This window comes from Streptomyces sp. RG80, assembly GCF_040446465.1.
Lineage (GTDB): Bacteria > Actinomycetota > Actinomycetes > Streptomycetales > Streptomycetaceae > Streptomyces.
Genome location: NZ_JBEAAJ010000020.1, coordinates 57,672 through 112,121 on the forward strand (window position 1 = coordinate 57,672; position 54,450 = coordinate 112,121).

Sequence of the window (54,450 nt, forward strand, 5' to 3'; positions counted from 1 at the left end):
TTCGGCGGCGATGATCAAGGCGCCAGCGTTGCCCGCCTCGGCGTGGGCCCGTAGTCGCCGAAGGGCGCCGCTCACACGGTCCGGCTCCTGCAGCAGCCAGGCGTAACCATCCCTGAGCATGAGCGGTGCCCACGCCAGGGACACCCTGGCTGTGTTCACGGCATTGTGTTGAACCCAGGCATCGGCGTCTTCGATTTCCTTCATTCTCTCCAGCAGGGGCTCCATCTCAAGCAAGTCGGCGTCGCTCGCTTCGCATGTCCGCTGGTGACACACCACGGCTTCGTCTGTCCTGCCAGACCTTGTGAGCAGTAGCACCGCCCAGCCAAGGGCGAGAACATCGCCACCCTCAGCACCCCGCATGTACCACGTGATGGCTTCGTGGGTGCGGCCCGCGGCGCGCAAGAGGTCAGCTGCTGGTCGCAGCGCCTTGCTATCACCCGCCTCAGCGGCTCCGTAGTAGAGGCGCATGGCTACACGGAAATAGCCGCGGGCCTGCGCAGCACCAGCGAGTGACACACGTGCCTGGACTGCGCTGTGCTCAGTCAAAGCGTTCCACAGGTGTCCAGGAACCGTTGGTCCGTCATCCTGGGCACCGAGGCTCAGCCCCACAGCGGTGCTGCGGGGCACGCGTTGCTTGAGGAAATCGGCGAGACAGTAGTGCGATTGCTGCTGAGACACCGCCCGCTGAGGCCGACGGCGGTAGAGCGGACTACGGGCCCCGCGGCAAGCTCGCGTGTCCGTGACGTAGTCCCAGGCGACCGCCGGCCAGTCATCAGGTAGAGCGTCCCACTCGGCATCGCTGAGATATCCGGGAGCAGCTGCCTCCAGGAGGGCGCGAGGAAGGTCCTCACCATGGCCGAGGCGAAGTACATCCAAGGCAGCCTTGATCAGAGCCTTCGCGCCTGGGGGCGCGTGGTTGTAACGCTCGATTAGGGCTGGCCCGCCAGCCAGGTACTGAGCGATCCGCCCTGCTTCCGCATGGTGCAGCGCCTCCGTCAAGCGGGGGTCGTTTGCAGCTGTCCCCCGTACGGCCCCCAACTCGTGCTCAGAGAAAGCCTCAGGGGCCTCGATGCTCTTGCCCTTGAGTAGTTGGCGGGCCTGCGCATACGGGTCCGGCATCCGAGGATCCGGCACACGGGTCAGCGTGTCCCAGTGCTCGCGCCATAGGGTGCCGACCACCAGCACTGGCGCCCGGTCGGGGTCATTGAGGAGGGCCCGGAGGCTAGAGGAGACCTGCGCACTGTGCTCCTCCGGGAGGAGGTAGTGCTGGGCTTCGTTGATCCACACCACAGTCTGTGGCCCAACCTGGTCCACCTCCGCGATGAAAGCCGTCGTACGGTCAGGTTCGATCGGATGCCACAGCCGCCAGCCGTCAGGCAGCTTCCTGACGGCTTCCCAGCAGGACCGGGTCTTGCCCGTGGAGGATCCGCCAACCAAGATCACGAGGTTGCTGCGTCCGTCCGCTGCCGATGTGGTTGCCTCGGCCAGTACTCGATCGGCCTCTCGCGGAATGTAGGCCGGGAGCAACCCTAGTGCGCCAAGACCACGTTGAGGGATGACGGCGGGGTGCACTTCCAAGTCGTCCAAGACGAGCCGCTCGTCGTACGCGGTGAGCAACCGGCCGACCGGGGTATGCATCCGTGCCTCGACCCACAACTCGCGCACGCGCGCAGCCACGTCCCCCGCGTCCCATCGCGCGCGGCGGGCAAGTACGACAGCGACAGCAACGGTGTCGGCCTGGCTGGCTGGGACATCCGGGGAACTGATACATCGGCGAATGGTGTCCCGTCCCGGGGCCCCGGGCAGTTCATCGTCCGCGGAGATGTCCTCGGCGATCTCATCGAGACTCGGTGTGCTCGCCTCCACGTATGCCCTGAAGAGAAGATCCTTCAGATCTCGCAGCGGAGGCGGCCAGCCCACCGACGCGCGTTCAAGCATTCGAGGCCGCTTCGCCGGTCCACCCATTCTGTCGCGACTCATCGCACCATCATCCCGTTGCTTAGTTCCGGGAACTCCCTGAACTGCACAAACTCCCCGCGAGACACCGTGCTCGTCGCAACTGGGAGACAGCCTCCGCGCAGCCGCCAAGGTAGGCGTCAGTCGGCCGACTGCCTTCTGTTGACCGCGACCCACGGAGGTTCCATGTCCCGCAAGCGCCTGACACGCCACGTGTGCCTGACGTTGATCTGCGCTGTCCTGGGCGGCCTCGTTTCCGGAGCCACGGAAGCTGCAATCACCTGGCTCACCTCGTAGCTCCACCCCTTGGTCTCGGGGCAGCCTCCTCGGTGGCCCCGAGACTGATCACCTTTGGGACACAAGACCAGTGCACGCCAACGACGATCCGGTTGCCCCGGCAGCGTCACGCGCGAGCGGCGTCACGCACGGAAGGACCGACGTGCGGTCATCTCGCCAAAGCTGGCCGCGATCCCCAGATCCGCCCGCGGCTCCTTGGAGACTGTTCAGCGACACGGCGTCGGCCCGACGAGCAAAACTCGAGGCCATGGGCACATCCGCTCACGCATCGCTCACGCACGGCCCAAGAAACGAGTCAGCGCCCGAGCCGACCGAAGTCGACCCGAGCGCTGCACAGCAGGTCAGAGGGGTTACCTCCGCCACCCGCACCGTAGGCCCTGTGGGACTCGAACCCACAACCAATGGATTAAAAGTCCACTGCTCTGCCAATTGAGCTAAGGGCCCAGGCGATGTTGCCTCCCCGAGCATAGCCGGACGTGGCCGTGTCTCCGATCGGGTATCGGGGACACGGCCGCGCCGGGTGGGTGGGAGGGGGCGCAAAGGTCACGGATCGACCGGTTCGGGCGCCCCCTTGCGGGCCGCCTCGCGGGCCCGGGTCCGCGCGTGCTCCGGGTTGAGGAACCAGTGCCGGGCCGAGGCGAACCACCAGGCCGCCGCGGAGCCGAGCACCACCAGGACGGCCACCGGGGCGTAGTTGAAGGTCTCCCAGGTGACGGGGGAGAGCTGCGGCAGCATGAAGAGGATCGTGATCACACCGACCCACACCACCGACACCGCGCCGATCGCCGTGGACCAGCGGCCCAGATGCCACGGCCCGCGCTGGAACGCCTCGCCCTTGCGCAACCGCAGCAGGGTCGGGATGACGTAGGCGATGTAGAGCCCGATCACGGCGATCGAGGTGACGGCCGCGTACGCCGTCACGTTGATCAGATACGGCAGGCCCAGTACCAGCGCGCCCATCGCCGCCAGCCACACCGCCGCGACGGGGGTGCGGGTGCGCGGGCTGACGGTGTGCCAGATGTGCGAGAAGGGCAGCGCGCCGTCGCGCGAGAAGGCGTAGATCATGCGGCTGTTGGCGGTCACCGACGCCATCCCGCAGAACAGCTGCGCCCCGATCACGACGAGCAGCAGCAGCTTGCCGGCGGTCGCGCCGAGGGCGTCCAGGAGGATCTGCGCCGGGGGTGCGCCCGTCGAGGAGTTCAGCGCGCCGTCGTAGGACTGGATGGCGAAGGTGAAGCCGAGGAGGAGGACGAAGCCCGCGATCCACGACGTCCAGATCGACTGCACGATCCCCTTCGGGCCGGCCGTCGAGGCGTCGTGGGTCTCCTCGGTCATATGGGCGGAGGCGTCGTAGCCGGTGAAGGTGTACTGGGCCATCAGCAGACCCAGGGCGACGACGTAGACCCCGCTCCCCCAGCCCGTGTTGTTGACGAACTCGGTGAACACGAAGGACGCGGACTGGTGGTGGTCGGGTACGAAGGTCAGCGCGCCGACGATGACCGCCACGCCGATCACGTGCCACCACACGCTCACGCTGTTGAGGATGGCGACGATCCGCACGCCGAAGGTGTTCAGCAGGCCGTGCAGCACGAGGATGCCCGCGAAGAGCAGGATCGTGCGGCCCGGGGTCACCTCGAAGTCGAACTGGAGGTTCAGATAGGCGCCGAGGAAGGACGCCGCGCCGAAGTCGATGCCGGCGGTCACCGCGACCTGGCCGAGCACGTTGAACCAGCCCGTGAACCACGCCCAGGCGGCCGCGGACCGGCTGGGGGCGAGCTTGTGCGCCCAGAAGTACAGGCCTGCCGACGTCGGATAGGCCGAACAGATCTCGGCCATCGACAGTCCGACGAACAACGTCATCAGACCGACCGCGACCCAGCCCCACATCATCACCGCGGGGCCGCCGGTGTTCATGCCGAACAGATACAGCGTCAGGCAGCCTGACAGGACCGAGATGATCGTGAAGGAGACCGCGTAGTTGGAGAACGCCGACATCCGGCGGGCCAGGACCTGCGTGTAGCCGAGCTGGGCAAGCCGTTCCTCGTCGGAGAGTCCGGAGACCTTCGACTGCCCACTCGCTATGTCGTCATCTGTCATGTCCCCAGCGATTCCCCTGCCGGGGCCGTGACATGCATCACAGATGGCCAAAAAGGGCCCCTTCGAGGAAGGGGCCCTTCTCATGGACCGGCCGGAGCCGGTGACTTCAGTCGGCGTCAGCCGTTGCGCTTCCAGCGCGGCTTGTCGTCACGACGGCCGAAGGAGGAGGAGCCGGAACCGGAGCCGGTGCCACGGTGGTCGTCACGACGGCCGTAGGGGCGGTCGTGACCACCGGAGCGGAAGCCCGGGCGGTCGTCACGGCGGTCACGGTTGAACGGACGGTCGCTGCCACGGTGCCCACCGCGGTCGTCCCGACGCTCGAAGGAACGGCCCGCCGGACGGTCGGAGGGACGGTCGTCGCGGCGGAACCCGCCACGGTCGTTGTCCCGACGCTCGAAGGAACGCCCACCACGGTCGTCACGGTCACGGTTGAACCCACCGCGGTCGTCCCGACGCTCGAAGGAACGGCCCGCCGGACGGTCGGAGGGACGGTCGTCGCGGCGGAAGCCACCACGGTCGTTGTCCCGACGCTCGAAGGAACGCCCACCACGGTCGTCACGGTCACGGTTGAACCCACCGCGGTCGTCACGGCGCTCGAAGGAACGGCCACCGCGGTCGTCCCGACGGTCGTCGCGACGGAACCCGCCACGGTCGTTGTCCCGACGCTCGAAGCCACGGCCACCTCGGTCGTCGCGACGCTCGAAGGAACGGCCACCGCGGTCGTCACGGCGGTCGTCACGGCGGAACCCGCCACGGTCGACGTCCTGCGCATCGGGCTGCTCGGGCACGGACACCTCGGCGGCCTCGACGATCGCCGCGGCCTGCGCCTCGGCCACCGCGGCCTCCGGGTCCTCACCGCGGTCGCGGGCGGCCCGGGCGACGAGGCGGTCGGCCTCCTCGCGCAGCTCGGTCGCGCGGCGCTGCGCCCGCTCCAGCTGCTTGGTGAGGGAGGACACCTCGCGCTCGGCCTGCTGCGCGGCGTTGCCCGCGGACTCGGCCTGGACCTCGGTCATCGACCGGGCACCGGTGATCTCGGCGACCTCGGGGTCGAAGGCGCCGGCGCCCTGGATGATGTGACGCCCGGCGTCGACGCCCGCGTCCTCCATCAGGCGGAAGATCTGGCGGCGCTGGTGCGGCAGCGAGAGGGAGACCACCGTGCCGGTGCGGCCCGCACGGGCCGTACGGCCGGCGCGGTGCAGGTAGTCCTTGTGGTCACCGGCCGGGTCCACGTTCAGGACCAGGTCGATGCCGTCGACGTGGATACCGCGGGCGGCGACGTCGGTCGCGACGAGCGCGTTGACGTAGCCCTCCTTGAAGTCGGCCAGCGTCCGGGTGCGGGCACCCTGGGTCATGCCGCCGTGCAGCGCGTCGGCCTTCACGCCCGACTCGCGCAGCTGCTCGGCGATACGGTCCGCACCCAGCTGGGTGCGGACGAAGATGATGGTGCGGCCCTTGCGGGAGGCGATCGCGGCGGTGACCGGCGCCTTGTCCTTGGGCTTCACGATGAGGATGTGGTGCGACATGGTCGTCACCGCGCCCTGGGCGGCGTCGACCTCGTGGCTGACCGGGTCGACCAGGTAGCGCTTGACCAGCGTGGAGATCTCGTTCTCCATGGTGGCCGAGAACAGCATGCGCTGGCCGCCGGCCGGGACCTGGTCGAGCAGCTCGGTGACCTCGGGCAGGAAGCCCAGGTCGGACATCTGGTCGGCCTCGTCGAGGACGGCGACCTCGACGTTCTCCAGGGAGCAGGCGCCGCGGTTGATGATGTCGCGCAGCCGGCCCGGGGTGGCGACGAGGATGTCGACGCCGCGCTCCAGGGCGTAGATCTGGTTGCCCATCGACGTACCGCCGCAGACGACCTTCATCTTCAGGCCCACGACGTCGCCGTAGGGCTGGAGGGCGTCCGCGACCTGCATCGCGAGCTCGCGGGTCGGGGTGAGGATGACCGCGCGGGGCTTGTGCTTCTCGGTGCGGCCGCCGGCGAGACGCGCCAGGACCGGCAGACCGAAGGAGAGGGTCTTGCCGGAGCCGGTGCGGCCACGGCCGAGGATGTCCTTGCCGGCCAGGGCGTCCGGGATGGTCGCGGCCTGGATCGGGAAGGGGGTGGTCACGCCGTTCTGCGCGAGCTTGCGCACGACGCCCTCGGGGAGACCGAGGTCGGCGAAGGTGACCTCGGGGGTCTCCTCGACGATCTCGTTCTCGCCGTTCTCGGGCATGACGGCGTGATCAGAACTGGAAATGGACATGCGTATGCGAAACCTTCCGGAGTCTCGTCGGCACGCGCCCGTCAACTCCGTGATTCGCAATACGACCGCCTCTATGCGGTCAGCCACGGCAAGGGAGAGAACGCGCCACACGGCGCGCTTCTGCGTTGGCGCCGGGCAAATGAATCAAACGATCTATAACCATACGCACCCATCACCCCCGAAGGCAAACCGAACCCCATTGACGTACGTCACACCGGCACGGGGCCCTCACGCGGGCGTCCCCGCCGCCGGGGCCGGCTCCCGTTGAGCCAGCTGGGGCCCGGTCTCCTGGTGCGCGGACGAGGACGGCTCGGGGGTGGGCTCGGGCGTGGGAGAGGGCGGCGTCGGGGTCGGCGTCGGCTCCGGCTCGGGGGTCTTCGTCGGGGTCGGCGGCGCCTTGGTCGGGGTCGGCTGAGGCTTGTCCGACTTGCCGGGCCTGGGTTCCGCGGAGGGGGACGCCTCGGTGCCGTCGGACGCCGAGGCGGAGGGCGACGCCGACTCCTCCGCCTTGTCCTTGCCCTTCTTCTTCCCGTGCTTGCCGTCGGTCCCGGCGGCCCCGTACCCGCCGCCCCCGCCCGACACCGCCGATCCGCCGTCGGGCGCCTCGCCACCCCGCTGACCGGCGGAATGGGAGGGCTTGGCGCTCTTGCCTCCGTCGTCGTCGCCCACGCTCATACAGCCGGTGGCGGCCGCGACCGCCATCACCGTGGCGGCCAGACGGACGGGTACGTACAAGGGGCGCACGGGCAGCCACCTCCGAGGGCGGGTGAAGGAGTCAACCTGTTCAACTCCCGCCGCCCACAAGAGGACACGCGCAAGCCTCGTCCGCGGCCGCCTCCGCTCCGGGCGCGGCGTCCCTGACAATGGCCCTGTGCTGGAGATGACGCGCGAAGCCTTCGAAGAACTCGTGAGCCAGGCCCTGGACCAGATCCCGCCCGAGCTCACCCGGGTCATGGACAACGTCGCCGTGTTCGTCGAGGACGAGCCTCCCGCCGACGACCCCGAACTCCTCGGCCTCTACGAGGGCACCCCCCTCACCGACCGCGGCGAGTGGTACGCCGGCGTACTGCCCGACCGCATCTCCATCTACATGGGCCCGACGCTGCGCTTCTGCGAGACCGAGGACGACGTGGTCCACGAGGTCGCCGTGACCGTGATCCACGAGATCGCCCACCACTTCGGCATCGACGACGAACGCCTCCACGAACTGGGCTGGGGCTGACGGCCCCGGCCCCGCACAAAGCACCCCACCCCTCGGACGCGAGTCACCGGCCCCCGTAGACACCTCGCATATCCACCTCCGGACTTGGGCATACGGGACCAATGGCCCGCGTCCCCGCCGCAGTCCTGAACGTCCTGATCCGTGTACGCCGCTCGCCGCGCGCCCTCGCCCGGCACTACCGCACCCGCCGCCCGCTGCCGACGCTCGAGCTCGTCCACCAGCCGCACCCCTGGACCCGGGCCTTCGGGCTGGTGGCCGTCGTGCTGCTCGGGGCGTGGCTCGGCCTGCTGATCGTGGGCAACGTCCGCACCCCCGTCGGACCCATGAACACGACGATGACCCTGCGTCCGTCCTTCACCGGCGGCACGAAGATCAACGTCTCCCCGCTGGGCGCCCTCCAGCTGGACAGCCACCACGCCCCCGTCCGCCTGGACGTCAACGTCGACCAGTTGGACCCGGCCCGCGCCCAGGCCCTGGTCGACCACCCCGAGCGCATCTCCGGACTCCAGGAGGAGGTCGCCGAGGACGTCGAGCACGGCACCCTCGACCTGGCCCTGCGGTCCTGCGTGGCCGTCGTCGGCGGAGCCACCGCCCTCGGTCTGGCCGTCTACCGCCGCCCCCGCCGCGCCCTCGCCGCCGGCGGCCTCGCCCTCGGCCTGCTGGCCGCCTCCGGCGGAACGGCGTACGCCACGTGGAACCCCGACTCGGTCCTGGAGCCGAAGTTCTCCGGGCTGCTCTCCTCCGCCCCCTCCCTGGTCGGCAACGCGCGCAACATCGTCACCGAGTTCGACGTCTACCAGCGGGAGTTGGCCCGGCTCGTCACCAACGTGACCAAGCTGTACGACGTCACCTCCACGCTCCCCGCCTACGCGCCCGACCCGAGCACCATCCGTGTCCTGCACGTCTCCGACATCCATCTCAACCCGGCGAGCTGGAAGATCATCGCCTCGCTGGTGGAGCAGTACCAGGTCAACGTCATCGTCGACTCCGGCGACACCATGGACCACGGCACGGCCGCCGAGAACGGCTTCCTGGATCCGATCGAGGACCTCGGGGCGCCCTATGTGTGGGTGCGCGGCAACCACGACTCCAAGATCACCCAGCGCTATCTGGAGGGTCTGAAGAACGTGCACGTCCTCGACGGCGGGCGGGCCGAGAGCGTCGCCGGACTGCGGTTCGCGGGCATCGGCGACCCCCAGTTCACCCCCGACCGCAGCGAGAAACCGGGCGCCGAGGAGTCCCAGGAGGCCGCGGGCGCCCGGCTCGCCGCCGCGCTGCGCGACTACACGACCGCCGGGAAACCGGTCGATGTCGCCGTCGCGCACGAGCCGTCGGCCGCGCGGGAGGTCGACGGGTCGGTGCCGCTGGTGCTCTCCGGCCATCTGCACCACCAGGAGATGGAGGTCCTGCGCAACGGCACCCGGCTGCGCGTCGAGGGCTCCACCGGCGGCAGCGGGCTGCGCGCGGTGGAAGGGAAGTACCCGGACCCCATCGAGGCCTCGATCCTCTACTTCGACCGCGACTCCCGCCGCCTCCAGGCCTGGGACGAGATCAAACTCGGCGGGCTCGGCCTGACGACGGCCGAGGTCAGCCGCCACCTGCCGGAGGAGAACCAGCCGGGAGCCACCCCGACTCCGACACCCACGCCGACCCCCACCCCGAGCCCGCCGCCCACCCCCTCCCCGAGCGCTCCCTAAACCGTTTTGGCGATACCTCCCGGCATCCCATATGCTTCTCACGTCCCCGACGCGCTGCGAAGCGCAAGGCGGGCCGATAGCCCTCATCGTCTAGCGGCCTAGGACGCCGCCCTTTCAAGGCGGTAGCACGGGTTCGAATCCCGTTGGGGGCACGCATCACCGTGTGCGACACTGTCGTACGCAACAGCTTGGTCCTGTGGAGCAGTTTGGAGTGCTCGCCACCCTGTCAAGGTGGAGGCCGCGGGTTCAAATCCCGTCAGGACCGCTGAGGTTTCCTCGGAAACCTCGTGGCTGGGTAGCTCAGTTGGTACGAGCGATCGCCTGAAAAGCGATAGGTCGCCGGTTCGACCCCGGCCCCAGCCACTCAGTACGAAAACCCCCTCCGGGTGACCGGAGGGGGTTTTCGTCGCTCACAGAGAGCCTAGGGGGGTTCTTGAGACGCATGGTCAGAGGACTGGTGACGGCCGGTGCCGTGCTGGTCTCCACACTCGCGATACCCGGCACGGCCCATGCCGCGGGCCCGACCGTGAAGGACGCGTACAGCGACCAGGCCGACTGGTCGGTCATCGACGTACGCCTCAACTACAGCGGCGAGATCGACAAGATCACCGCGTCGCTGCGGCCCGTCGGCAGCGGCGAGACCGACACCCCGGTGGCCACGGTCACCGACTTCAAGCAGACGTACTACACGAGCTCGTGGGAAGGCGTCTGGTCCTCCCAGCCCGTCCACCTCGACACCCTCGGCGACTACACGATCGACATCGAGGCCACGAACACCGCGGGCGAGACGACGGTCCAGAAGAACGCGGGCACGCTGAAGTACCAGAAGCAGCCCGTGATCAGCGGCTTCACCGTCACACCGCTCACCCCGGACATCGAGCACAGGACGGTCACCGGCGAGGGCGACCTCGTCCTGCGCGACCCCAGCACCCGCGAGACCGTGCCGCTGCCCGGCGCGAGCGTCGACCTGCGGCTCGGCCAGAACGGCGACCTGACCGTGACGAGCGACGAGGCCGGACACTTCTCCGCCTCCCGTGAGCTCACCGACGGCGGCGGCTGGGCCTGGGCCACCTACAACGGAGACCTCGGCTACGCCACCGTCTACCCGTGGCTCGACATCAGGACCCAGCCCGCGAAGACCCGCTTCGTCCTCGACAAGGACAAGCGCAACTTCCACGTCACCTCGGGCCAGAAGATCGCCGTCACCGGCACCCTCCAGTACCTCAGCGGCGACCGGTGGAAGCCGCTGGCCGGCATCCCCGTCGAGCTGGACTACCGCGACGGCAGCATCACCGACGCCAGCGAGGACACCACCGACGCCGACGGCCGCTTCACCCTGGAGAAGTACCCGTACGGCCGTAAGACCGTCTACGAGGTCGGCTTCCCGGCGTACCCGTACAACGCCTGGATCGAGCGCACCGCGAAGGTCGAGGTCCCGGTGTGGACCACCGCGACGACCGACTTCACCGAGTTCACCGCGCGGATCGACGAGTACGCCCGGCTGGAGATCACCGGCAGCCTCCGGGCGGCCGGCCGGGACACCGGCGGCAGCGTCAACGTCGACGTCCAGTACTCGGCCGACGGCCGGACCGGCTGGACCACGAAGAAGACGCTGAGGACCCAGCTGGACTCGCAGTTCATCGTCGAGGACCTGCCCGGCTACACCGACGGCTACTGGCGGCTGCGCTACGCCGGTTCCGCGGCCAAGGACATGAAGGGCTCCGTCAGCGACAGTCTGCGCCGCAACCGCGCCCTGACCCGGGTCAAGGACGGCAACGCCTCTCCGGAACCGGTCTACAAGGGCCGGACGATCACCGTGAAGGGCGTGCTCCAGGAGCGCAAGGTCGGCTCGACGTCCTGGACGGCGTACGGCGACAAGAAGGTCCAGATCCTCTTCCGGCCCAAGGGCGAGAGCGGCTGGTACCTGATGAGCACCGTCACGACCAAGGCGAGCGGTTCCTTCAGCAAGGGCTTCACCGCCCAGCAGGACGGCACCTGGGTGGCCGTCCACCTGTATCCCGACGGCAAGCACTTCGTGGGCAGCGGCACGGAGGACTACGTCGACGTGCGGTGACGTGCGCGGGGAGCTGTGAGAAGGGGCGGGCCCAAAAGGGTTCGCCCCTTCTTTGTGCGGGATGAGATCCTGGATCGCGTATGTCTACGCATCCTGCCCCCGGTGTCCCGGCCCTCGGGGCCCTCGCTCCCCGCCTGACCGAGCTCTCCCTGCGCGACGCGCAGCGGCTCGGGCGCAGGCTCGAAGGCGCGCGCAAGATCCGCAAGCCGGAGGCCCGCGCCGCCGTGCTCGCCGAGATCGAGGGCGAGGTCGCCAAGGCCGAGGACCGCATGGCCCGACGGCGCGCACGTGTGCCCGCCGTCAGCTATCCCGAGCAGCTGCCCGTCAGCCAGAAGAAGGACGAGATCGCGGACGCCATCCGTGATCACCAGGTCGTGATCGTCGCCGGTGAGACCGGCTCCGGCAAGACGACCCAGATCCCGAAGATCTGTCTGGAACTGGGACGCGGTGTCCGCGGCATGATCGGGCACACCCAGCCCCGCCGGATCGCCGCCCGTACCGTCGCCGAGCGGGTCGCCGAGGAGCTGGACACCCCGCTCGGTGAGGCCGTCGGCTGGAAGGTGCGGTTCACCGACCAGGTGAACCAGGAGGGGACCTTCGTCAAGCTGATGACGGACGGCATCCTGCTCGCCGAGATCCAGACCGACCGCGAGCTGCGCGCCTACGACACGATCATCATCGACGAGGCCCACGAGCGGTCCCTCAACATCGACTTCCTGCTCGGTTACCTGGCCCAGCTGCTGCCGAAGCGCCCCGACCTCAAGGTCGTCATCACCTCGGCGACCATCGACCCCGAGCGGTTCTCCCGGCACTTCGGGGACGCCCCGATCGTCGAGGTCAGCGGCCGCACGTACCCGGTCGAGGTCCGCTACCGCCCGCTTCTCGAAGAGGACTCCGAAGACTCCGACCGCGACCAGATCACCGCGATCTGCGACGCCGTCGAGGAGCTCCAGGGCGAGGGCAAGGGCGACATCCTGGTCTTCCTCTCCGGTGAGCGGGAGATCCGGGACACTGCCGACGCGCTCAACAAGAAGAACTACCGGTTCACCGAGGTACTCCCCCTCTATGCCCGGCTCTCGCACGCCGAGCAACACCGCGTGTTCCAGCAGCACACGGGGCGCAGGATCGTTCTGGCTACCAACGTGGCCGAGACCTCGCTGACCGTCCCGGGCATCAAGTACGTCATCGACCCCGGCTTCGCCCGGATCAGCCGCTACAGCCACCGCACCAAGGTCCAGCGGCTCCCCATCGAGGCGATCTCACAGGCCAGCGCCAACCAGCGCAAGGGCCGCTGCGGTCGTACGTCCGACGGCATCTGCATCCGGCTCTACACCGAAGAGGACTTCGAGGGCCGGCCCGAGTTCACGGACGCGGAGATCCTCCGCACCAACCTGGCCTCCGTCATCCTCCAGATGACCGCGGCCGGCCTCGGCGACATCGAGAAGTTCCCCTTCATCGACCCGCCGGACCACCGCAACATCCGCGACGGCGTACAGCTGCTCCAGGAGCTGAACGCCCTCGACCCGGCCCAGAAGGACCCGCGCAAGCGGCTCACCGACACCGGCCGCAAGCTCGCCCAGCTGCCGGTCGACCCGCGCCTGGCCCGGATGGTCCTGGAGGCCGACAAGAACGGCTGTGTCCGCGAGGTCATGGTCATAGCCGCCGCGCTCTCCATCCAGGACCCGCGCGAGCGCCCCGCGGACAAGCAGACCCAGGCCGACCAGCAGCACGCCCGCTTCAAGGACGAGACGAGCGACTTCCTCGCCTATCTCAACCTGTGGCGGTACGTCCGCGAGCAGCAGAAGGAGCGGGGTTCGTCGTCCTTCCGCCGGATGTGCAAGCAGGAGTACCTGAACTTCCTGCGCATCCGCGAATGGCAGGACATCTACTCGCAGTTGAGAACGGTCGCCAAGCAGATGGGCATCCATCTCAACGAGGAGGACGCGGCCGACCAGAGCGTCCATGTCTCCCTTCTCGCCGGACTGCTCTCCCACGTCGGCATGAAGGACGTGAAGGACGGCAACAAGAACGAGTACCTGGGCGCCCGCAGCGCCAAGTTCGCGATCTTCCCGGGCTCGGCGCTCTTCAAGAAGCAGCCGCGGTTCGTCATGTCCGCGGAGCTGGTGGAGACCTCGCGGCTCTGGGCCCGCGTCAACGCCAAGATCGAGCCGGAGTGGGTCGAGCCGCTCGCCGAGCACCTCCTGAAGCGGACGTACTCCGAACCGCACTGGGAGAAGGACCAGGCGGCCGTGATGGCGTACGAGAAGGTCACGCTGTACGGCGTACCGATCGTCGCCCAGCGGAAGGTGAACTACGGCCGGATCGACCCGGAGACGAGCCGCGAGCTTTTCATCCGCAACGCGCTCGTCGAGGGCGACTGGCGCACCCACCACAAGTTCTACGCCGACAACCGCAAACTCCTCAGCGAGGTCGAGGAGTTGGAGCACCGGGCGCGGCGCCGGGACATCGTGGTCGACGACGACACGCTCTTCGACTTCTACGAGCAGCGGGTGCCCGAACACGTCGTCTCCGGCGCCCACTTCGACTCCTGGTGGAAGCGGAAGCGGCACGAGCAGCCGGACTTCCTGGACTTCGAGCGCGAGATGCTCATCCGGGAGTCCGCGGAGGCGGTCACCAAGGCCGACTATCCGGACTCGTGGCGGCAGGGGCAGCTGAAGTTCCGGGTGACCTACCAGTTCGAGCCGGGTGCGGACGCGGACGGCGTGACGGTCCACATCCCGCTCCAGGTGCTGAACCAGGTCACGGACGAGGGCTTCGACTGGCAGATCCCGGGGCTGCGGGAAGAGGTGGTCACGGAGCTGATCCGTTCCCTGCCCAAGCCGATCCGCCGCAACTACGTACCGGCGCCGAACTTCGCGCAGCGCTTCCTCGCCGCGGCGGTCCCCCTCCAGGAGCCGTTGACGATCACGATGGCGCGTGAGCTGAAGCGGATGGTCGGGGTGCCCTTCGAGGCCGAGGACTTCGACTGGTCGAGGGTCCCGGAGCATCTGCGCATCACCTTCCGCATCGTCGACGAGCGGCGCCGCAAGGTCGCCGAGGACAAGGACCTGGAGGCCCTGAAGCTCCAGCTGAAGCCGAAGGCACGCCAGGCCCTCTCACAGGCGGCCGCGGCCACCGCCGAACGCCAGGGTGGGGAGTCCCTGGAACGCAAGGGCCTCACGGACTGGACCATCGGCTCCCTCACCCGCGTCTTCGAGACCCGCCGCGCCGGCCACCCGGTGAAGGCGTACCCGGCGCTGGTCGACGACGGCGACACGGTCTCCGTCCGCCTCTTCGACACGGAGGCGGAGCAGGCGGAGGCGATGTGGAAGGGCACCCGGCGGCTCATCCTGCGCAACATCCCGGTGAACCCCGCCAAGTTCGCCTCGGAGAAGCTGACGAACCCGCAGAAGCTCGCGCTCTCGGCCAACCCCCACGGCACGATCCAGGCCCTCTTCGACGACTGCGCGATGGCGGCGGCGGACCGGCTGATCGCCGACTTCGGGGGACCGGCCTGGGACGAGGAGTCGTACCGGAAGCTCTACGACAAGGTGCGCGCCGAGATCGTCGACACGACGGTCCGTACGGTGGGCCAGGTGCAGCAGGTGCTGGCCGCCTGGCAGGCCTGTGAGCGCCGTCTGAAGGCCGTACGGAGCCCCGCGCTGCTGGCGAACCTCACGGACGTGCGCAAGCAGCTGGACGCCCTCGTGCGGCCGGGCTTCGTGACGGACACGGGGCTGCGTCGGCTGCCGGACCTGATGCGGTATCTGGTGGCCGCGGACCGTCGGCTCCAGCAGATGGCGACGAACGTCCAGCGGGACACCACGCGCATGGAGAAGGTCCACGAGATGCAGGACGAGTACGCCTGGCTCCTGGAGCAGCTGCCGCGCGGGCGTCCGGTGCCCTCCTCCGTCCTGGACATCCGCTGGATGATCGAGGAGCTCCGGGTCAGCTACTTCGCGCACGCGCTGGGCACGGCGTACCCCGTCTCGGACAAGCGGATCGTGAAGGCGATCGACTCGGCCGCCCCGTAACCGCCCCTGCACACCGAGTGAGTTCGCGCAGCAGGCTCACCCTCCTGTACAGTCCTTCTCGCAGCGCAACGCAGCAATAAGCGCCGCGAAACCTGGTCCTGTGGAGCAGTTTGGAGTGCTCGCCACCCTGTCAAGGTGGAGGCCGCGGGTTCAAATCCCGTCAGGACCGCAGCAAGAAGAAGGCCCGTACCCGGCAATGGTTGCGGGCCTTCTTCGTACCCGCCCACACCGACCCGCTCGCCACCCTGTCAAGGTGAAGGCCGCGCCCGCGGCACAGCCGCAATCGGGTACAGCAAAACCCGTCAGGACCGCAGCGAAGCGAGAAGGCCCGCAACCGGCAAAGGTTGCGGGCCTTCTTCACACCCGCCCACATCAACCCGCTCGCCACCCTGTCAAGGTGAAGGCCGCGCCCGCGGCACAGCCGCAATCGGGTACAGCAAATCCCGTCAGGACCGCACGAAGAGGAAGGCCTGCAACCCGGCAAAGGTTGCGGGCCTTCCTCATGTGCAGCTAGCGCTTGGACGCCGGCCCGCTGATTCAGCCCGTCCGGCGCTTGAGGACGAGGCCGTTCAGGCCGATGGGGGTCCGGGGGCGCCCCGGGGTCGGCGGGGCTACGCGGCGTCTTGACGGCGTCACATTCGCTCGGTACTCAGAAACCAGGGCCCGTTCCCCGTGCGGCCTCTGGAGGTGGCGTATGGCGGCTTCGGTCAGGCACGAGACGCGGGCGTTGCTCCGTGCGCATCTGTCGGCCGCCACCTCCTATCGCCATCTGACGCGGCACTGCCCGATCTGCCATCAGCTCCAGCGGCTCGCCCTGGCCTCCGCCCCACGGGCCGGCGAGGTGGCCGAGGACGCCGTCGAGGACGAAAGTCCCACCACCGCGTGACCATCGGCGGCCCCAACGCCCGTGCGGACATGGGACGGTGGAACGCGCGCCTCCCCTAGCGCACCCTCGCCAGGGGCAACAAGGACCCTGGCATGTGACGGGTGTCACCGCATGAGTTTCTGAAACCGCGGTACTTACACCTCGCCTACAACTGGTCAATTTAATATGTGCAATTGCACCAGTCCGCAGGCCGACCCGTCGGTACGTCAGCGGCACTCCACAGGAGATCCGACACCCCTCCCCAGACTCCGACAAGCCCGCTCACAGAGCCGTATGCCAGGGCCCGCCCGGCGCACAAAAAAGATCGCGCTGGACCCGGCGGAGTCCAGCGCGATCTACGACGCACCCTGTGAAGTTCTGGGATGAGCTTGGGCGAGGGTTCCGTTGGGGCAGAACCCGCGTCGCTTGGAGCTTGGGCACGGACGCCTCGGCACGTTGGGGGACCTGCCGGTTTGTCCGTTATTCAGTTGGTTCAGGCCTCGCTGCGCTGCTGCGGGATGCCCGCGAGCAGTGCGCGGACCTCCGCCTCGCGGTAGCGGCGGTGCCCGCCGAGCGTACGGATGGACGTGAGCTTCCCAGCCTTCGCCCACCGCGTGACCGTCTTCGGGTCGACGCGGAACATCGTGGCGACCTCAGCCGGGGTCAGCAGCGGCTCGGCATCAGGGGTGCGAGCGGTCATGAGCGGCCTCCTCGGGAGAACCGATCGTTCTCGGTTCTTTCCTCTAAATTCTGCACCTTGACCCGCGTTGCCCGAAATGGCGGACGCGAGTCGAGTCGGTTATAGGACGAACGGCTTGTCCTCGGCACTACAACTACACCATCTGTCCAGCCGCGTCGGCCAAACCGATGGAATTGCCCCCCAGGTGTTCATCGGCGACAGAGGCCGATGGACCATGCCATAGCGGACAGTCACGCCACTGTGACGATCAGTCACAGAGCGATCAGGAGTCATCAGACCCCCCAAAGCGGAACCTCCCCCGGGCCCCTTGTCCTATTTTGGCATGAGGAGGGGCAAGAGACGCAAGGGCCGGGTACGTGCGGTCCGTCACGCTTGACACTCCGTGAGGCCTACGCCCGGATCGGTACCTACGTCCCTTGTTGGTTGAGCATCAGGGGAAACTTGGTGACACCTTGACCGAGGACGAAACCCCAAAACGGGCGTCTCGTCAAACGTCAGTTCGTGATCGAAGGCGCGTCACCCCGTGACCAAAGTGACCTGGGGCACACTCAGTTCGCCGATCGCCGGTCCCGAACCGACCGCCACCGCTCCACGAGCCGCCCGTACGCCTCCCCCGCGGCCGCCCCGTCACCCAGCCGCAACGCCTCGATGCCCGCGGCGACGTCGGCCGCCGAGTGGTCGTCCTCCAGCTCTCCGGCCGGCAGGGTGTGCACCAGGCCGCCGTAGTCCAGCTCGACATGCGAGCGCGGATGGAACTCCTCCAGCCAACGCCCCACGTCCACCAGACCGTCGCTGAGCGGCCCCTCGTCGATGGTGTCCTTCAGGGTCCGCAGGGCCCGCGCCACCCGCCGCCTCGCCTGCACCATCGGCGTCCGGTAGCGCAGCGTCGGCGGCACCTCGCCGGAGCCCTTGTCGAAGGCCCGCTCCTCGTCCACCACCAGCACGAACCAGTGCAGCGGCACCTGCCAGGCCGCGGAGCGGATCCAGGGGCGGGCGTCGGGGTTGCGGACCATCCAGCGCTCGTGGTCCTGCGCCGCCTGCCGCCGTACGACCTCCGGCAGCACCGCGTCCAGGACCGGCTTCGGCAGCTCCTCGTCCAGCTCCTGGAGCGCCAGCCAGCCGCGCAGCCGGGTGCGCCAGGGGCAGACGCAGACCACCCCGTCCACGTCGATCACGAACGCGTCGGCGCTCTCGTGCACCGGCACCGGGATCGGCGGGGTGGGCAGCAAGTCGGCCAGGGAGCGGCGCAGTTCGTCCTGGTACGAGGGACGGTCGGGGCGCCGGGCATAGCGGTCCCAGTGGCCGCGCTCCGGCTCCGGGAAGGCCGCCAGGGGCTCGTACACGCGCAGATAGGTCGCGTACGGGACGACCACCGAGGACACCTTGGGCACGCCTGCTCCCTCCCCCGCCCACTGCCGGGAAAACCTGCGGAACCCGCTCACAAACGGACCGGAAATCTATGCAAATCGTCGCACGGGCGTACTCCGCGAGTGGGTGATCCTGAGCACGGCGAGGTGGGCGTGGGCAGCCAGGCTCTAATCTCGTGCTCACAGCGCCCGCCACCCTTACGGGAGCTGGTCCCAACAGCGGCTACTTACCCAGGAGTCACCACAGTGACCGACGTATCAGCCGGCGTCCTGCACACCCTGTTCCACTCGGACCAGGGTGGTCATGAGCAAGTCGTGCTCTGCCAGGACCGCGCCAGTGGCCTCAAGGCCGTCATCGCCCTCCACTCCACCGCGCTGGGCCCCGCCCTCGGCGGCACCCGCTTCTACCCGTACGCGACCGAGGAGGAGGCCGTCGCCGACGCCCTGAACCTCGCGCGCGGGATGTCGTACAAGAACGCCATGGCCGGACTGGACCACGGCGGCGGCAAGGCCGTGATCATCGGCGATCCGGACCGGATCAAGACCGAGGAGCTGCTGCTCGCCTACGGGCGGTTCGTGGCCTCGCTCGGCGGGCGGTACGTCACCGCGTGCGACGTCGGCACGTACGTCGCCGACATGGACGTCGTGGCGCGCGAGTGCCGCTGGACGACCGGGCGTTCCCCCGAGAACGGCGGCGCCGGCGACTCCTCCGTGCTGACGTCCTTCGGCGTCTACCAGGGCATGCGCGCCTCCGCGCAGCACCTGTGGGGCAGCCCCTCGCTGGCCGGCCGGAAGGTCGGCATCGCGGGCGTCGGCAAGGTCGGCCACCACCTGGTGGAGCACCTGCGCGCGGAGGGCGCCGAGGTCCTCATCACGGACGTCCGCGAGGAGGCCGTAGGCCGGATCCTCGCGGCGCACCCGCAGGGCGTCACGGCGGTCGCCGACACCGCGACCCTGATCCGCGCCGAGGGCCTCGACATCTACGCCCCCTGCGCGCTCGGCGGCGCCCTCAACGACGACACCGTCCCGGCGCTGACCGCCAAGGTGGTCTGCGGCGCCGCCAACAACCAGCTCGCCCACCCGGGCGTGGAGAAGGACCTCGCCGACCGCGGGATCCTCTACGCGCCGGACTACGTGGTGAACGCGGGCGGGGTCATCCAGGTCGCCGACGAGCTGCACGGCTTCGACTTCGAGCGGTGCCGGGCGAAGGCGGCGAAGATCTACGACACCACGCTCGCCATATTCGCACGTGCGAAGTCGGACGGAATCCCGCCGGCCGCGGCGGCCGACCGGATCGCCGAGCAGCGGATGCACGAGGCGGCGGAGGCCCGCAGGGCGCGCTGATCCGACGCCGGTGCGCGGCGTGGCCGGTACCCGTCGGCGGGCACTTAGAGAGAACTCTCACGTTCGTCGGCGGGTCGGCCGCCAAGAAGTGGTTAAAATCGCGGTTGACCAGCGGGGACAGGGCACCCCGAGGGTTCTGGGTCCAGGCACGTCCTGTGGGCGACGTACCGTATGGGCGTGGGCTCAGGTACCGTGGAAGCCCTACGGACCGGTCTCTCTGCGGAGAGCCCGTTCCAGATCATGAACGCGTGTCAAGACTCTGGGGCCACCGAGCCCCGTATCCGAGGGGGTCGAGCCATGGGGCGCGGCCGGGCAAAGGCCAAGCAGACGAAGGTCGCCCGCCAGCTGAAGTACAGCAGCGGCGGGACTGACCTGTCGCGTCTGGCCAATGAGCTGGGCGCTTCGACTTCGAGCCAGCCGCCGAATGGCGAGCCGTTCGAGGATGACGAAGACGAAGAAGACGACCCGTACTCGCAGTACGCGGATCTCTATAACGACGACGACGAGGACGAGGACGACGAGTCCGGTCCCACGTCTCAACGCCGCGGCGCTTGACGCTCCAGCTGTGCTTCACCCGGTCCGGTTGTGGTCCACACCACCGGACCGGGTTTTGCGCTGCCCTCGCGAACGTCAGGCGCTGTAGTCGCCGACCAGCTCCGCACCCGTGGTGTGGTCACCGCGGTCGGTGATCTCACCGGCGATCCATGCCTCGACCCCACGGTCGGCCAGCGTGGTCAGGGCCACGTCGGCGGACTCCTCGGGGACGATGGCGATCATGCCGACGCCCATGTTCAGGGTCTTCTCCAGCTCCAGACGCTCGACCTGACCGGTCCTGCCGACGAGGTCGAAGATCGGGGCCGGGGTCCAGGTGGAGCGGTCGACGATCGCATGCAGCCCGTCCGGGATCACGCGGGCCAGATTGGCCGCGAGACCGCCTCCCGTGACATGGCTGTACGCGTGCACGTCGGTGGTGCGGGTCAGCGCCAGACAGTCCAGCGAGTAGATCTTGGTGGGCTCCAGGAGCTCCTCGCCGAGGGTGCGGCCGAGCTCGTCGATCCGGGCGTCCAGGGACAGGCCCGCCTGGTTCAGCAGGACGTGCCGGACGAGCGAGTACCCGTTCGAGTGAAGACCGGACGCCGCCATGGCGATGACCGCGTCACCCGTACGGATACGATCCGGGCCCAGCAGCCGGTCGGCCTCCACGACGCCCGTACCGGCGCCGGCGACGTCGAAGTCGTCCGGGCCCAGCAGCCCGGGGTGCTCGGCCGTCTCGCCGCCGACCAGGGCGCAGCCGGCGAGGACACAACCCTCGGCGATGCCCTTGACGATGGCGGCGACGCGCTCGGGGTGGACCTTGCCGACGCAGATGTAGTCGGTCATGAACAGCGGCTCGGCGCCGCACACCACGATGTCGTCCATGACCATCGCGACCAGGTCGTGGCCGATCGTGTCGTAGACGCCCAACTGGCGCGCGATGTCGACCTTCGTGCCCACGCCGTCGGTCGCGGAGGCGAGGAGGGGCCGCTCGTAGTTCTTGAGGGCGGAGGCGTCGAAGAGGCCGGCGAAACCGCCGAGGCCGCCGAGGACCTCGGGGCGCTGGGTCTTCTTCACCCACTCCTTCATGAGCTCTACGGCGCGGTCTCCCGCTTCGATGTCGACGCCGGCAGCCGCGTAGGAAGCACCGGAAACAGGGGTGGTCTCAGACATTGCCTGGGATCTTTCGGTTCGTTTTCTACGGGGCTTACGGGCGACGGATCGCGTCGGCCGCGGCCGTGGCGGCGGGACCCGCGGCCAGCTCGGTCTCCAGAAGCTGCTTGCCGAGCAGTTCCGGGTCGGGGAGCTCCATCGGGTACTCGCCGTCGAAGCAGGCGCGGCACAGGTTCGGCTTGGCGATGGTGGTCGCCTCGATCATGCCGTCGATGGAGATGTACGCCAGGGAGTCGGCGCCCAGCGAGGTGCCGATCTCGTCGATGGTCATGCCGTTGGCGATCAGCTCCGCGCGCGTGGCGAAGTCGATGCCGAAGAAGCAGGGCCACTTGACCGGCGGGGAGGAGATCCGGATGTGGACCTCGGCGGCGCCCGCCTCACGGAGCATGCGGACCAGGGCGCGCTGGGTGTTGCCGCGCACGATCGAGTCGTCGACGACGACCAGCCGCTTGCCCTTGATGACTTCCTTCAGCGGGTTCAGCTTGAGGCGGATACCGAGCTGCCGGATCGTCTGCGAGGGCTGGATGAACGTACGGCCGACGTAGGCGTTCTTCACCAGACCCGCGCCGAACGGGATGCCGGAGGCTTCCGCGTAGCCGATCGCCGCCGGGGTGCCGGACTCCGGGGTCGCTATGACCAGGTCGGCCTCGACGGGGGCTTCCTTCGCCAGCTTGCGGCCCATCTCCACGCGGGAGAGGTAGACGTTGCGGCCGGCGATGTCGGTGTCGGGGCGGGCCAGATACACGTACTCGAAGACACAGCCCTTGGGCTTCGCTTCCGCGAATCGGGAGCTGCGCAGGCCGTTCTCGTCGATGGCGATGAACTCGCCCGGCTCGATCTCGCGGACGAAGCTCGCGCCGCAGATGTCGAGGGCGGCGCCCTCGGAGGCGACGACCCAGCCGCGCTCCAGGCGGCCGAGGACCAGCGGGCGGATGCCCTGCGGGTCACGGGCGGCGTAGAGGGTGTGCTCGTTCATGAAGACGAGGGAGAACGCGCCGCGGACCTGCGGGAGGACCTTCGGGGAGGCCTCCTCGATGGTCAGCGGCTTGCCGTCGTCGTCGACCTGGGCCGCGAGGAGCGCGGTGAGCAGGTCGGTGTCGTTGGTGGCGGCCACCCGCGTCGAGCGGCCGTTGGTGTCCTTGGGGAGGTCGGCGACCATCTCGGCGAGCTGCGCCGTGTTGACCAGGTTGCCGTTGTGGCCGAGCGCGATCGAGCCGTGCGCGGTGGCACGGAAGGTCGGCTGGGCGTTCTCCCACACGGAGGCCCCGGTGGTCGAGTAGCGGGCGTGACCGACCGCGATATGACCCTGGAGCGAACCGAGAGAGGTCTCGTCGAAGACCTGGGACACGAGGCCCATGTCCTTGAAGACGAGGATCTGGGAGCCGTTGCTGACCGCGATACCCGCGGATTCCTGGCCCCGATGCTGGAGGGCGTAGAGCCCGAAGTAAGTGAGCTTGGCGACCTCTTCACCCGGAGCCCAGACACCGAAGACGCCACAAGCGTCCTGGGGGCCTTTCTCGCCGGGGAGCAGATCATGATTGAGTCGACCGTCACCACGTGGCACGTTTCCGAGTGTAGGCGAGGTCGTCCACTGGTCCGAATTCGCGGAGAGTGGCCTTTCTTACTTCGCGCGGGCGCCCAGCCCCTCCCCGGAAGCCGCCGTCAGGGTCAGATTCCGCTGTTCCTGCTGGTAGGACACCTTGCCGGCGAGGATGTCGATCAGTTCCCGCTCCGTCTTCATCTCCGGGCCCGCGCAGACTTTGCGGGTGGTGGCGAGCGGCCCGAACGCGATCGTGCCGTCCTTGACCGTCGCCTTGCCGCGGAAGGTGTTGCAGCCGAGGCTGCCGCTCGCGGTGCCGTCGGCGGCCAGGGTGAGGTGGGCCTTGACTCCCTTGGGCAGGGATCGGGCCGTGCCGTCGTCGCCCTTGCCGGAGATCAGGGTGTCGATGATCCAGTGGGTGCCCTTGAGGGCCGGGGCCGGTTCGGCGGTGCCCTCGCTCAGGGTGATGCTGTCGCCGTCGGTGCTGGTCAGGGTGAGGGTCTTGGTGCCGTCGCGCTCCTCGACTGCGATCTTGAGGGTGCCGTCGAAGACACTCAGGAAGCGCTGCTCGAACTTCTGCACAGGGCCGTGGCAGGCCATCGCCGTCGAGGCGAGGTCCGTGATCTTCAGGGTGTCGCCGTCGAGCGCCGCGGCGGCGCCGAAGTGGTTGCAGCCGACCGTGCCGCCGGTGTCATCGCCTGCGATGTCCGGTTCGGCCTTGCCGGGCCTGATCGTGATGTGGGCATCGTCGAGCCGGGGGTTCTCGTCGTCCGTCGGCAGGGTGTACTCCTTGCCGTCGACGGTCACCTTCTGCGGCACCCAGCGGATGCCCGCGATGTCGGTGGTGTCGGTCGTGGTCTTGGCACCGCCGTCTCCGACCGTCCGGCCGTGGTCCCCGGACTCCGTGCCGCAGGCGGCCAGGACGGCGGTACCGGTGAGGACCGCGACGGCGTACTTCAACCGTGTCGTCCGCATACGTGTCGTCGGCTTCATGCTTCTTCGACGCACGAGGCGGGTGATGGGTTCGGTGTCGTTACCGGTCTGTTGTGCCGTCAGCCCATGAGTGGCAGCAGGCCGCCGAGATCGGCCCGTTCGCCGGACGCGCTGACCTTGGCGTCCTCGACCGCGTCCGCCCAGGTCAGCCGCCCGGTCGCGAGCCGGATCCAGGTCAGCGGGTCGGTCTCGACGACGTTGGGCGGGGTGCCGCGGGTGTGCCGGGGGCCCTCGACGCACTGGACCACGGCGTACGGCGGGATCCGCACCTCGGTCGAGCCGCCCGGCGCCTTCGCGGCGAGGGCGTCGGCCAGCAGGCGGGTGCAGGCGGCCAGGGCCTGGCGGTCGCAGGGGATGTCGAGGCCGGGCACGGCGTCGTTGAGGTCGTCGGTGTGGACGACGAGTTCGACGGTACGGGTGACCAGGTAGTCGGCGAGGGTCATGGCGCCGGTGCGGGTGCCGAGGAGGCGGTCGGCGGGGGTCTCCGCGAGCTTGCGGGTGACGCGTTCCTCGGTGCGGGCGTAGAGGGCGTCCAGGTCGGGGTGGGCCCCGGCGAGGGCCAGGGTGTCCTCGGAGATGCCCTCGGCGCGGGCCGCGGTGGCGAAGGGCCACTCCAGGAGGGTGAGCCCCGCCTTCGCCGGCTCGTCCCGTTCGATGTTCCGGCTGACGGTCTCGACGGCCATCGTGATGTGCGCGGCCAGGTCGCGGACGGTCCAGTCACCGAGGCGCGTGGGCCGCGCGAGCTGCTCGTCGGTCAGCGTCCCCACGGCCCGGCGCACGTGCCCGAACTGGGTGAGCACCGCGGTGCGGATCTTGGCGGGGTCGTAGGTGCGGGCGCGCTTCTTGGCCGGGGGCATGGGGGTCAGCCTAGGACGAGGACCAGGCCGGCCTCGCGGGCGTACCCCGCGGGCACCGGTGCCGGTCAGCGGGTGAAGTCGGTCGGGAACTCCAGGTCGGTGCAGCCCCTGCGGGCGGCCACGTCGGTGACGTAGGACCGGAAGAGCTGTTCGACGTGGGGGGCGGCGCGCAGGGAGTCGTAGCCGTAGTCGACGCGTAGGACGTGGACCGCCGGGCGGGCGTCGCAGACGGACGTGGCCCACCACAGGGCGGTGTCCGGGTAGCGGCCCGCGGTGCCGGGGGCCAGGGGGGTGTCGGTGGCCTTCGTCGAGCCGGTGGAGCCGATGTACACGTCCTGGTCGTAGAAGGTCTGTACGTCCGCCCACCACAGGTCGTCCGCGGTGGGCGGGGCGTCGTCGGTGTCGGTGTAGGCCTCGTCGAAGAGCCGGCGGGCGCTGTCCGTGCTCAGGCGCAGCGCGCACCGCTCCTGCCGGACGTGCCGGTCGACCGGGGCGCCCATCGCCTCGTCGGGCAGCCAGGCCAGGTGCTGTCGGGCCTGCCGCTGTGGCCGGTACCAGGCGCAGGTGCCCTCGGTGTGCGAGGCGTCGGAGAAGCGGGGCGCGGCGGCGAGATCCGGTGCGGCCGGCACCTTCGAGCAACCCAGCCTCGGGGCGAGGCGGTTGGCCGCGGTCACCGCGATCCTCGCCATCCGGGCGCGGTCGCCCGAGGTGGCCGGCTTCGGGTAGTACGAGGCCATGCCGGTGTAGGCGGCGGAGGCGGTGACGTCGACGTTGCGCTCTTGGGGGCAGTCGAGGCGGACGGTCGTCCTGTTGGGGCCCGCGAACCCGGGCACGCCGTTGCCGATCGGGACGTCGAGCCGGGCGAAGCGTTCGGGCAGTTCGGCGGAGGGCCGGGCCACCACGGTCTCGGGGGCCTCGTCGACCAGCAGCTGGAACAGCCAGGGGCCGTACTTCTCGCCGTCCGCGCCCGCGTTCTGGATCAGGCAGCCGGAGGGCAGGGCGTCCGGGTCCAGGGAGTCGCGGTTGCGCAGCACCGGGTCGGCGTGGTCCATGCCGCGCACCTCGCGGACCGGCACGAGGTCGGCGCAGCCCGCTCCGACGGCCCGGTACGTCCGCCACTCGTCCCACAGCACCGTCCCGCTCCAGCCGGCTCCGGCGACCGCGGCCAGACAGAGCAGGGTGTTGACGGACGGGCGTATGCGCGCCGGGACCTTCACCGATCCACTCCCCCGAACTCACCGATGATCGCCAGAAGTTAGCACGCGTGAAGGCCCCGGCCGTCGAGACGGCCGGGGCCTTCACAGGTGTGTCACCGACTACGCGAGCAGCGCCGGGATCGTCTCCTCGTGCGCCTTGCGCAGCTCCTCCAGGGACAGCTCGAACTCGCCCTGGAGCTCGACCGTCTCCCCGTCCACGACACCGATGCGGGTGACGGGCAGACCCCGAGCGCCGCACATGTCGTTGAAGCGGACCTCCTCGGAGCGCGGCACGGCGACAACCGCGCGTCCCGCCGACTCGGAGAAGAGGAGGGTGAAGGCGTCCAGACCGTCCGGGACGATCAGGCGGGCGCCCTTGCCGCCGAGCAGCGCCGACTCCACGACCGCCTGGATCAGACCGCCGTCGGAGAGGTCGTGCGCGGAGTCGATCATGCCGTCGCGGGAGGCCGAGATGAGGATCTCGGCGAGCAGGCGCTCGCGCTCCAGGTCGACCTTGGGCGGCAGACCGCCGAGGTGGTCGTGGACGACCTGGGACCAGGCCGAACCGCCGAACTCCTCACGCGTGTCGCCGAGGAGGTACAGCAGCTGGCCCTCCTCCTGGAAGGCGACCGGGGTGCGGCGGGCGACATCGTCGATGACGCCCAGGACCGCGACCACGGGGGTCGGGTGGATGGCGACCTCGCCCGTCTGGTTGTAGAGCGAGACGTTGCCGCCGGTCACCGGGGTGCCCAACTGCTGGCAGGCGTCGGCCAGTCCACGGATGGCCTCCGCGAACTGCCACATGACGGCCGGGTCCTCGGGCGAACCGAAGTTCAGGCAGTCCGAGACGGCGAGCGGCTTTGCGCCGGTTGTCGCCACGTTGCGGTACGCCTCCGAGAGCGCCAACTGGGCGCCCGCGTACGGGTCCAGCTTGGCGTACCGGCCGTTGCCGTCCGTGGCGATGGCGACGCCGAGGCCGGTCTCCTCGTCGATGCGGATCATGCCCGAGTCCTCGGGCTGGGCCAGCACCGTGTTGCCCTGTACGAAGTGGTCGTACTGGGACGTGATCCACTTCTTGGAGGCCTGGTTGGGGGACGCGACGAGCTTCAGGACCTGCTGCTTCAGTTCGTCCGAAGTGGCGGGCCGGGGAAGCTTGTTGGCGTCATCGGCCTGGAGCTCGTCCTGCCAGGACGGGCGGGCGTAGGGGCGCTCGTAGACCGGGCCGTCGTGCGCGACCGTGCGCGGGTCGACGTCGACGATCTTGCCGCCGTGCCAGAAGATCTCCAGCCGGTCGCCGTCGGTGACCTCACCGATGACGGTGGCGATGACGTCCCACTTGTCGCAGATCTCCAGGAACCGCTCGACCTTCGCCGGCTCCACGACCGCGCACATGCGTTCCTGCGACTCGCTCATGAGGATTTCCTCGGGCGAGAGCGTGGAGTCGCGCAGCGGTACGTCGTCCAGCGTGACGCGCATGCCGCCGGAGCCGTTCGAGGCCAGCTCGGAGGTGGCGCAGGAGAGACCGGCGGCGCCGAGGTCCTGGATGCCGACGACCAGCTTCTCCTTGAAGGCCTCCAGGGTGCACTCGATGAGGAGCTTCTCCTGGAAGGGGTCGCCGACCTGGACGGCGGGGCGCTTGGAGGGCTTGGCGTCGTCGAAGGTCTCGGACGCGAGGATCGACGCGCCGCCGATGCCGTCGCCGCCGGTCCGGGCCCCGTACAGGATGACCTTGTTGCCCGCGCCGGACGCCTTCGCGAGGTGGATGTCCTCGTGCCGCATGACGCCGATGGCACCGGCGTTGACCAGCGGGTTGCCCTGGTAGCAGGAGTCGAAGACGACCTCGCCGCCGATGTTGGGCAGGCCCAGGCAGTTGCCGTAGCCGCCGATGCCGGCCACGACACCCGGGAGCACGCGCTTGGTGTCGGGGTGGTCGGCCGCGCCGAACCGCAGCGGGTCCACGACGGCGACCGGGCGGGCGCCCATCGCGATGATGTCGCGGACGATGCCGCCGACGCCGGTGGCCGCGCCCTGGTAGGGCTCGACGTACGACGGGTGGTTGTGCGACTCGACCTTGAAGGTGACCGCGTAGCCCTGACCGACGTCCACCACACCCGCGTTCTCGCCGATGCCGACGAGGAGGGCGTCGCTCTGCGGGGCCTTCTCGCCGAACTGGCGGAGGTGGACCTTGGAGGACTTGTACGAGCAGTGCTCGGACCACATGACCGAGTACATGGCGAGCTCGGCACCGGTGGGCCGGCGGCCGAGGATCTCGACCACGCGCTCGTACTCGTCCTTCTTCAGACCGAGTTCGGCCCAGGGCAGCTCGACGTCGGGGGTCGCGGCCGCGTGCTCGACCGTGTCCAGAGGCGTCCGGCTCATGCGTTGACCAGCTTCTTGAGGATCGAGGTGAAGAAGGGGAGGCCGTCGGTGCGGCTGGAGCCGATGAGCGGCTCGACGGCGTGCTCCGGGTGCGGCATGAGGCCTACGACGTTCCCGGCCTCGTTGGTGATGCCGGCGATGTCACGGAGCGAGCCGTTGGGGTTGAAGTCCACGTACCGGAAGGCGACGCGGCCCTCGGCCTCGAGCTTGTCGAGGGTGTACTCGTCGGCGACGTACCGGCCGTCCATGTTCTTCAGCGGGATGTGGATCTCCTGGCCCGCGCTGTAGTCGACCGTCCAGGCGCTGGAGGTGTTCTCCACCCGCAGCTTCTGGTCGCGGCAGATGAAGTGGAGGTGGTCGTTGCCGAGCATCCCGCCCGGGAGGAGGTGGGCCTCGGTGAGGATCTGGAAGCCGTTGCAGATACCGAGGACCGGGAGTCCCGCCTTGGCCTGCTCGATGACCGTCTCCATCACGGGCGAGAAGCGGGAGATGGCGCCGGCCCGCAGATAGTCGCCGTAGGAGAAACCACCCGGGAGGACGACCGCGTCGACCTGGTGGAGGTTCTTGTCCTTGTGCCAGAGGGCGACCGGTTCGGCGCCCGCGAGGCGGATCGCGCGCTGGGTGTCCCGGTCGTCGAGGCTGCCGGGGAAAGTGACGACGCCAATACGAGCGGTCACTTCGCGGCCTCCGCGACTTCTTCCACCTTCACGGTGAAGTCCTCGATCACGGTGTTGGCGAGGAAGGATTCCGCAAGATCGTGGATGCGGGCGAGCGCGGCCTCGTCGACCGGCCCGTCAACTTCCAGTTCGAATCGCTTTCCCTGACGTACGTCGGAGATGCCTTCGAAACCCAGACGCGGCAGTGCGCGCTGCACCGCCTGGCCCTGGGGGTCGAGGATCTCCGGCTTGAGCATGACGTCGACTACGACGCGTGCCACTGGCACTCCCGGTGTGTGGTGCTGAGCAAGGTTCCTGCGGGTCTCTTCCAACAGGTGTCTTCAGACTACCCGCACAAAATTTCTACGCGCGTTGACTTGTAGGAAACTACGTGACCGCCGTCACGATCGGGTATCGACGGCCGTGTTCACGAAAATTTCCGGGAAAGATCCGCGATCGACACCCGATACCTATTGCGCTCGGACACGCGGAAGGATTTAGTCGGGCTTCCCATTGCATTGTCGGGCACTGTACAAATGAATTGGCAAGTGCCGTACGAAGGGACCGATATTCGTGGCGCAGAAGGTCGTGGTCACTCTCTTTGACGACATCGACGGCTCGGAAGCGGCGGAAACGATCGCCTTCGGACTCGATGGCAAGTCGTACGAGATCGACCTGAATCAAGCGAATGCCAAGAAACTGCGTAAGGCGCTCGAGCCCTACGTGGACGCCGGCCGCAAGCGGTCGAGGTCGGGCAAGGCGTACAAGCAGACCGAGGTCGCTCCCGACCCGGCGGCGGTCCGCGCCTGGGCCCAGGCGAACAAGATGGACGTCCCGGCCCGCGGGCGGATCCCCAAGAAGGTCTACGAGGCGTTCGCCGAGGCCCAGTAGCCCTGGCCGACGCCGGGTCACCCGCCCCTCAGGACAACCGACTTGCGTTGCACCCCACCCGGTCAGCTAGAGTCTGGAGCACGCCGAGGGGCGGGGACGGAAAAGCCCAGCCCACGGAGTACATGCGGGTGTAGTTCAGTAGCAGAACATCCCCCTTCCAGGGGGAAGGCGCAGTGTGCAATTCCTGTCACCCGCTCTGCACCGCCGGTCTGGCCACTGTTGTGGATCAGGTAGGCTGGTGCTCGCGCCGATCGGTGAGAGCCGGTCGGATGCAGTGCGAACGTAGCTCAGTTGGTAGAGCGCAACCTTGCCAAGGTTGAGGTCGCGAGTTCGAACCTCGTCGTTCGCTCTTGATTCAAAGCCCCCCGGGTTCAACCGGGGGGCTTTTTCATGCGTGCGGCCATGCTGTGTGGCGTCTGACATTTGTCATGCCGAGTGATGACAGCGCGCACTGCTTCCGGGCCGCGGGCGCCGAGATGCTTGAACCATGAACACGAACGTGATTGAGGTCACCGACCTGCGACGCGTCTACGGGGGCGGGTTCGAAGCGGTCCGCGGGATCAGCTTCTCCGTGGCACGCGGCGAGGTCTTCGCGCTGCTCGGCACCAACGGGGCCGGCAAGACATCGACGGTGGAGCTGCTGGAGGGGCTCGCCCGTCCGGCCGGGGGCCGGGTGCGGGTGCTCGGGCACGATCCCTACGAGGAGCGGTCCGCCGTACGGTCGCGGACCGGCGTGATGCTCCAGGAGGGCGGATTCCCGTCCGAGCTGACCGTCCTCGAGACCGCCCGGATGTGGGCCGGGTGCGTCAGCGGGGCGCGGCCGCCGCTGGAGGCGCTGGAACTCGTCGGGCTCGCGCGGCGGGCCGGCGTACGGGTGAAGCAGCTGTCCGGGGGTGAGCGGCGGCGGCTGGACCTGGCACTCGCGCTGCTCGGCGACCCGGAGGTGCTGTTCCTGGACGAGCCGACGACCGGGCTCGACGCCGAAGGGCGACGGGACACCTGGGAGCTGGTGCGGGCACTGCGCGACGGCGGTACGACCGTGCTGCTGACCACGCACTACCTGGAGGAGGCCGAGGGCCTCGCCGACCGGCTCGCGATCCTGCACGAGGGGCGGATCGCGGTCGCCGGGACACCGGCCGAGGTGACCGCGGGACAGCCCTCGCGGATCTCCTTCGAGCTGCCCGAGGGGTACTTCGTGGGCGATCTGCCGCCGCTCGGGGAGCTGGGGGTGCTGTCCCACGAGGTCGACGGCCGGGTCGTACGGCTGCGGACGCGGGAGTTGCAGCGGGCGGCGACGGGGGTGCTGGTGTGGGCCTCGGGGGCGGGGGTCGAGCTACGGGGGCTGGATGTGCGGTCGGCCTCGCTGGAGGAGGCGTTCCTCGGGATCGCCGAGAAGGTGCAGACGAAGGAGCGGGTGGCATGAGCGGGACGACTCTGAGCACGCCGGCCGGGCGGATCTCGGCGCTCGGACGGGCCGAGCTGACGCTGTTCCTGCGGAGCCGGGGAATGGTCTTCTCCGCGATGTTCCTGCCACTGGTGCTGCCGTTCAGCGTGAAGGCGGCCATCCAGGACATGGACCTCGGGGAGTCGGGACTGACCGTGGGCCTGGTGCTGCTGCCCGCCGCCATCGGCTTCTCGCTGCTCTTCGCGGTCTACACCGCGCTCATCGGCGTCTTCGTCGGGCGACGCGAGGAACTCGTCCTCAAGCGGCTGCGCACCGGGGAGCTGCGGGATGTGGAGATCCTGGCCGGGGCCACGCTGCCGGCCGTCGTCACGAGCCTCCTCCAGTCGATCCTCCTCGCGGCCGGCTGCTCGGTCCTGCTCGACGTGGCGGCGCCGAAGGCGGTGGCGCTCGCCGTCCTGGGGCTGCTCCTCGGCCTGGTGATCTGCGCGACCCTGGCCGCCGTCACCGCGAGCTTCACCCGGACCGTGGAGAGCGCGCAGGTCACCGGCCTGCCGCTGATGCTCATCTCGATGCTGGGCTCCGGCATCACGGTGCCGCTCGAGGTGCTGCCCGACCGGATGGCCTCGGTGTGCGAACTGCTGCCGCTCACCCCGGTGATCACGCTGGTGCGCGGCGGCTGGACCGGGGACCTCTCGGCGTACGAGGCGCTCGGCGCCACCCTGACGGCGCTGGCCTGGGCCACGCTGGGCGTGTTTGCTGTACGACGGTGGTTCCGATGGGAACCGCGGCGCTGAGCACGGGGAGCGGGGAGATGAGCGGTTCGGGGGGCTGGTGGCGGCGCAAGAGCACACCGGCCAAGGTCGAGACGTACACGCGGTGGTCGTTCCACTTCTTCGCGCTGATCGAGCTCGTCTCGGTGTCGCTGCCGCTGTTCGGAGCGCTGTCGCTCTGGCTCGCGCTCTCGCTGGCGCTGCTGGTGGCGGTGCACTCCGTGGCCTGTGCCGTGACCGCGGCGCGGGCGCTGGACTGGACGCTCGGCAGCCGTGAGCAGCCCGTCCACATGCTGTGGATGCTCGGCGCGCTCACCGCGGCGGTCGCCGTCGCCGCGATCGTGGTCGCGGAGCACGGACCTGGCGGGGACGACGTCGACACCGCGGCCGGCTCGGTCTTCGCCGTGGTGCTGATCTTCGGGGCGGGCACCAGCGCCCTCGGGGTGCGCAGCCGGCGGCGCATGTACTCCGTCGTCACGGGCTTCGCCGTCGGGGCGGGGATCGTGTCGTTCGCGGGCCGGCCCACTCCCACCGCGGTGATCAGCGTGCTGGTGGTGTTCCTCGGCGGCGGGTTCCTCGCCTTCACCTCCGCCTTCTCCGTCTGGCTGCTCAACGCCGTCTACGAGCTCGACGAGGCCCGCGAGACCCGGGCCCGGCTCGCGGTCGCCGAGGAGCGGCTGCGGTTCGGGCGCGATCTGCACGACGTCATGGGGCGCAACCTCGCCGTGATCGCGTTGAAGAGCGAGCTCGCCGTACAGCTGGCGCGGCGTGGACGGCCCGAGGCCGAGGAGCAGATGGTCGAGGTGCAGCGGATCGCGCAGGAGTCGCAGCGCGAGGTGCGGGATGTCGTACGGGGCTATCGGGAGGCCGACCTCGGCATCGAACTCACGGGTGCGCAGGGGGTGTTGGAGGCGGCGGGGATCGCCTGCGTCTTCGCGCCGGCCGGGGGGACGGCCGGGCTGCCGTCGGCCGTGCAGTCGGCGCTCGGGTGGGTCGTGCGGGAGGCGACGACGAATGTGCTGCGGCACGGGGACGCCGGGCGGTGCGCGGTGGACGTGCGGGTGGGCGACGAGCACGTGGTGCTGACGGTGGAGAACGACGGGGTGGTCGCGGCCCCCGGTCCGGGCGGCTCGGGGCTGGCCGGACTGCGGGAACGGCTGGCGGCGGTGGACGGGACGTTGGAGGCGGGGCCGGTGGGAGACGGGATGTTCAGAGTGGTGGCCTCGGTGCCGTTGCGCGTGAGTGAGGTCACGGCATGACGGTGCGGCTGCTGCTCGCCGACGACGAGCATCTGATCCGGGGCGCCCTTGCGGCGCTGCTCGCGCTGGAGGACGACCTCACGATCGTCGCCGAGGCCGCCTCCGGCCCCGAGGCGCTGGCCATGGCGAAGGCGCACGCTCCCGACGTGGCCGTACTGGATCTCCAGATGCCCGGCGCGGACGGTGTGAGGGTCGCCACATCGCTGCGCACCGAACTGCCCGACTGCAAGGTGCTGATCGTGACCAGCCACGGCCGGCCCGGGCATCTCAAGCGGGCCCTGGCGGCCGGTGTGCGCGGGTTCGTCCCGAAGACGGTCAGCGCGCAGCGGCTCGCGGAGATCATCCGCACGGTGCACGGCGGAAACCGCTACGTCGACCCCGAGTTGGCCGCCGACGCGATCTCCGCCGGGGACTCGCCACTGACCTCGCGCGAGGCCGAAGTGCTGGAACTGGCCGCCGACGGGGCCCCGGTCGCGGAGATCGCCGAGCGGGCCGCGCTGTCACAGGGGACCGTACGGAACTACCTGTCGTCTGCGGTGTCGAAACTCGGGGCGGAGAACCGGCACGCGGCGGTGCGGCTCGCGCGGGAGCGAGGTTGGGTATAGTGGTTCTCGCGCCACGGCGCATGCGAACGTAGCTCAGTTGGTAGAGCGCAACCTTGCCAAGGTTGAGGTCGCGAGTTCGAACCTCGTCGTTCGCTCCAGATCAAAGGCCCCGGTCATCGACCGGGGCCTTTGTCATGGGGTCAGCTCCAGCTCGTGCCCGTCAGACGCTCGTACGCCTCGACGTACTTGGCGCGGGTCGCGTCCACGACCTCCTGCGGCAGCGCCGGCGGGGGCTGCTCGCTCTTCCGGTCCCAGCCCGACTCCGCCGAGGTCAGCCAGTCCCGCACGAACTGCTTGTCGTACGACGGCTGCGCGCGGCCCGGCTGCCACTGGTCGAACGGCCAGAAGCGGGACGAGTCCGGGGTGAGGACCTCGTCGGCGATGACCAGCGTGTCGCCGTCGAAGCCGAACTCGAACTTCGTGTCCGCGAGGATGATGCCCCGGTCACGGGCGATGTCCCGGCCCCGGGAGTACACGGCGAGGGTCGCCTGGCGCAGCCGGGCGGCGGTGTCGGCGCCGACCTGGCGAGCCACCTCCTCGTAGGAGACGTTCTCGTCGTGGTCGCCGACCGCGGCCTTGGTCGCCGGGGTGAAGATCGGCGCGGGCAGCTCGCTGCCGTCGGTCAGACCCTCGGGGAGGGCGAGACCGCAGACGGTGCGGGACTCGTTGTACTCCGTGAGGCCCGAGCCGGTGAGGTAGCCGCGGGCCACGGCCTCCACGGGGACCATCTGGAGCGACTTGCAGACGAGGGTGCGGCCCGCCCAGTCGGCCGGGGCGCCCTCGGGCAGATCGGTGCCCAGGACGTGGTTCGGCATCAGGTCGGCGATCTGGTCGAACCACCACAGGGAGAGCTGGGTGAGGACCCGGCCCTTGTCGGGGATCTCCGTCGGCAACACCCAGTCGAAGGCGGAGATACGGTCGCTGGCGACCATCACGAGGTCGCCCGCCTCGTTCTGGTACAGCTCGCGCACCTTGCCGGTGTGGAGATGCACCAGGCCCGGAACCTGGATCGGCTCGGGCTTTTCTACGAATCCGGACACGGTTCCTCCCCGTGGTTCTGTCCAAGTGGCTCGATTGTCCCGTATGGGCGGCCGGTCTCGGACAGCGGGTCTGTGGCCTGCGGGTATGTGACGTCAGTCGCGCTTGCAGATGTGGTCCAGCAGGTTGGCCGTGGCGCGCTGGACGCGGGGGTCGACATGTCCGGGGCGGTCCAGGGACGGGGACCACGCGAAGGTGCCGGACGCGAAGACCAGGGCGCCCGAGGGGGCGCGGTAGAGGGAGGTCTCCTGGTGACGGAGGGTGCCCTCGGTGTCGGGGTACGGGGAGTGGGCGAGCAGGATGCGGTCGTCGTGCTCGGGGAGCGGGGTGCGCGGGAAGTAGCGGTCGGCCTCGCCCGCCACCAGGCCCTCGATCTCGTCGCCCTCATGAGTGCCGGTGGCCTCCCAGAGCCAGTGGTCGGCGTTGCGGACGATCAGGGGGGCGGGGTCGGGGACACGGCCCGCGTACTGGATGCCGACCACCTGCTGTTCGGGGCGGTCGATCTCGCGCCACAGGACCGGACGGCCCGGGCCCCTGCGCTTGCGGCAGGTCAGCAGGCGGTCGGGGACGCCGGACGGGGACGGGCCCAACTCCACCTGCCAGTACATGGTGTTGGCGGAGAGGAAGACCAGCGAGGTGCCGTGGTCGCGGGCCCGCTCCACGGTCCGGCGCATGTTCACCGACCAGTACTCGTCGTGGCCGGGGAAGACCAGGCCGCGGTAACGGGTGGGGTCGACCCGGCCGGAGTGCAGGTCGCGGGCGTCGGCGTAGGCGAGGTCGTAGCCGTAGCGCTCGGCGAAGCGGATGAAGTCGTAGGCGTGGCCCACATGGAGGGGCAGGCCTGCGCCCGCGTACGGGCGGTCGAAGGAGACGGTCGTGGCCGCGTCCGACTCGCCCAGCAGCCGGCCGTCGTCGTCCCAGGCGTGGTACAGGCTGGCGCCCGTACGGCCGTCCTCCGGGTAGAGGTTGTACGCCTGCCAGGTGACGTCCGGCAGCAGCAGGAGCAGGTCCGCCGGATGGTCGTGGCGGACGGTGAAGGGGACGTGCGAGCGGTAGCCGTCGGCGGTGGTGAGCACGGCCACGTACGCCCCGATGCTCCAGAAGGACGGGATCTGGAGGCGCCAGCTCAGCCACCAGTGGTGACAGGAGACCGTACGGTCCGCGGTGAGCGGCGGGGGCTGGACGATGCCGGACAGACGGGGGCTGGTGGTGATCTTCGCCGCGCCGTCGCCGCCGTAGTGGCCGATGCGGTAGACGTCGACGGCGAACTCCTGGGGCGGGTCGACCGTGATGTGGAAGTCGATGGCCTCGCCGGGGGCGACCGCGCCGGTCGAGGTGAAGCCCTTGATCTGCCGGCGGACGTCGTCCGCGGCGCGGGGGCCTCCGGCGGATCGGGGGGCGGGGACGCGGGGGGTGCCGCGGCCTGCGGCGCGTTGGCCGGGGGCGGGTGTGGCTGTGCCGGGGTGTTGGGCGCCTTCCACGTACCAGGGGACGACCTGGCCCGTGTCGTCGAAGTACGTCTCGTCGCCGCGGAGCCAGGGGACGGGGCCCTGGCCGAAGGGGTCCGTCACCGCGTGCGCCAGCGCTCCCGACTCCCAGCGGCGGATCTGCTCCGACCCCATGGCTGCTCCCCTCCCTCGTGCCCCCGTGTGTTCGTGCGGACGTCTGGACGTCTGTCTTATGTCGCAAGCCCTTGCCATGTGCTCGATCGGTCCCAGCACATCACATTACGCACGCACGCTGTCACTATTCGTTGCGAATTCGCCGAAAGTGGAACGAGGGCTTCCAGTACGAGGGGCTTCCAGTAAGGCCAATAAGGAAGGGGCCGCCGAGGCAGGGCTCAGACGAGCCGGACCGGCTTCTCCGGGCGTATCCCGGACTCCAGCAGCCATGCGCGCAGCGGGGCCGGGTCGCCGTCCTCGACGAGGCTGAGCACCACGGGAGCGAGGTCGGTCGCGCGGTCACCGTCGATGAGGAGGGTCGGGCCGTCGAGCCAGTCGAGGCCGGGGGTGGCTCCGGCGGTGTCCATCGCGGCGCAGCAGACCATGGCGGTGACGTGGTCGGTCAGCAGCTCGCGGGACGTACGGGGGGCCTGCGGGGGGAAGAGGGGGAGCGAGCCTTCGTCCCAGAACGTGGTGTCGGGGCTCTGGGGGGCGGGGGCGGCCGCTTCTTCCCGGGCCAGCTCCGCGGTGAGGGCTGCGGCGAGGGTGGCCGTGCGTTCGTTTTCGAACTCGGGCTCGGGGTCGTTCTCGTAGTCGAGCTCGGGATCGGACTTGGGCTTGGGCTCGAAGGGCTCGGGTTCGGCGGGCTCGGGTTCGGGCGGGGTCGGCTGGGGTGCCGTCGGGGTGGGCTCGCCGGCGTGGGGGGTCGAGAGGTGGTCCAGGACTCTCGACAGGGTCGGGGCGTCGGATTCCGGGGCCGGGGTCTCGGGGGTGCGGCGGACTCCCTGGGCGTCCAGGACGCGGTGGAGGCGGGCGGCGTCGAGGCGCCACTTCCGGTCCACGACCTCGTCCGGGTACTCCTGCCAGTCGACCGGGGACCACTCCGGGCCGGACTCCGCCGGGCCGCCGTGGAAGAGCCGGGCGGCCAGGAGCGAGGTGGCCTCGTCGATCGCGCCGGGTTCTTCCAGGAGGTCGCAGGCGGGACGCTCGCCCAGGCGGGAGGCGAAGCCTTCGGCCAGGCGGTCCCGGCGGGACAGTTCGGTGAGGGCCGCGACCACGCCCGCGTCCAGACGGGAGGGCCAGCGGCCCATCCGCCAGGCGGGGAGCGCTACGCGGGTCAGGAGGCGGTCCCAGCCGGCGTACGCCAGGCCCACCTGTTCCTGGGCGACGATCCGCAGGCCGTAGTCCACGGCCTGTGCGCGCTCGGCGGCGGCCGCGGCGACTCCGCGCTCCATCTGGGAGGCGTGCTCGCGGACGCTGTGCAGCAGCAGCCGGGCCACCCAGCCGACGCCGGCGCACACCACGCGGGTCGCCGGGCAGCGGCCGGACGCCGAGGACACGGCCACCGCGGCGTCCAGGCCGCGGACGAAACGACGGGCCGCGGCTATGTCGGGGTGGGCCGAGGGGCCGGTACCGGCGACGACCGGGGCGAGGACGGCACGCAGCTCGCCGACCCGCATCCACCACAGGAACGGGGAGCCGATGACCAGGACCGGCGCCGCGGTCGTACGCCTCGGGCCACGGGCGCCCGTGAGCTCGTCGCGGTCCTCCTGCTTGGGCGGGCCGTGCGACGGGTGGGTGCGGTCCTCCAGCCAGCTGTCGCAGTCCGGGGTGAGCGCTATCGCGGACGGTGCGGGCACGTCGAGGCGGTCGGCGAGGTCGCGCACCATGCGGTACAGGTCCGGGGCCGACTCCTCGGCGATCGGGACCGTCGGGCTCATGGCGGGTCGGGCACGGGCCACGACCAGGGCGATGCCGGCGGCGGCCAGCAGGACGAGGGCGGCGACCGGGGTGACGACCCAGCGGGCGGCGTGCCAGCCGGGGCCCGTGAGGTGGCCGGTCGAGCCTCCGGCGTACAGCACCACGGCGACGGCCGCCGGCAACAGCGCGACAGCGAGCGCACGGCTGCGGATGCGCAGTACGGCGAGCGCCCAGGAGCGCGCGGCCTGTGCCCCCGCCTCTCCACCCATACCGGTCACGACCGGGTGCCACCTCCTCGCTGCTGTCCTGGCTGCCTGGCTGTCCTGGCGTTGCTCACTCCCCCACTGTGGCACCCACCACTGACATCGCAATGCCGGTGGGCCAAGTGCCGGAACGCTTGCGCCGCACCCTAGTTGGGGCCCCGGCCCACGTCAGCCGGAAAAGGCATCGGTCACTCGATGGAATGGCTTTGGGGAAAGGTGGATGACGGACAGCGAGGATCAGGCCTGGGATCTTGACTCGAATTCAGTCACGTACGTGGTCGCGTTCACAGTCACACAAAAGGGGCGGGCCCCGAATCCAGAGACGGATTCGGGGCCCGCGGGGTTCATCGGCGGACGGTTTCTCAGGCTTCCGCGGCCGCCTTCGCGGCGATGTCCGTGCGGTGCTGGGAGCCGTCGAGGCGGATACGGCCGACCGCTCGGTACGCGCGGTCGCGGGCCTCGTTCAGGTCCTTGCCGGTCGCCGTGACGGACAGGACGCGGCCGCCCGCGCTGACCACGGCGTCGCCGTCGTGCTTGGTGCCGGCGTGCAGGACGTACGCGTGCGGGGCGTCCTCGGCGGCCACCTCGTCGAGGCCGGTGATCGGGTCGCCGGTGCGCGGGGTGCCGGGGTAGTTGTGCGAGGCGACGACCACGGTGACCGCGGCCTCGTCGCTCCAGCGCAGCGGCGGCAGATCGGCGAGCTCGCCCTTGGCGGCGGCCAGCAGCAGACCCGCGAGGGGCGTCTTGAGGCGGGCCAGTACCACCTGGGTCTCGGGGTCGCCGAAGCGGGCGTTGAACTCGATGACCCGTACGCCACGGCTGGTGATCGCGAGACCGGCGTAGAGAAGCCCGGAGAAGGGCGTGCCACGGCGGCGCATCTCGTCGACGGTCGGCTGGAGGACGGTCTGGAGGACCTCCTCGACCAGCTTCGGGTCGGCCCACGGCAGCGGGGAGTACGCCCCCATGCCGCCGGTGTTCGGGCCCTCGTCGCCGTCGAGCGCGCGCTTGAAGTCCTGGGCGGGCTGGAGCGGGACGACGGTCTCGCCGTCGGTGACGGCGAAGAGGGAGACCTCGGGGCCGTCGAGGAACTCCTCGATGACGACGCGCTCGCAGGAGTTCGCGTGCGCCCGGGCCGCCTCGAGGTCGGGGGTGACGACGACGCCCTTGCCGGCGGCGAGCCCGTCGTCCTTGACGACGTAGGGGGCGCCGAAGGCGTCGAGAGCCTCGTCGACCTCCTCGGGGGTCGTGCAGACGTAGGAGCGCGCGGTGGGGACGCCGGCCCCCGCCATCACGTCCTTCGCGAAGGCCTTGGAGCCCTCGAGCTGCGCGGCCTCCCCGGAGGGGCCGAAGACCGGGATGCCGACCTCGCGCACGGCGTCGGCGACGCCCGCCACGAGCGGTGCCTCCGGGCCTACGATCACGAGCTCGGCGCCGAGCTCGGTGGCCAGCGCGGCGACGGCCGTGCCGTCCAGGGCGTCGACCCCGTGCAGCTCGGCGACCTCGGCGATGCCGGCGTTGCCGGGAGCGCAGTGCAGCGCCGTGACGTCGGGGTCGAGGGACAGGGAGTGGCACAGGGCGTGTTCGCGGGCGCCGCTGCCGATGACGAGGACCTTCACGGGGTCAGCGTAACCGGCCGGGGGCTCGGTGAATTGTGCGGGTTGCTGAAGGGGGGCGGGGGTGGGGGTTGTGGGTTTCTCCTAATCGGGGGTGCGGGGAGGGGTGGCGGCAGGCGCGGTGGGGCGCCCTACTCGTTGGTGAACTCCTCCATCACCGTCGCGCCCAGTTCCCGCACGATCAGTTCGCGGCCGGAGAGGGCCGACTCGTTGAGGTCGGGATCGTCGTCCTCGGGGATGTCGTCCTCGGGGGCGACCGGGGGTGGCTCCGGGGCGGCGGGCGGCTGGGGCGTGGGGGCCGCCGCCGGGGGCGGGGTCGGGGCCGACGAGGGCGTCGGGGCGGGGGCCGCGGGGGCGGGAGGTGCCGGGCGCTGTGCGGGGGCGGGGGTGCCGGGGGCGCCGTAGCCGCCCGGGGCTCCGCCACCGCCGTAACCGCCACCGGCGCCGTTGTGACCGGACATGCCGCCGCCGGTCTGCGGGGGCGCCGCGCCGCCGCCCGACGGGTCGACGATCGCCTCGATCTTCCACTGGACGCCGAACTGCTCGCCCAGCGCCTGCTTCAGCACGTCCTCGCTGCCGCTGCTCACGAAGTTGTCGCGGGCGCCGGGGTTGACGAAGCCGATCTGGAGGGTGGTGCCGTCGAAGCCGGCCACCTGGGCGTTCTGGCTGAGCAGGATCCAGGTGAAGCGGCGGCGGTTCTTGACGGCCTCCAGGATGTTCGGCCAGAGCATGCGGGGGTCGAGGCCGCCGGCCGGGGGTGCGTACGCGGAGGCGGCGGCCGGTTGGGCCGGGGCGGGAGCCGCAGGGGCGGGCGTGCCAGGCGTGGGCGTGGCGGTGGGTGCGGGTTGGCTCGGCGCGGCCGGGGGCTGGCCGCCCCCGGCGGGGGTCGCGGTGGGCCAGCCGCCGGGGCGTCGGCCGCCGCCCGCGGATGCCGCGGTGGGCCAGGCGCCGGGGGCGGAGGTGGTGGGGGCCGCGGGTGTGGGAGTGGGAGTGGGTGCGGCGGGGGCCGGGGGCTGCTGAGGTTGTTGGGGCTGCTGTGGCTGAGCGTCGCCGACGCCACCGGCCGGGCCGCCGCCGGCAGGGCCGGGGGCCGCACCGGCGTCGACGGGCGCGGCCGGATATCCCGCGGCGCCCTGGCCGGGACCGGCACCGAAGCCCGCGGCGCCACCGGGACCCGTACCCGGCCCCGTCTGCGGAGCGCCGCCCGATCCTCGTACCGCCGCCCGAGCGGCCGCGGCGCCGCCCCCCGGGGGGACCGGAGCCGCTGCCGCTCCCCCATGTGCAGGCACATGCGCATCGGGCCCGGGGACGTATCCCATGGCGGGCGCGCCCCCGCCGCCCGAGAAGTTCACGCCGCGCTCCAGCCGGTCGAGCCGGGCCATGACGGAACGCTCGTCGCCGTACGCGGCGGGCAGCAGCACGCGCGCGCAGATCAACTCCAACTGCAGACGGGGCGAGGTGGCGCCGCGCATCTCGGTCAGGCCCTGGTTGACGAGGTCGGCGGCGCGGCTGAGCTCGGCGGCGCCGAAGGTGCCGGCCTGTGCCTGCATGCGCTCGAGCACGTCGGCCGGGGCGTCGATGAGCCCCGTCTCGGTGGCGTCCGGGACGGCGGCGAGGATCACGAGGTCCCGCAGCCGCTCCAGCAGGTCGGCGACGAAGCGCCGCGGGTCGTTGCCGCCCTCGATGACGCGGTCCACGACCTCGAAGGCGGCGGCGCCGTCACCGGTGGCGAAGGCCTCGACGACGGAGTCGAGGAGCGAGCCGTCGGTGTAGCCGAGCAGGGAGGTGGCCATGGCATACGTCACACCCTCCTCCCGCGCCCCGGCGAGCAGCTGGTCCATGACGGACATGGAGTCACGCACGGACCCCTGACCGGCCCGCACGACGAGGGGCAGCACGCCCTCCTCGACGGGGATGTTCTCCTTGCCGCACACCTCACCGAGGTACTCGCGCAGGGTCCCAGGCGGCACGAGCCGGAAGGGGTAGTGGTGGGTCCGCGACCGGATCGTCCCGATGACCTTCTCGGGCTCGGTGGTGGCGAAGATGAACTTGAGGTGCTCCGGGGGCTCCTCGACGACCTTCAGCAGCGCGTTGAAACCGGCCGACGTGACCATGTGGGCCTCGTCGATGATGTAGATCTTGTACCGGCTGCTCGCGGGGCCGAAGAAGGCCTTCTCGCGCAGCTCACGGGCGTCGTCCACGCCACCGTGGGAGGCCGCGTCGATCTCGATGACGTCGATGGAGCCCGGCCCGTTCCTGGCCAGGTCCTGGCAGGACTGGCACTCCCCGCAGGGGGTGGGCGTGGGACCTTGCTCACAGTTCAGACAGCGGGCCAGGATGCGCGCGCTGGTCGTCTTGCCACATCCGCGCGGCCCGCTGAACAGGTACGCGTGATTGACCCGGTTGTTCCGCAGCGCCTGCTGCAACGGGTCGGTGACATGCTCCTGCCCGATGACCTCGGCGAACGACTCCGGGCGATAGCGGCGGTACAGCGCGAGAGACGACACGCATACGAGGTTATAGGCGCCCACTGACAACCAGCCCCACGCGCGCGACCCCGCCCGGTCCGGCCCCGCCGGAACGCAAGCGCCCCCCACGCACCCGCCAGAGCCAACCTACCCTTGCTGCCTTCCGGCCCTGGGGGAGTTCAGTCAGATAGCGCCGCGTGAGGGGCTGCCCAAACAGTACCCGATGGCAGGGGGTGGGAACGAGTTCGCGAGCACTCCTCAACGTCTTGTATTGTTTGCCGCGGAGGATTCGCCTAGAGGCCTAGGGCGCACGCTTGGAAAGCGTGTTGGGGGCAACCCCTCACGAGTTCGAATCTCGTATCCTCCGCCAGTGCCTCACCGGGCACGATGTCGAAGGGCCCCACCGTTCGCGGTGGGGCCCTTCGTCGTGTTCTGAGCATGGCGGAGCGGTACGGCGTCCGCATGCGGGCGTGAGCTATCTGACGCGGTCCCGGCGTCGGCTCGTCCGGGTCAGTTCGGGTACGGCGTGCAGGGGGGTGTGGGGTGGGGTCTCGAAGTGGCTTGGGAAGGGGTACTTGCGGTCCAGGAAGGCTTCTATCGCCGTCCGGGCCGCGGATCTCTCCGCGGGTGCCGTGTCGACGTCGTTGAGGCAGAAGAAGTCGACGTCCTCGCCGGCGGCCAGGCGGGAGAGGCGGCGGTGCATGTCGGGGGTGCCGAGTTGGACGTAACGGAAGCGGTAGTCGGCGGGGACGGCTCTGCCGGTGGCTATCGCCCAGTGGTGGTGGAGGGTGGACGCCGGGGCCACGTCGGTGGTGGAGCGGAAGCGGGAGTACGCCGTGCGTTCCAGTTCTTCTATTGACAGGTCTTCCATCTCACGCATGACCGACAGGAGTTGGGGGTGCGGGGTGTGCAGGGACTTGTGGGTGATGTGACGGCCGTGGAAGCGGCTGATGACCTCGCGGGCGTTCTTGCCCGCTGAGTTGGGGGCCGGTTCCAGGGGGTGCGGGGTGCCTACGCCGAGTTTCAGGGGGGACAGCGGGATGCGGGCGATGCCGTTGCCGTGGAAGAAGTGCTCGGCGCGCACCGGGCGGTTGATGAAGACGTCGTCGTTGAAGTAGAGGTAGTGCTCCGAGAGGCCGGGGATGTGGTGCAGGCGGCTCTCTATCGCGTGGGAGTTGAAGACCGGCAGGGCGTCGGGCGGGAGGATGTCGCGGTGGTCCACCACCGTCAGGCCCTCCGCCGTGGGGTCCAGCCAGGACGGGATCTGGGAGTCCGTCACCAGGTAGACGTGGCGGACGAAACCCGCGTACATCTCCAACGAGCGCAGGGCGTAACGCAGTTCGTCGTGGCTGGTGTAGCGGGAGGCGCCGGTCTCGCGCGGGGCGATGGGGTTGTCGGAGAGCGCCTGGTGGGCGCGGCGCTTGGCGGCCAGGTCCGGGTCGTCGCCGTCGACCCAGGTGTAGACGGCGTCGACGGGGAAGCGGACCTCGTCGATGCCCGGCTCGGCGAACGCGGCGAAGGTGGGCACGCTGCGGCGGCGGACCGGGACCGCGGCGGGGCGCTGTGCCGCCACCGGGAGGACCTCCGAGACGGGGTTGTGGCGCGGCGCGACGAGGGCCGGGCCGAAGACCTCCGGGAGGCGGTCGCCGGGGACGGTCAGCCAGGCGGGATCCTTGCCGAGGTCCCGGCCGTGGCGCCAGAACTCGAGGTCGCAGCCTGTTTCCAGGCCGGTGAGCAGCTGTCCCTTCGGGCCGAGGCGTACGACGCCGGTGCGCAGGACCGTGGCCCGGCGCACAGGCCGCGGCAGCTTTCCGTCCGCCCACAGGGCCGCGGTCGTCACCGTGCCGTCCGCTCCGACGGCGCCGACGTATCCGACCGTGCCGGCGAAGCGTCTGCCCGCCTGGGCGAGGATCGTCTCGCGGTACGGCTCGGGGACGCCGATGACCTGTCGGGGCGCGCCGTTCCCGTGGTCGGCGGGGACCAGGAAGTACGGGACGCCGATCCCGTCCAGCAGGGTGCACACCCGCTCCAGGTCGGCCTCGACGGCGTCCGCGGCCGTGTACCCGGCGACCGTACGGCCGTAGAGCCGGGTCGGGCCGAAGGTGACCCGGCGCAGGCCGGGGACCGCGGCCCGCAGGTGCCGGCGCGGCCGGGACGCGCGCAGCGCCCAGAGTCGGGCCGTCAGCCAGAGTCGCAGGCGCAGCAGCAGGTCCCGCGCCGCTCGGATGCCCCCCGGCACTCCGAAGCGGTGACGCATGTCCGTTCCCCCCATGTCCAAGCCCCCCGGCCCGTCAGTCCTGCTTCTCGTACGGGCTCGCGAAGGGGAAGTAGTCCTCCAGGAACTCGTGCATCCGGACGCTCACCTGTTCCCGCTCCTCGGGCGGTACGTCGACGTCGTTGAGGCAGAAGAAGTCGAAGCGGCGGTTGTGGCGCAGGTCGGCGAGGCGGCTGTCGGCGTCGGGGCGGCTGATGTTGACGTACCGGAAGCTGTACTTGCCCGGGAGGCCGTGTCCGGTCATCAGGGCGTACTGGTAGAGCAGTGGGGCTGTGACGGCGATGTCCTGCGGTGAGCGGAAGCGGGAGGCGGTCGTGCGGCGGATGTCCTCCGGGAAGAGTTCCTCCAGCGTCCGGAGGGTTCTGCGCTGCTGCGGCAGCGGGGTGTGCATGAAGTTGTTCGTCGTCAGCCGGCCGAACCTCTCCAGGAGCAGCGCTCGTACGTTCTTGCTCGCGGAGTTGGTCGCCGTCTCCTCGGCGTGCGGCTTGCCGACGCCGATCTTGAGCGGGGAGACGGGGATCCGCATCAGGCCGCTGCCGTGGAAGAAGTGCTCGGGGGTGACCCGGCGGCCGACGAAGACGTCGTCGTTGAAGTAGAGGTAGTGGTCCGAGAGGCCGGGGATGTGATGCAGGCGGGTCTCGATGGCGTGCGAGTTGAAGACGGGCAGGACGTCCGCCGGGAAGATGTCGCGGTGGTCGACGACCGTGATCCCGGGGGCGCTGTCGTCGAGCCAGTGCGGCTTCTGACCGTCGGTCACCAGGTAGATGTGGCGCACGAAGTCGGCGTACATCGCCAGTGAGCGCAGTGAGTACTTCAGTTCGTCGTGGCTGGTGTAGCGGGAGGCGTTGGTCTCCTTGTCCAGGATCTCGGCGGTGCCGCGGTCCTGGTGGCGGGCGCGCTTGGCCCGCATCTCGGGCTCCTCGCCGTCGACCCAGGTGTAGACGACGTCGACGGGGAACGTCACGTCCTCGACGGTGGGCAGGGTGAACGGGACGAAGCTCGGGAGCTCGCGGTCTCCGACGCGCACGGTGGCGGGCCGCTGTTCGGACGCCGGGAGTACGTCGGTGATGCCGTTGTTCCTGGGTGCGACGAGGGAGTCGGCGAAGATGTCCTCGGAGGCCTGGGGCTGCACCTTGGCCAGGCGCCGGGGCCCGTCGGCGCCGGCGAGGAGCTGGGCACCGTCCTCCCAGAACTCCACGTCGCAGGCGAGTTCGGGGCCGGCGAGCAACTGGCCCGCGGGGCCGAGGTGGTTCTCCCCGATCCGCAGTACCGGCGCCGTGCGCAGCCCGGCCGGCAGCGCGCCGTCCATGAACAGCGCGGGGTGCTTGAGCTTTCCGCCGGGCAGGGGACGGCCGATGAACACCGCCTTGCCCTCGTTCAGCGCCTCGATCGCGGTGAGGAAGCGCTCCCGGTCGACGGCGTTCACACCGACCGTGTGGCGGGTCCGGGCGGCCGGGACCAGGAAGTACGGGATGCCTTCCCGTTCCAGCGCGGCGAGGACGAGACCGAGGTTGGCGGCGGCCGCCTCGGCGGCGCTGAAGCGGGTCACGACCCGGCCGTAGAGCTGCTGGCCTCGGACCGCGACCGGGCGGAGCACCGGATCCGTGACCGCGGCCCGGCGACGGCGCCGCATGGTGCGCAGCTGCCACACGCTCTCGGCGGCCTTGCGCTCGACTCGTGGTCGCATCCGCCGGGCAAAGGAACGCACGGTCACGTTCTGGGCTCCTCTTCCATCAACTCTTCCGTCAACTTCTCGAACTTCTCTGCGAGAGCAGACAGACGTCTGTGAGTGATGGTTGTAGAAGAGTTCTCCGGGATTTAACGGACGAAGAGGTTCCAGAACAGCTTTCGCACCGTCAAGTGTGGTAAAGGGACTGGTCAGTGGCCCAGGAGGAAGTCGGCGACCGCTTCGCGGCCCGCGTCACTCGCCGCACGGGTCTGCACCGAGTGCGCCGCACCCCGGACCACCACGACCTGAGCCCTCGGGGTCAGCCTCTTCTGGTCGTACAGCCACTCCAGTGGCGTCGACAGGTCGCGGTCGCCGCCGAGGAGGAGGGTCGGCACGGGCGGGAGGCGGCGGTGCGCCGGAGGGAGCGGTGGAGCCGGGGTGCGGGGCCAGTGCAGGCAGCTCAGCATCGAGCCGAGGCCCGTCGCCGTGGCCGTGTCGAAGGGGCCGAGGTCCGCCGCGGTCAGGTCGGCGGCCGCCTTCTCCAGGGCGCCCCGGCGACCGTCCAACGGCGCGTCCGACCTGCCCCACGGATAGCGGCCGTCCAGGCAGAGGGTCGCGGCGTGCAGCCCCTGGCTCAGCTCCTCGGCCAAGGCCGCGCTGCCCTCCCGTACCCCCTGGATCAGGCCGTTCAGGGGGCCCGGCGTGCCGTTCGCCGCCTGGTGGAGGGCGTCGATCACCGCCCTGAAGTCCGGGTCCACGAACTCGTACGTCGTCAGGGTGTCCAGGACGTCCACGCCGTTGTCGTACCGCTCCACCACCTCGGCCAGGTCGGCGGCCGGGTCGGTCGGGCAGTCGGTCGCCTCGCAGGCCGCCGTCAGGATGCCGGGGGCGGCGCGCATCGCCGCCAGGTCCATGGGGTCGTAGCCGGTCTGAGGGACCACCGAGTCGAGGACCAGGCGGGCCACGCGGCTCGGGTGCGCCAGGGCGTAGCGCTCCGCGGTGTAGGTGCCGTACGAGACGCCGTCCAGTGTCAGTTTCCGTACACCGAGGGCGCGGCGCAGGAGTTCGAGGTCGGCGACGGTGTCGTTCGTGGCGTAGAAACGGCGGGCCGGGCCGAGGGCGCCGGCGCAGGAGCGGACCGCGTCCGGGGTGGGCGAGGTCAGGTCCGAGGAGCCCATCTGTTCCTGGAGCCCGGGGCAGCGCAGGGCGTTGTCGCCGGTGCCGCGCTGGTCCAGCATCACCAGGCGGTAGTCCTTCAGGACCGGCTTGAGCCGCTCGGTGACGCGTTGCACGAACGGGACGCCCGGCTGGCCGGGGCCCCCGGTCAGGAACAGCAGCACGCCCTTGGGCGCGTCGGTGTTGTCCGCCGCCGCCACCTTCAGGGACAGCCGGCCGGGCGTGCCGCCACCGTGGTCCAGCGGGACCGACAGCGTGGCGCACGTGTAGCCGTCCAGGCCGGGGCAGGCCGCGGCCCCGGAGAGACCCCCGCGCTCCCCGTGCGGTGCCGCGGCCTGCCGGTCCTGGGCGGCGTTCGACGTGCAGGTCCCCGACAGCAGCAGGGTGACCGCCGCGGCCAGGGACAGGGCTCCGAGTCGTCGTCTGCTTCGCACGTCCTCAGAGTGCGTCCGACCGCCCGCCGCCGCGAGCTTCCGTGCCAGGATTCGAGCAGGTTCGAAGAGTCGCGAGGGCCGACGAGGGCCGACAAGGGGGAGCAGGCCTTGATCGAGCTCACCGTGGACGCCGACGGGCTCGCCCGTTCGCGGTTCGCCGTTTCGCCGCTGCACGAGGTCGTCGCGACGCTGCTGCCGTTCGGGCTGCGTCCCGCCCCGGACGCCGATCCGTGGGTGGCGCGGGCCCGGCGGGTGCTGCGCAGGGCTCGGCTGCCGCTGCTGTCGGCGCTGGCGCTGGACGGGGGCGGCTATGTGCCGGACTTCCTGAGCCCGCATCCGGCGGGGCCCGCGCCGACGGTCGAGGAGGAGCTGGAGCGGGTACGGTCCACTGCGCCCGAGCGGGTCATGGGGGAACTGGAGGCGTTGCGCGACGGGCGGCCCGCGAGCGGGCTGGCCGGGGTGGAGCTGCCCGCGGAGGTGCGGCGGGCGATGGCGCGCGGCGGTGCCTCCGTCGCCCGGCAGACCGCGGACGAGCTGCGGCGCTACTGGGACCTCGCCTTCGCCCCGCACTGGGAGGCCGCGCGGGCCGTCCTCGACGCGGAGGTCGACCGGTGCGCGGGAGCGCTGGCCCGGCGTGGGGCGGCGGGGATGTTCAACTCGCTGCATCCGGACGTCCGTTGGGCCGAGGGGGCGTTACGGGTCGAGAGCCGGTTCACGATCCGGCTGACCGTGCCCCTGGTCGTCGTGGTGCCGTCCCTGGTGGCGCCCCGCCCGGCGGTGGCCGTCGACCCGGTGCCCCCGTGGCAGCGGCCACCGCTGCTGGCGTACCCGGTGCGCGACCGGCCCGCCGTGCCCGCGACCCCCTCCGCCGAACTGGCCGGGCTCCTCGGGTCCACCCGGGCCGGACTGCTCGCGGCGCTGTCCCGGCCGGCCTCCACGGCCCAGCTGGCGGCACGCCATTTCCTGAGCCCGGCCACGGTCTCGTACCACCTGGGGGTGCTGCACCGGGCGGGTCTCGTCGTCCGCGCGCGGGACGGGCGCGCGGTCCTCTACCGCCGCACACCCGAGGGCTCCCGCCTCACCGGCCGCTGAGCGCTCTGCTGGGTGCGGGGGACGGGTTGTTGTTCGTCTGCGGCGACGTTGTGGCTGGTCGCGCCCACGCGGCGACAGCCGCACATCGACACAGCCCCGCGCCCCTTCGGGGCACTGCCGAACCGCGGTGGACTTCACCCGACCCGCTTGGATCATCTGCCCTCGGCCAGCGTGTGGGCCACCAGGGCGTTGGCGTGGCCGTGGCCCAGGGCGTGTTCGGTCTTCAGCCAGGTGACGAGTTCCATGTGCTTGGTGAGGGGCGAGGCGCGGATCAGGTCCTTCCACTCCGCGATCGGGCGGCCGTACTTCTTCTCGATGGACGGGAAGTAGGCGGCGGGGCCCTTCACAGGTGCGGTCATGGTGATCGTGTCCTCTCGGTTCGGCCGGTGTCGGAGGTGAGACCGGCCGAGGGGGCGGAACTCATCGGTGCCCGGCAGGTCACCTGCCCACCCCCCGTCCGAGCTCAGCCGCGCGGCTCCCGCACCACCGCCACCTCGCCCGCCGGGACGGTGATCCCGCCCGGTACCGGCTTTCCGGTGAGCAGTTCGGTGGCCTCGGCGGAGACGCGGAGGTCCGCGCTCTCCTCGGTGTGGTTGATGAGGAAGAGGTAGTCGGCCTCCGTGCCCCGCCGCAGGGCCACCTCGACACCCTCGGGCGCGTCGAGCACCGGCAGCACGCCCGCCTCGACGCGGATCCGGTCGAGGAGCGCGGCGAGCGTCGCCGGGTCCGGCTGGGTGGCCAGGTACCACGTGGTGCCCGTACCGAAGGAGTTGCGGGTCACCGCGGGTACGCCGTCCAGCGGACCCTCGGTGTACGAGGTGATCGCCTCCGCGCCCGCCAGGCGCACCCGCTCCGACCACAACCGCGCCCTGCCGCCGTCGCTCAGCTCCACCGACTCGCCCGGCAGCAGCGGGAACAGCTCGTCCGTGCGCACGCCGAGCGCCTCACGGAACGCGCCCGGGTAACCGCCGAGCTGCACATGGCAGTTGGTGTCGACGGCCCCGCTGTGGAAGCCGACGGCCAGCGTGCCGCCGCGCTCCGCGAAGCCGGTGAGGTTCGCCGCGCCCTCGTCGTCGACCAGGTACAGGCTCGGCGCCAGGACCAGCCGGTACGACGACAGGTCCGCCTCCGGGTGCACGAAGTCCACCGCGACGCCCGACCGCCACAGCGGCTCGTACCAGGACCGCACCAGCTCCTGGAAGCGCACGTCCGAGCTGGGCTGCGAGGGCAGTTCCAGGGCCCAACGGGCGTTCCAGTCCCAGACGATGGCGACCTGTGCCGGGACTGTCGTGCCCCGCACCTCCGCCAACGCCCCCAGGTCCGACCCGAGTTGGACCACGTCACGCCAGATCCGGCTGTCGGTGCCGGCGTGCGGGAGCATCGCCGAGTGCCACTGCTCGGCGCCCGCCTTCGCCGCCCGCCACTGGAAGTAGGCGATGCCGTCGGCGCCCCGGGCCACATGGGCGAGCGCGTTGCGCCGCAACTCCCCCGGATTCTTCGCCCGGTTGACCGGCTGCCAGTTCACCGCGCCGGTCGAGTGCTCCATCAGCAGCCAGGGGCCGCCGGCCAGGGAGCGGACCAGGTCGCCGCTGAGGGCGAGGTCGATGTGCGACTCGGGGTCCGTGGACTGGAGGTAGTGGTCGTTGGAGACGACGTCCAGCTTCGGGGCCCAGCGCCAGTAGTCCAGCGCGTCGAAGTTGTGCATCACCATGAAGTTGGTGGTCGCGGGGAGCTCCGGGGCCGCCTCCCGCAGCACCTCGCGCTCCGCCTCGCACAGGGAGAGCAGCGCGTCGCTGCAGAAGCGGCGCCAGTCCAGCCGGTGCGTGGGGTTGGGGACGGCGCCCGTGGCGCGGGGCGGGATGATCTCGTCCCAGTCGTAGTACCACTGGCTCCAGAAGCGGGTGCCCCAGGCGTCGTTGAGCGCCTCCAGAGTCGTGTACTTCTCGCGCAGCCAGCCCCGGAAGGCCGCCGCGCTCTCCTCGCAGAAGCACTCCGCGTTGTGGCAGCCGTACTCGTTGTGGACGTGCCACATCACGACCGCCGGATGCTCCGCGTACCGGCGTCCGATCTCCCGCGCCATCCGCAGCGCCGCCTCCCGATAGGCGGGGCTGGACGGGCAGAACGTCTGACGGCTGCCGTACGACAGTGCGCGGCCGTCCTTGTCCACGGGCAGCGCCTCGGGGTGCCTGACGAAGAACCAGGCCGGCGGTGCCGCCGTCGGGGTCGCCAGGTCGGCGGCGATGCCGTGGGCGTAGAGCATGTCGAGGACGCGGTCCAGGAGCGTGAAGTCGTACTCGCCCTCCCTCGGCTCCAGGAGCGCCCAGGAGAAGATGCCGACGCTGACCATGGTCACCCCGGCCTCGACCATGAGGCGCATGTCCTCGGCCCAGACCTCCTCGGGCCACTGCTCGGGGTTGTAGTCGCCGCCGTAGGCGATACCGGGAACCTTCAGCATCACGCCTCGACCCCGCCCAGCAGTCGGCGGGTCGTCTCCACGCCCCACCGGTCCAGGGACAGCAGCCGGTCGCTGGAGGCCATCAGGCCACCGGTCGCCTCGACGTGCGCCGCCCACCGCTCGCGGGTCTCCACGGCGGGGCGGGCCATCAGACAGTCGGGGTCGTTGACCCAGAGCCGGCCGTGCTGCCACTGGCGTCCCACGCCGGTGAACTCGGCCGGGTCCTGGCCGGGCTGGCTGTAGTCGTCGGCCTCGGGGCGCCGGTGCGGGGCCGTGTCGGGGCTGACCCGCATGGCGTCGAACAGGCCGATCGAGGCCAGCAGGGGCGCGCCGCAGCCCAGCAGGTAGGCGTCCGGGCCGATGGCCTCGCGGATCAGCTCGATGCCCTCGCGGTACGCCTGGAGGGGGTCGACGTCCTTGTGGCGTACGCCGTCCAGGGCGCCCGCGTACAGGAAGTCCACCTTGAAGTAGTCGTAGCCCTCGGCACGCAGCGTCCGGAAGACGTCGGCGAGGTACTCCGCCGCCTGCGGGTGGGTCGTGTCCAGGACGTTGAGGTCGTGGCCCCAGTTGCGGCCGGCGTGCAGGAATCCGCCCTCGGCGTCCCGGACCAGCCACTCGGGGTGCTCGGCGGCCAGGTCGCTCGCCGGGTCCACCAGGAAGGGCGCCGTCCAGATGCCGGCCCGGCGGCCACGGGCGCGGATGGCGTCCGCGATGTCCCGTCGGGAACGGAAGCGGCCGGAGAGGGTGAGCCAGTCGCCGAGGGCCTTCTGGTAGCCGTCGTCGATCTGGACCACGTCGATGGGCAGGTCGAGGGTGTCCATCGCGCGCAGGTTCTCGTGGATGTCGTCCTCGGTGACCTCGGTGAAGTACTCGTACCAGGAGCACCAGACGGTGGGCGCCGGGCGGGGCGGGGTGACGCCGAGCGAGGCGGCCCAATCGCCCAGCACCGTCTGGACGGTGGCCCCCGTCCACTCCTTCACCGGGCCGTCCGCGGTGACCTCCGCCGTGTCGCCCTCGACGGTCAGCCGGATCGACGGAACCTCTTTCGTGGGCTCCGGCGCCGCCCACAGCCGGACCGGGGAGCCGTCACCGGGATCGAGGGCCAGCAGTCCCTCGCCCTGGAAGGCACCCTCGGGGACGGTGACGCCCGGGCGGTAGCAGACGGTCGCCCAGTTGTCGTTGGTCGGGCGGTACGGCCGCTCGTCGAGGGCGTAGGCGCCGCTGGGGCTCCAGGACTGCCAACCCTCCTCGTGGACACGGGCGTTGGCCCGGTCCACGGGGACGGTGGCGACGGGGGTGAAGGGGTGCGGCACGGTGGTTCTCTTTCGAACAGAGGGGGCGTCAGCCCTTGTTGGCGCCGAGCGTGAGTCCACTGACGAACTGACGCTGGAGCACGAAGTACACGATCAGTGTGGGCACGGCGGTGAGCAGGGCGCCCGCGGCGATGAGGTTCGGGTCGGTGAAGTACTGGCCGGAGAGGTTGTTCAGGGCCGAGGTGATCGGCATGTTCTCGCCGGTGGAGATCAGTACGAGGGCCCAGAAGAAGTCGTTGTAGATCCAGATGGACAGCAACGTGCCGAGGGCCGCCATCGCCGGCTTGCACAGCGGCAGCGTGATCTGCCAGTACAGCCGCCACACCGAGGCGCCGTCGACGAGCGCGGCCTCGGTCAGCTCGTGCGGGAGCATCTTCATGTAGTTGGCCAGCACGAAGGCGCAGAAGCCCGACTGGAACGCCACATGGATGAGGACCAGGCCGAGCGCGGAGTCGTACAGCTTGCCGCTCATGGTGATGCCGGGCAGGTCGACGAGCAGGTAGAGGCGGTACAGCGGGGTGATGATGACCTGCTGGGGGAGCAGGTTGCCGGCGGTGAAGAGCAGCAGCAGGAACAGGTTGACGCGGAAGTCGAAGCGGCTGACGTAGAACGCCACCATCGACGACAGGAACAGCGTCACCAGCACCGCCGGCACCGCGATCAGCAGGGTGTTGCCGAAGTAGTGCGTCATGTCCGACTGCGTGAACGCGTTCGTGAAGTTCTCGAACGTCAGCTTGTCGGGCCAGGAGACATAGCCCTTCTCGGATGTCTCGGCGTACGGGCGCAGGGCCGCGTAGATCGCCCAGAGCAGCGGCGCCAGCCAGGCCAGCGACATCGACACGAGGAAGACGTGCAGCAGGACGCGGCCGGGGCGCAGGGGCGCGTGCTTCTTCAGCTGCCCCGTGGAGAGGGTGGTGGCGCTCATGCTCGTCGCTCCTTCCGGAAGGTGCTCACCAGGTAAGGAATGATCACGACGAGCGAGATCAGCAGGAGGACGACCGCGATGGCCGATCCGTATCCGATACGGCTGGACTCACCGATGATGTTGTTGGTCACCAGGATGGACAGCAACTCGGTGCCCTCGGCGCCCTTGTTGAAGACGAAGACCAGGTCGAAGGCGCGCAGGGCCTCGATG

39 protein-coding genes, 9 tRNA genes, 1 other RNA gene and 1 pseudogene (1 of these 50 cut by a window edge) are annotated in these 54,450 nt (G+C 70.4%); 21 read left to right on the forward strand and 29 right to left on the reverse strand.

Annotated features, from left to right (window positions below):
• The 5 genes from ABKA17_RS45565 to ABKA17_RS45585 all read right to left on the reverse strand — a co-directional run.
• Positions 1-1,938 carry the 5' portion of a hypothetical protein gene (locus ABKA17_RS45565; protein ID WP_353698358.1) on the reverse strand. The gene continues 114 nt to the left of window position 1, outside the view, so the window shows 1,938 of its 2,052 coding nt (coding positions 1-1,938); its start codon is at positions 1,936-1,938; its stop codon lies off the left edge, out of view.
• A 686-nt stretch (positions 1,939-2,624) separates the two neighbouring features.
• A tRNA-Lys gene (locus ABKA17_RS45570) sits at positions 2,625-2,697 on the reverse strand.
• A 99-nt stretch (positions 2,698-2,796) separates the two neighbouring features.
• Positions 2,797-4,350: an amino acid permease gene (locus ABKA17_RS45575; RefSeq protein ID WP_353698359.1), complete on the reverse strand. Its 1,554-nt coding sequence runs from the start codon at positions 4,348-4,350 to the stop codon at positions 2,797-2,799.
• A gap of 116 nt (positions 4,351-4,466) precedes the next feature.
• The gene (locus ABKA17_RS45580) at positions 4,467-6,596 is read right to left on the reverse strand and encodes a DEAD/DEAH box helicase (protein ID WP_353698360.1); all 2,130 of its coding nucleotides are present in this window, start codon (positions 6,594-6,596) and stop codon (positions 4,467-4,469) included.
• A gap of 228 nt (positions 6,597-6,824) precedes the next feature.
• Positions 6,825-7,340, reverse strand: coding sequence for a hypothetical protein (locus ABKA17_RS45585; protein WP_353698361.1), 516 nt, complete (start codon positions 7,338-7,340; stop codon positions 6,825-6,827).
• 127 nt (positions 7,341-7,467) lie between these two features.
• On the opposite strand from ABKA17_RS45585, the gene ABKA17_RS45590 reads away from it, so the two are divergent.
• From ABKA17_RS45590 to ABKA17_RS45630, 9 genes are all read left to right on the forward strand, one after another.
• A complete protein-coding gene (locus tag ABKA17_RS45590) occupies positions 7,468-7,818 on the forward strand; it encodes a metallopeptidase family protein (protein WP_046259656.1) in 351 nt (116 codons plus the stop codon).
• A 101-nt stretch (positions 7,819-7,919) separates the two neighbouring features.
• A complete protein-coding gene (locus ABKA17_RS45595; RefSeq protein ID WP_353698362.1) occupies positions 7,920-9,515 on the forward strand; it encodes a metallophosphoesterase family protein in 1,596 nt (531 codons plus the stop codon).
• A gap of 79 nt (positions 9,516-9,594) precedes the next feature.
• A tRNA-Glu gene (locus tag ABKA17_RS45600) sits at positions 9,595-9,667 on the forward strand.
• 38 nt (positions 9,668-9,705) lie between these two features.
• Positions 9,706-9,780 (forward strand) — tRNA-Asp (locus ABKA17_RS45605).
• Between the two features lie 24 nt (positions 9,781-9,804).
• Positions 9,805-9,878, forward strand: a tRNA-Phe gene (locus ABKA17_RS45610).
• 79 nt (positions 9,879-9,957) lie between these two features.
• Positions 9,958-11,589 (forward strand): hypothetical protein, encoded by a 1,632-nt coding sequence (locus ABKA17_RS45615; protein ID WP_353698363.1) that lies wholly within the window; start codon positions 9,958-9,960, stop codon positions 11,587-11,589.
• Positions 11,590-11,669: 80 nt separating this feature from the next.
• On the forward strand, positions 11,670-15,623 hold the full coding sequence (hrpA, locus tag ABKA17_RS45620) for an ATP-dependent RNA helicase HrpA (protein ID WP_353698364.1): 3,954 nt from the start codon (positions 11,670-11,672) through the stop codon (positions 15,621-15,623).
• Positions 15,624-15,717: 94 nt separating this feature from the next.
• Positions 15,718-15,792: transfer RNA gene (locus ABKA17_RS45625), tRNA-Asp, on the forward strand.
• Positions 15,793-16,317: 525 nt separating this feature from the next.
• Positions 16,318-16,509, forward strand: coding sequence for a DUF6274 family protein (locus ABKA17_RS45630; RefSeq protein ID WP_353698365.1), 192 nt, complete (start codon positions 16,318-16,320; stop codon positions 16,507-16,509).
• Between the two features lie 472 nt (positions 16,510-16,981).
• Here the strand turns inward: ABKA17_RS45630 and bldC are convergent, their stop codons facing one another.
• A complete protein-coding gene (gene bldC, locus ABKA17_RS45635; RefSeq protein ID WP_003949541.1) occupies positions 16,982-17,188 on the reverse strand; it encodes a developmental transcriptional regulator BldC in 207 nt (68 codons plus the stop codon).
• Between the two features lie 548 nt (positions 17,189-17,736).
• Positions 17,737-18,579 (reverse strand): DUF8083 family protein, encoded by an 843-nt coding sequence (locus ABKA17_RS45640; RefSeq protein WP_353698366.1) that lies wholly within the window; start codon positions 18,577-18,579, stop codon positions 17,737-17,739.
• 222 nt (positions 18,580-18,801) lie between these two features.
• Between ABKA17_RS45640 and ABKA17_RS45645 the strand changes: the two genes are divergently transcribed.
• Together ABKA17_RS45645 and ABKA17_RS45650 are read left to right on the forward strand one after the other, a co-directional pair.
• Entirely contained in the window at positions 18,802-19,899 is a 1,098-nt protein-coding gene (locus ABKA17_RS45645) for a Leu/Phe/Val dehydrogenase (protein WP_353698367.1), read from the forward strand.
• Positions 19,900-20,196: 297 nt separating this feature from the next.
• Positions 20,197-20,454 (forward strand): DUF3073 domain-containing protein, encoded by a 258-nt coding sequence (locus tag ABKA17_RS45650; protein WP_046259662.1) that lies wholly within the window; start codon positions 20,197-20,199, stop codon positions 20,452-20,454.
• A 75-nt stretch (positions 20,455-20,529) separates the two neighbouring features.
• Here ABKA17_RS45650 and purM read toward each other — a convergent pair whose 3' ends face one another.
• The 8 genes from purM to purS all read right to left on the reverse strand — a co-directional run bounded on the left by purM (position 20,530) and on the right by purS (position 29,508).
• Complete coding sequence (purM, locus tag ABKA17_RS45655; protein WP_353698368.1) at positions 20,530-21,606, reverse strand: phosphoribosylformylglycinamidine cyclo-ligase; 1,077 nt, start codon at positions 21,604-21,606, stop codon at positions 20,530-20,532.
• 34 nt (positions 21,607-21,640) lie between these two features.
• Positions 21,641-23,170, reverse strand: a complete 1,530-nt coding sequence (gene purF, locus ABKA17_RS45660; RefSeq protein WP_353698369.1) for an amidophosphoribosyltransferase — start codon at positions 23,168-23,170, stop codon at positions 21,641-21,643.
• A gap of 57 nt (positions 23,171-23,227) precedes the next feature.
• The gene (locus tag ABKA17_RS45665) at positions 23,228-24,139 is read right to left on the reverse strand and encodes an META domain-containing protein (protein ID WP_353698370.1); all 912 of its coding nucleotides are present in this window, start codon (positions 24,137-24,139) and stop codon (positions 23,228-23,230) included.
• A gap of 59 nt (positions 24,140-24,198) precedes the next feature.
• Entirely contained in the window at positions 24,199-24,996 is a 798-nt protein-coding gene (locus ABKA17_RS45670) for a maleylpyruvate isomerase family mycothiol-dependent enzyme (RefSeq protein WP_353698371.1), read from the reverse strand.
• A 65-nt stretch (positions 24,997-25,061) separates the two neighbouring features.
• Positions 25,062-26,213: a hypothetical protein gene (locus tag ABKA17_RS45675; RefSeq protein ID WP_353698372.1), complete on the reverse strand. Its 1,152-nt coding sequence runs from the start codon at positions 26,211-26,213 to the stop codon at positions 25,062-25,064.
• A gap of 99 nt (positions 26,214-26,312) precedes the next feature.
• A complete protein-coding gene (gene purL, locus ABKA17_RS45680) occupies positions 26,313-28,571 on the reverse strand; it encodes a phosphoribosylformylglycinamidine synthase subunit PurL (RefSeq protein ID WP_353698373.1) in 2,259 nt (752 codons plus the stop codon).
• The gene (purQ, locus tag ABKA17_RS45685; protein ID WP_353698374.1) at positions 28,568-29,248 is read right to left on the reverse strand and encodes a phosphoribosylformylglycinamidine synthase subunit PurQ; all 681 of its coding nucleotides are present in this window, start codon (positions 29,246-29,248) and stop codon (positions 28,568-28,570) included. Before purQ ends, purL begins: the two co-directional genes overlap by 4 nt.
• Entirely contained in the window at positions 29,245-29,508 is a 264-nt protein-coding gene (gene purS / locus ABKA17_RS45690) for a phosphoribosylformylglycinamidine synthase subunit PurS (protein ID WP_015659417.1), read from the reverse strand. Before purS ends, purQ begins: the two co-directional genes overlap by 4 nt.
• Positions 29,509-29,800: 292 nt before the next feature.
• Between purS and ABKA17_RS45695 the strand changes: the two genes are divergently transcribed.
• The 8 genes from ABKA17_RS45695 to ABKA17_RS45730 all read left to right on the forward strand — a co-directional run bounded on the left by ABKA17_RS45695 (position 29,801) and on the right by ABKA17_RS45730 (position 34,255).
• The gene (locus ABKA17_RS45695) at positions 29,801-30,118 is read left to right on the forward strand and encodes a histone-like nucleoid-structuring protein Lsr2 (RefSeq protein ID WP_353698375.1); all 318 of its coding nucleotides are present in this window, start codon (positions 29,801-29,803) and stop codon (positions 30,116-30,118) included.
• A gap of 124 nt (positions 30,119-30,242) precedes the next feature.
• Positions 30,243-30,314 (forward strand) — tRNA-Gly (locus ABKA17_RS45700).
• Between the two features lie 80 nt (positions 30,315-30,394).
• Positions 30,395-30,467, forward strand: a tRNA-Gly gene (locus ABKA17_RS45705).
• A gap of 138 nt (positions 30,468-30,605) precedes the next feature.
• Positions 30,606-31,541, forward strand: coding sequence for an ABC transporter ATP-binding protein (locus tag ABKA17_RS45710; protein WP_353698376.1), 936 nt, complete (start codon positions 30,606-30,608; stop codon positions 31,539-31,541).
• Positions 31,538-32,317, forward strand: coding sequence for an ABC transporter permease (locus tag ABKA17_RS45715; protein ID WP_353698377.1), 780 nt, complete (start codon positions 31,538-31,540; stop codon positions 32,315-32,317). Before ABKA17_RS45710 ends, ABKA17_RS45715 begins: the two co-directional genes overlap by 4 nt.
• Before the next feature lie 17 nt (positions 32,318-32,334).
• Positions 32,335-33,552 carry a sensor histidine kinase gene (locus tag ABKA17_RS45720; protein WP_353698378.1) on the forward strand — a complete coding sequence of 406 codons (1,218 nt, stop codon included), beginning with the start codon at positions 32,335-32,337 and terminating at the stop codon, positions 33,550-33,552.
• Entirely contained in the window at positions 33,549-34,157 is a 609-nt protein-coding gene (locus ABKA17_RS45725) for a response regulator (protein WP_353698379.1), read from the forward strand. The genes ABKA17_RS45720 and ABKA17_RS45725 overlap by 4 nt, the downstream gene beginning before the upstream one ends.
• A gap of 22 nt (positions 34,158-34,179) precedes the next feature.
• A tRNA-Gly gene (locus ABKA17_RS45730) sits at positions 34,180-34,255 on the forward strand.
• Positions 34,256-34,297: 42 nt separating this feature from the next.
• On the opposite strand, the gene ABKA17_RS45735 is transcribed toward ABKA17_RS45730, so the two are convergent.
• The 6 genes from ABKA17_RS45735 to ffs all read right to left on the reverse strand — a co-directional run bounded on the left by ABKA17_RS45735 (position 34,298) and on the right by ffs (position 43,111).
• Positions 34,298-35,197, reverse strand: a complete 900-nt coding sequence (locus tag ABKA17_RS45735) for a phosphoribosylaminoimidazolesuccinocarboxamide synthase (protein ID WP_353698380.1) — start codon at positions 35,195-35,197, stop codon at positions 34,298-34,300.
• A gap of 93 nt (positions 35,198-35,290) precedes the next feature.
• Positions 35,291-36,817 carry a N,N-dimethylformamidase beta subunit family domain-containing protein gene (locus tag ABKA17_RS45740; RefSeq protein ID WP_353698381.1) on the reverse strand — a complete coding sequence of 509 codons (1,527 nt, stop codon included), beginning with the start codon at positions 36,815-36,817 and terminating at the stop codon, positions 35,291-35,293.
• Positions 36,818-37,035: 218 nt separating this feature from the next.
• Positions 37,036-38,826, reverse strand: a complete 1,791-nt coding sequence (locus ABKA17_RS45745) for a M48 family metalloprotease (RefSeq protein ID WP_353698395.1) — start codon at positions 38,824-38,826, stop codon at positions 37,036-37,038.
• Positions 38,827-39,182: 356 nt separating this feature from the next.
• Entirely contained in the window at positions 39,183-40,436 is a 1,254-nt protein-coding gene (gene purD, locus ABKA17_RS45750; protein ID WP_353698382.1) for a phosphoribosylamine--glycine ligase, read from the reverse strand.
• Positions 40,437-40,564: 128 nt separating this feature from the next.
• Positions 40,565-42,940 carry a DNA polymerase III subunit gamma and tau gene (locus ABKA17_RS45755; RefSeq protein ID WP_353698383.1) on the reverse strand — a complete coding sequence of 792 codons (2,376 nt, stop codon included), beginning with the start codon at positions 42,938-42,940 and terminating at the stop codon, positions 40,565-40,567.
• Positions 42,941-43,012: 72 nt separating this feature from the next.
• Positions 43,013-43,111: signal recognition particle sRNA small type (gene ffs, locus ABKA17_RS45760), an RNA gene on the reverse strand.
• Between the two features lie 72 nt (positions 43,112-43,183).
• Between ffs and ABKA17_RS45765 the strand changes: the two genes are divergently transcribed.
• A tRNA-Ser gene (locus ABKA17_RS45765) sits at positions 43,184-43,271 on the forward strand.
• A gap of 105 nt (positions 43,272-43,376) precedes the next feature.
• Here the strand turns inward: ABKA17_RS45765 and ABKA17_RS45770 are convergent.
• The 3 genes from ABKA17_RS45770 to ABKA17_RS45780 form a co-directional block, all read right to left on the reverse strand.
• Positions 43,377-45,158: a stealth family protein gene (locus ABKA17_RS45770; RefSeq protein ID WP_353698384.1), complete on the reverse strand. Its 1,782-nt coding sequence runs from the start codon at positions 45,156-45,158 to the stop codon at positions 43,377-43,379.
• 34 nt (positions 45,159-45,192) lie between these two features.
• Positions 45,193-46,890 carry a stealth family protein gene (locus tag ABKA17_RS45775; RefSeq protein WP_353698385.1) on the reverse strand — a complete coding sequence of 566 codons (1,698 nt, stop codon included), beginning with the start codon at positions 46,888-46,890 and terminating at the stop codon, positions 45,193-45,195.
• 164 nt (positions 46,891-47,054) lie between these two features.
• Entirely contained in the window at positions 47,055-48,455 is a 1,401-nt protein-coding gene (locus ABKA17_RS45780) for an alpha/beta fold hydrolase (protein WP_353698386.1), read from the reverse strand.
• Positions 48,456-48,563: 108 nt separating this feature from the next.
• Here ABKA17_RS45780 and ABKA17_RS45785 point away from each other — a divergent pair, with 108 nt between their 5' ends.
• Entirely contained in the window at positions 48,564-49,547 is a 984-nt protein-coding gene (locus tag ABKA17_RS45785; RefSeq protein ID WP_353698387.1) for an ArsR/SmtB family transcription factor, read from the forward strand.
• A gap of 152 nt (positions 49,548-49,699) precedes the next feature.
• Here ABKA17_RS45785 and ABKA17_RS45790 read toward each other — a convergent pair whose 3' ends face one another.
• The 5 genes and pseudogenes from ABKA17_RS45790 to ABKA17_RS45810 all read right to left on the reverse strand — a co-directional run.
• The gene (locus tag ABKA17_RS45790) at positions 49,700-49,906 is read right to left on the reverse strand and encodes a DUF4287 domain-containing protein (RefSeq protein ID WP_353698388.1); all 207 of its coding nucleotides are present in this window, start codon (positions 49,904-49,906) and stop codon (positions 49,700-49,702) included.
• A gap of 104 nt (positions 49,907-50,010) precedes the next feature.
• Complete coding sequence (locus tag ABKA17_RS45795; RefSeq protein ID WP_353698389.1) at positions 50,011-52,002, reverse strand: beta-galactosidase; 1,992 nt, start codon at positions 52,000-52,002, stop codon at positions 50,011-50,013.
• Entirely contained in the window at positions 52,002-53,315 is a 1,314-nt protein-coding gene (locus ABKA17_RS45800; protein WP_353698390.1) for a glycoside hydrolase family 36 protein, read from the reverse strand. The genes ABKA17_RS45795 and ABKA17_RS45800 overlap by 1 nt, the downstream gene beginning before the upstream one ends.
• Before the next feature lie 28 nt (positions 53,316-53,343).
• A complete protein-coding gene (locus ABKA17_RS45805; RefSeq protein ID WP_353698391.1) occupies positions 53,344-54,240 on the reverse strand; it encodes a carbohydrate ABC transporter permease in 897 nt (298 codons plus the stop codon).
• Positions 54,237-54,450 (reverse strand): annotated as a pseudogene (locus ABKA17_RS45810) (sugar ABC transporter permease); the annotation flags it as partial. The gene ABKA17_RS45805 and the pseudogene ABKA17_RS45810, both read right to left, overlap by 4 nt.

Excerpts from the sequence above, each read along its gene's own strand:
- ABKA17_RS45575 (WP_353698359.1), bottom strand. The coding sequence starts at position 4,350 with ATGACAGATGACGACATAGCGAGTGGGCAGTCGAAGGTCTCCGGACTC.
- ABKA17_RS45580 (WP_353698360.1), bottom strand. The coding sequence starts at position 6,596 with ATGTCCATTTCCAGTTCTGATCACGCCGTCATGCCCGAGAACGGCGAG.
- ABKA17_RS45595 (WP_353698362.1), top strand. The coding sequence starts at position 7,920 with ATGGCCCGCGTCCCCGCCGCAGTCCTGAACGTCCTGATCCGTGTACGC.
- ABKA17_RS45615 (WP_353698363.1), top strand. The coding sequence starts at position 9,958 with ATGGTCAGAGGACTGGTGACGGCCGGTGCCGTGCTGGTCTCCACACTC.
- hrpA (WP_353698364.1), top strand. The coding sequence starts at position 11,670 with ATGTCTACGCATCCTGCCCCCGGTGTCCCGGCCCTCGGGGCCCTCGCT.
- ABKA17_RS45630 (WP_353698365.1), top strand. The coding sequence starts at position 16,318 with ATGGCGGCTTCGGTCAGGCACGAGACGCGGGCGTTGCTCCGTGCGCAT.
- bldC (WP_003949541.1), bottom strand. The coding sequence starts at position 17,188 with ATGACCGCTCGCACCCCTGATGCCGAGCCGCTGCTGACCCCGGCTGAG.
- ABKA17_RS45650 (WP_046259662.1), top strand. The coding sequence starts at position 20,197 with ATGGGGCGCGGCCGGGCAAAGGCCAAGCAGACGAAGGTCGCCCGCCAG.
- purM (WP_353698368.1), bottom strand. The coding sequence starts at position 21,606 with ATGTCTGAGACCACCCCTGTTTCCGGTGCTTCCTACGCGGCTGCCGGC.
- ABKA17_RS45665 (WP_353698370.1), bottom strand. The coding sequence starts at position 24,139 with ATGAAGCCGACGACACGTATGCGGACGACACGGTTGAAGTACGCCGTC.
- ABKA17_RS45670 (WP_353698371.1), bottom strand. The coding sequence starts at position 24,996 with ATGCCCCCGGCCAAGAAGCGCGCCCGCACCTACGACCCCGCCAAGATC.
- purL (WP_353698373.1), bottom strand. The coding sequence starts at position 28,571 with ATGAGCCGGACGCCTCTGGACACGGTCGAGCACGCGGCCGCGACCCCC.
- ABKA17_RS45710 (WP_353698376.1), top strand. The coding sequence starts at position 30,606 with ATGAACACGAACGTGATTGAGGTCACCGACCTGCGACGCGTCTACGGG.
- ABKA17_RS45715 (WP_353698377.1), top strand. The coding sequence starts at position 31,538 with ATGAGCGGGACGACTCTGAGCACGCCGGCCGGGCGGATCTCGGCGCTC.
- ABKA17_RS45720 (WP_353698378.1), top strand. The coding sequence starts at position 32,335 with ATGAGCGGTTCGGGGGGCTGGTGGCGGCGCAAGAGCACACCGGCCAAG.
- ABKA17_RS45725 (WP_353698379.1), top strand. The coding sequence starts at position 33,549 with ATGACGGTGCGGCTGCTGCTCGCCGACGACGAGCATCTGATCCGGGGC.
- ABKA17_RS45740 (WP_353698381.1), bottom strand. The coding sequence starts at position 36,817 with ATGGGGTCGGAGCAGATCCGCCGCTGGGAGTCGGGAGCGCTGGCGCAC.
- ABKA17_RS45745 (WP_353698395.1), bottom strand. The coding sequence starts at position 38,826 with ATGGGTGGAGAGGCGGGGGCACAGGCCGCGCGCTCCTGGGCGCTCGCC.
- ABKA17_RS45770 (WP_353698384.1), bottom strand. The coding sequence starts at position 45,158 with ATGCGTCACCGCTTCGGAGTGCCGGGGGGCATCCGAGCGGCGCGGGAC.
- ABKA17_RS45790 (WP_353698388.1), bottom strand. The coding sequence starts at position 49,906 with ATGACCGCACCTGTGAAGGGCCCCGCCGCCTACTTCCCGTCCATCGAG.
- ABKA17_RS45795 (WP_353698389.1), bottom strand. The coding sequence starts at position 52,002 with ATGCTGAAGGTTCCCGGTATCGCCTACGGCGGCGACTACAACCCCGAG.
- ABKA17_RS45805 (WP_353698391.1), bottom strand. The coding sequence starts at position 54,240 with ATGAGCGCCACCACCCTCTCCACGGGGCAGCTGAAGAAGCACGCGCCC.